Below are 57041 nucleotides of genomic sequence, written 5' to 3' on the forward strand. Positions count from 1 at the left end.
CTGAACCCAACAATCAATTCGCCCAGCATAGCTTTTGCACGGAACAAAGGCCAGCTACGGCGAGGAACATGATCGCACGATACTGAACAGATAAGGTCTATTGTGCTTCTTCTTTTCGCCAGGGACTATGCCTGTCTGGCGAGTCGCGTCATATTGCTGAAGGAAATCGAGTCTCATGTCTTTCCTTTTTCCCGGTTTCCGGGCCTTGAGAATTGAAACGGAACCTGCGCTCGTGATCAGTGCAGTCATCGGCGGCTCCGGCCCACCCTTGCTGCTCCTGCACGGCCACCCGCAAACCCACGCCATCTGGCACAAGGTCGCGCCCCGGCTTGCCGAGCGTTTCACGGTAGTGGCCTGCGACCTGCGCGGCTATGGCGACTCGAGCAAGCCGCAGGGAGACGCCTACCACGCCAACTACAGCAAGCGCACGATGGCGCTCGATGCGCTGGCCGTCATGCGTTCGCTCGGCTTCGAACGATTCCGCGTACTGGCCCACGACCGCGGCGCGCGCGTGGCGCACCGGCTGGCGCTGGACCATACGCAAGCGATCGAGCGGATGGCATTGCTGGACATCGCGCCGACCCTGGCGATGTACGAACAGACTTCGGAAGCGTTCGCGCGCGCCTACTGGCACTGGTTCTTCCTGATCCAGCCAGCGCCCATGCCCGAGCGCCTGATCGAGGCCGACCCGGCCGCCTACGTGCGTGACGTGATGGGCAAGCGCAGCGCCGGCCTGGCGCCGTTCGATCCGCGCGCGCTGAGCGAATACCAGCGCTGCCTGGCGCTGCCGGGCGCGGCCCACGGTATCTGCGAGGATTACCGGGCCGCCGCCGGCATCGATCTCGACCACGACCGGCTCGATCGCGAGGAAGGGCGAAAGCTCCGGATGCCGCTATTGGCACTGTGGGGTGAGCAGGGCGTGGTGGGGCGCTGCTTCGATCCGCTCAGGGAGTGGAAACTGGTGGCGGACGACGTACAGGGCGGGGCGCTGCCCTGCGGTCACTACATCGCGGAAGAAGCGCCCGAGCTGCTGCTCGAGCGCGTGCTACCGTTTTTCGTCGGCTGATAACATCAATCCACAGCCCGCGCCCTTGAAACGTCGTTCCCGCGCAGGCGGGAACCCAAGCTTGCATGATCCCCTGGCACGGTCCACGCAGCCGGCTGCGTGAAGGACTTAGGTTCCCGCCTGCGCGGGAACGACGTGCGAAAGGCGCAGGCCGAATCACATGATCAAGCCGCGGCGCCCGCGAACTCGATCGTCGCCGTCAACCCCTGTCCACCTTCGCCGTCCGACAGCACAATGATGCCGCCATTGCGCGCGGCGCCCCGTTCCGCGATCGCCAGTCCCAGGCCGCTGCCCGACTGCTCCTGTCCCGGCACCCGGTAGAAGCGTTCGAAGACCTTGTCGCGCAGGTCCGGCTTGATGCCCGGTCCCTGGTCGGCGACCGCCAGCCGATAGATGTGGCCGATGCGGTTGAGGCGCACCGCGATGCGGCTGTCCTGCGGCGAATACTTGATCGCGTTGCTGATCAGGTTATCGACGGCCGACGCCATGCTTTCCAGGTGCAGCGGCACGCTGCCGTCGGCATCGGCGTGGAACTCGATTTCGATATTGCGCTGCACCGCCAGGTGGGCCGCCGCCGCCACCCGGTCGCGCACGAACTCGGCGACGTCGGTCTGCGGCCGGGGGTGGTCGACCTGTGGCTCGGCGCGCGCCCGCTCGAGGGCGAGCAACTGGTGCACAGTGTGGGTGGCGCGCGCCACGCCGCTGCGCAGGCCGGCCGCCGGCTCGGCGCAGCGCTCGGCCAGCTCGCTGCCGGCGCGGCTGAGCAGCACGTGGGCATTGATCTGGATCGCCGCCAGCGGCGTCTTGAGTTCGTGCGCCGCATCGGTAAGGAATTCGTGCTCGTGCTCGATGCGCTGCGAGAGTCGCGCCATCAGGCCGTTGATCGCGTCGACCAGCGGCGACAGTTCACGGTAGGTGGAATCCGGCAGGGGCGTCAGGTCGCCGTCCGAACGCTGGGCGATGTTTGACGCGATCGAGCGCAGCGGACGCAGGCCGATGCCGACGATCAGCCAGGCGGGAATCAGCAGCAGCGGCAGGCTGAAGATGGTCGAGGACAGCAGGAACCCAACGCCGCCGATCGAGAACATCCATTCGTCGTCGACTTCGTGGCTGCGCTCGACCACGATGTCCTCGAGCTTGTCCTGCGCTTCCCAGCGCACCCAGGAATAGGCGTCGCGGGTGGCGACTTCCGGCAACCGGTCGGGCCACTGCGGCGCCGAGTTGTAGACCAGGCGGCCGTGCAGCCAGACGCGCACCCGCACGTGCGAGTGGTAATCGAGTTCCTGGAACATGCGCACGCGGTTGGCCTCGATCTCCTCCAATACCGGCAGCATGCGCGCTACATCCGGGCCGACGTCCGACAGGTGGGCCTGGATATTGGCGGTGTGCGCCTTGTTCTCGCTGAAGGTGCGGCTGCGCTGGGTCGCCTTGGCCTCGAGGAATACCCATACCAGTCCGATGATGGCCACGACGACGATCACGCCCGCGAAGCTGAACATCAGGCGCTGGAACAGCGACGACGGCCGGTTCGCCAGCCGCCTAAGCATCCTGCTGCACCATATAGCCGACCCCGCGCACGGTGCGGATTACGCCCTCGCCGATCTTCTTGCGCAGGTTGAAGATGTGCACGTCCAGGGTCTGGCTTTGTCCCTCGCCGGCGGGCAGCGCGCGCCGTTCCAGCTCCACCCGGGTCAATACCCGGTTGGCCTGCTTCATGAGCGTCAGCAGCAGCGCGAACTCGGTCTTCGACAGGGTCACCGGCTGGCCGCCGCGCGTCACCGCCATGCGGTTTTCGTCCAGCACGATGTCGCCGGACGTCCATAGGTTTTCTTCCAGCGTGCCGTGGCTGCGGCGCACGAGCGCGCGCAGGCGCACCAGCAGCTCGGGGATTTCGAACGGTTTGATCAAATAGTCGTCGGCGCCCAGGTCGAAGCCCTTCAGGCGGTCTTGCAGGCTGTCGCGCGCGCTGATGATCAATACCGGCAGGCGCACCCCGTCGGCGCGCAACGAGCGCAACACGTCATTGCCGTCGCCGTCGGGCAGGCCGAGGTCGAGCACCACCGCGTCGAAGGCCTCGCCGCGGATGCGCGCACCGGCATCGGCCGCGAGGCGCAGCCAGACCGCCGTATGGCCCTCGTCCTGGAATACCGACAACAGCGCCTGGCCGATGGCGAGATCGTCTTCGATCATGAGAATTTTCATGGCGCGAGTTTACCAGTGCGGCGTACCGGCAGGGCGTCGGCGAATCTTCAGATTCGCTTCAGCTCATGCGTTGACCCCGCCCGCGCGATATTGGACCATCGAACCCAACCAGCAAAAAGCTGGAATAAATATAATCAGGAGACAGACATGACGACACGTCGGGACGGCGCGCGGCGCCAGCGCTTTCAGTCACATTTCCAGTTACATCCTATTGCAGGAGCGTGCGCGCTGCTGTTGATGGTAACTCCGCTGCACGCGCAGGAAGCCGGCGCCCAGGATGCCGAGGACGCGGTCCGGCCCGCGGCGACGGTTACGGGAGAGGCGCCGCTCGCCACCGTCAACGTGTCCGGCATCCGGCGCGGCATCGAGGCCGCCATCGAGATCAAGCGCAACGCGACGTCCATCGTCGAAGCCGTCTCCGCCGAAGACATCGGCAAGCTGCCCGACACCACCGTTGCCCAGTCGATCTCGCGCCTGTCGGGCGTCACCACCCAGCGCAGCAAGATCAACGGCAAGGCGACCGAGGTCAGCGTGCGCGGCATGTCGCCGACCTTCAATGGATCGTTGCTCAACGGCCGCGAACAGGCCTCGACCAGCGATGCGCGCAGCCCCGAATTCGACCTGTTCCCGTCCGAGCTGACCGGCAGCGTGCTGGTCTATAAAACGCCGGACGCGAGCCTGATCGGCCAGGGCCTGGCCTCGACCATCGACCTGCGCACCCTGCGCCCGCTCGATTTCGGCAAGCGCATGTTCGCGGCCAATGCGCGCAAGGAGCGCATCGGCTTCGGTTCCGGTTCCGACCTCGGCTCGGGCCACCGCAAGACGCTGACCTACGTCGACCAGTACTTCGGCCGCAAGCTGGGCCTGTCGGTTGGCCTGACCTCGTTCAAGCAGGACAACGGCGGCGAACTCAAATTCGACAGCTGGGGCGCCAATACCGCCGACATCGACTACAACGGCCAGACCGTCAAGGCGATCAACGGCTTCATGGCCGAGACCTCGCGCCGCAAGGCCGAGCGCGACGGCGCTTCGGTGACCCTGCAGTTCCGCCCCAACGACAAGTTCCGCTCGACCTTCGACGCGTTCTACTCGCGCGGCGAAGAGGCGACCAAGAAGACCGGCCTCGAAGGCGCGATCGTCGGCGGCACCGGCATCTACGATCCCAACGCGGTGCTGACCGACGCCACCATCGAGAACGGCATCGTCACCGCCGGCACCTTCAGCAACTACAAGGGCGACGTGCGCAACCACCTGTTCTCGAACAAGGACCGCCTGCTGTCGCTCGGCGTGAACAATGAGCTCAAGGTGGGCGAGTGGCGCATCGTGAACGACCTGTCGTACTCGAAGGGCACCAAGCGCATCAGCAATTTCGAGACCATGGCCGGCCAGCCGGGCAACACGCCCGAAAGCCAGCTCGGCTCGATCAGCTACAGCGGCTTCAATGGCAGCAACTTCGCCGACGTGCGCTATAACCCGAGCCTGAACTACGCCGACCGCAACGTGGCCCTGCTGACCGACGTCGCCGGCTGGGGCGGCGGCCCGCTGTCGCCGCAGGCCGGCTACCTGGCGCTGCCGACCATCGACGACAAGGTGCAGGCGGTGCGCCTGTCGGCCGAACGCGATACCGACTGGGGGCCGCTGGCCACGGTGCGCTTCGGCGTCAACTACACCAAGCGCGACAAGTCGCGCCTGGGCGAAGAGGGGCGGCTGTCGGTGCGCGGCGGCGATGGCTATGCCGCGATCGCCATGCCGGGAAGCGGCACTGAGGTCGCGGGCCCGACCGGTATCCCGGTGGCCTCGTTCGACCCGACCGGGAGCTTGGGCTCGCTGTACGAATTGAACCGCTGGGTCGACGCCACCGTGCTGGCGCGCGACTGGAGGGTGGGCGAGAAGGTCGCCACCGCCTACCTGATGGGCGAACTCGATGGCACCCTGATGTCGCTGCCGTACAGTGGCAATATCGGCGTGCAGGTGGTCGACACCCGCCAGCGCGCCAGCGGCAACCAGGTCGACCTGGCCAACTGCACCGGCATCACCACCGACACCTGCCCGGCGATCGTGAAAACCGGCGGCATCGACTACACCAAGGTCTTGCCCAGCCTGAACCTGACCTTCGACCTGGGCAACGACCAGCTGCTGCGCCTGGGCGCCGGCAAGCAGGTCTCGCGCGCCAACCTGGACAACCTGAAGGCCAGCATGAACTTCGGCCTGCAGAGCGCCACCGCCGACGACCCGGCGCTGACCGGCTTCGCCGGCAATCCGGAACTCAAGCCCTATGAGGCGCGCGCGCTCGACCTGTCGTACGAAAAATACTTCGGCAAGAAGGGTTACGTCAGCGCCGCGCTGTTCTACAAGAAGCTCGACAACTACGTGATCAATGCGCCGCAGATGTTCGACTTCGCCCAGTACACCAGCGCCAGCACGCCGCTGCCGGCCACCGGCCAGTATGCCGGCTCGACGATCGGCTTCCTGACCATGCCGCAGAACGGGGAGGGCGGCATCATGCGCGGCATCGAGCTGTCGGCCAACCTGCCGTTCGGGCTGGTCGTGAATGCGCTGGACGGCTTCGGCGTGCAGGTGAACCATTCGCATACCGATTCCTCGGTGCGCCTGCCGACCAGCGCCTTCGTCACCGGCAGCAATGCGCCGGTGTTCAACGGCGCGGTGTCCGAGATCGGCCTGCCTGGCCTGTCGCGCAACGTGACCAGCCTGCGCCTGTACTACGAGAAGCACGGCCTGCAGGTGTCGCTGGCGGCCTACCGCCGCTCGAGCTTCATCGGCCAGATCCTCGACTACCGCAGCGAATCGCAGTTCACCTTCATCAAGGGCGAGACGATTGCCGACGCCCAGGTGTCCTACGATTTCCAGGCCGGCATGCTGCAGGGCTGGTCGGTGTTCCTGCAAGGGCATAACCTGACCAACGAACCGTTCCGCGAGTACACCAGCGATCCGAAGGTGTACACCAACACCGTCAACTTCGGGCGCACCTACTCGGCGGGTATCAATTACAAGTTTTGAGCAGTAAATAAAGCAGCAAACAAGGGAGAAATATGGTTTCCAGATTCATGAATGCCAGCCTGGCCACGCATTGCTGCGTGGTGCTGGGCATGGTGGTGAGCAGCAGCGCCTTCGCGGCCGAGGCAATGAGCGCGAGCGTCGAGTCGCCGGGCAAGGTGCTGAACGTGTCGGTGCAGGTCGCGCCGGACGGGCGCCTGTCGTACCAGGTCGAACGCAAGGGGCAGCAGGTGATCGCGCCGTCGCGCCTGGGCTTCGTGCTGGGCAGCGACAAGCCGCTGGACTCGGGCTTCAAGATCGAGCGCCAGGTGGTCACCGACCATGACAGCACCTGGGAACAGCCCTGGGGCGAGCGCCGCACGGTGCGCAACCACTACCGCCAGATGCGGGTCGACGTGAAGAAGAACGACGGCCGCCGCCTGGCGATCGTGTTCCGCGTGTTCGACGACGGCCTGGGCTTTCGCTACGAATTCCCCAAGCTGCCGAACAACCGCGCCACGCACATCGCCGACGAGCTGACCGAGTTCGTGGTGGCCCAACCCGCCACCGCCTGGTGGCAGCAGGCCGGCGAAGTCTGGGCGCTGGAATACCCGATCCAGAAGTCGCCGTTGCGTGAAGTGGGCATGGCCAACACCCCGATGACGGTTCGCATGGAGAACGGCACCCACATCGCCTTCCACGAGGCGGCGCTGGTCGACTATGCCTCGATGTGGCTGCGCCGGGTCGAGGGCCAGCGCCTGCGCGCGCACCTGACCCCGTCGGCCACCGGCAACCCGGTGGTGCGCACCGGCGCCTTCACCACGCCATGGCGCACGATGCAGATCGCCGACGATGCGGCCGGCCTGTACATGTCCGACCTGGTGCTGAACCTGAACGAACCGAACAAGCTGGGCGACGTCTCCTGGGTCAAGCCGTCGAAATATGTCGGCGTGTGGTGGGACATGCACCTGGAAACCAAGTCGTGGGCCTCGGGTGCGAAACATGGCGCCACCACCGAATACACCAAGCGCTACATCGACTTTGCGGCCAAGCACGGCTTCCGCGGCGTGCTGGTCGAGGGCTGGAACCCGGGCTGGGACAGCGACTGGGCCGGCAATGGCCTGGACATGGATTTCACGAAGGCGCATCCGAGCTTCGACATCGCCGCTGTGACGGACTATGGCCGCAAGAAGGGCGTACACCTGATCGGTCACCACGAGACCGGCGGCAACGTCGCGCACTACGAAAAGCAGATGGACGCGGCGTTCAAGCTGTATGCCAAACACGGCGTGGACAGCATCAAGACCGGCTACGTGACCGACGGCGGCGCGGCCCAGTTCATGGGCAAGAACGGCAAGGTCCATTTCGGCTACACCGACTCGCAAGAGGGCGTGCGCCACTACCAAAAGGTGGTCGAGGAGGCGGCGCGCTACAAGATCGCGATCAACACCCATGAACCGGTGAAGGACACCGGCCTGCGCCGCACGTATCCGAACTGGATCTCGCGCGAAGGCGCGCGCGGCGTCGAGTACAACGCCTGGGGCAATCCGGTCAACACGGTCGACCACGAGGCCAATCTGGTGTTCACCCGCATGCTGAGCGGCCCGCTGGACTACACGCCGGGCATCCTGAGCCTGGAAGGCAAGGACAAGCGGCCATTCAACTCGACCCAGGCCAAGCAGCTCGCGAACTTCGTGGTGATCTATTCGCCGGTGCAGATGGCGGCCGACCTGATCGAGCACTACGAGCGCTATCCGGGCCCGTTCCAGTTCATCAAGGACGTGCCGGCCGACTGGGAAGACACCCGCGTGCCGCATGGCGCGGTGGGCGAATACGTGACCATCGTGCGCAAGGACCGTCATTCGGATGCCTGGTACGTCGGCTCGGTCACGGACGGCACCCGCCGCACCCTGGACCTGAAGCTGGACTTCCTGGACGCCGGCAAGACCTATGTGGCCGAGATCTACCGCGACGGCGACAACGCCGACTATCGTGACGACAAGCGCCGCTTCGAGATCGCGATCGAGAAGCGCAACGTCACCAGCGCCGATACCATCAAGATGGTGCTGGCGCCGGGCGGCGGGCAGGCGATTCGCCTTGTGCCCGTGAAGTAACGGAACGTCGCGGACGACACGGGCGCGCATGGGCCGGAGGCACCGGCCCTGCGCGTTCGGCGGATTTGGCATATGCTGTTGGATTGTCCATACCGCGTTGACGCAATTCGAGTCCGTCGTCCCATGTCCACATCACCGTCTTCACCTTCCACGATTTCCCCCGCCGCTTCCGGCACCGTCATGCAGATCCTGTTCTCGGTGGCCTTCGTTCACCTGCTGAACGACTGCGTGCAGGCCGTGCTGCCGTCGATCTACCCGCTCCTGAAGCATGAATTCAACCTGACCTTTACCCAGGTCGGCATGATCACTTTGACCTTCCAGTGCACCGCCTCGCTGCTCCAGCCCTGGATCGGCCTGTACACCGACAAGCGTCCGATCCCCTTCCTGCTGCCGGCCGGGATGTGCGTGACCCTGGTGGGCGTCGGCCTCCTGGCCTGGGCCGACAGCTTCGCGATGCTGCTCACCGCTGCCGCGATGATCGGCGTCGGTTCCTCGACCTTCCACCCCGAAGCCTCGCGCGTCGCGCGCCTGGCCTCGGGCGGGCGCTTCGGCTTTGCCCAGTCGCTGTTCCAGGTCGGCGGCAACGCCGGCTCGGCGCTCGGCCCGCTGCTGGCGGCGGCCATCGTGGTGGGACGCGGCCAGGGCGAGATCGCCTGGTTCATGCTGCTGGTGCTGGTCGCGGTGGCGGTGCTGGTGGGCGTGAGCCGCTGGTACAGCAACCACCTGACGAATATGATCAAGAAGGCCGCGCAGCACGCCGGTCCGGCACTGCCGCGCAAGAAGGTGATCCAGGCCCTGGTGGTGCTGGCGCTGCTGGTGTTCTCCAAGTACATCTACATGGCCAGCCTGCAGACCTACTACACCTTCTTCCTGATCGAGAAGTTCCACCTGCCAGTCGGCACCGCCCAGCTCTACCTGTTCCTGTTCCTGGCCTCGGTGGCGGCAGGCACCTTCGCCGGCGGCCCGATCGGCGACAAGATCGGTCGCAAGCGCGTGATCTGGTTCTCGATCCTGGGCGCGGCGCCATTCACCATCATGCTGCCGTACGCGAACCTGTTCTGGACCGGCGTGCTGTCGGTCGTGATCGGGCTGGTGATGTCGTCGGCCTTCTCGGCCATCGTGGTCTTCGCCCAGGAGCTGGTGCCGGGCAAGGTCGGCCTGATCTCGGGCATCTTCTTCGGCCTGATGTTCGGCATCAGCGGCGTGGGCGCGGCGGCGATGGGCCATATCGCCGACATCCACGGCATCGACCAGGTGTACCGGATCGCGTCCTTCCTGCCGCTGCTGGGCATCATGGCGGCGCTGTTGCCGAAGGTCGAAGGGGCGCGGCGCTAGCGCTGCCCTTCGGCCCCGATCCGCTCGAGCACGATCGTGTAGCGCTGTTCCTCGCCGTCCGCGGTCCAGCGCTGGCGAGCTTCCAGCGTCGCGTCGTCGATTCGGTGCCAGGAAAAATGGCTGGGCGCATTGACCGGGTCGAAGCTGGCGGAGTCGGCATCGATGCTGGCCGCGCGCCAGGTGAATTCGCCCCATTGCGAGACGACGCCGCCTTCAGTCAAGGTGATGGTGCTGCCGTCGCTATGTTCGCTGAACGTCGCGTCCGTGAAGCGGCGCGACCGGAATACCGTCGGCTCGGGCCGGTCGTACTCCTCATAGAATGGCGTGCCGTCCGGCGCTTCACCTCTCCAGCGGCCTTCCAGGAACCGGAGCCGGTCGAAATCTTCAACGCTGAACATGGGTTTTCTCCTGTATGGAATGATCGAGGACGGGGGGCGCAGAAGAGCGCTGGACGCTGGGCCCGCCAGGCAGCTACTCTACACCTGTTCCCCGAAGTCTCGTCGCCGATGCGATCATGGGCGACCCCATTATCGAAAGGATCCACATGGAACTGCACGACATCCAGCGTATCGCCGCCTTCGACGACAACGGCCAGGGCGGCAATCCGGCCGGGGTCTGGATCGGCGCCGCCTTGCCGCCGGCCGCCGAGATGGCCCGCATCGCGCACGAGGTCGGGTTTTCGGAAACCGCCTTCGCCGCGCCGGAAGGCGAGGCCTGGCGGGTGCGCTATTTTTCACCGGAATCCGAGGTGCCGTTCTGCGGCCACGCGACCATCGCCCTCGGCGCCGCGCTGGCCCGCGCCCACGGCGATGGCCGCTATGCGCTGACCCTGAACGCGGCCAGCATCACGGTCGAGGGCCGGCGCGACGGCGAACGGGTGCACGCGGCGCTGCAGTCGCCGCCGACCCGCAGCAAGGCGGCCGACGCGGCGCTGGTCGATGCGGCGCTGGCGCTGTTCGGCTACACCCGGGCCGATCTCGACCCGCGCATTCCGCCGTCACACGCCCACGGCGGCGCCGACCACCTGGTGCTGGCGCTGTCGAGCCGCGCGCTGCTGGCGGCGATGCGCTATGACCTGGACGCCGGCCGGGCGCTGATGCTGGCACACGGCCTGGTGACGGTCGTGCTGGCTTGGGCCGAGCATCCGCAGTTGTTCCATACCCGCAATCCCTTCGCCTCCGGCGGCGTCTATGAAGATCCGGCCACCGGCGCCGGCACCGCGGCACTGGCCGGCTACCTGCGCGACATCGGCTGGCCGCATGGCGGACGCATCGAGATTGTCCAGGGTGAAGACATGGGCGCGCGTTCGCGTTTGACGGCCGACATCGGCGAGGAGGCGGGCGGCTCGATCCGCGTGTCAGGAACGGCGCGGTTGATGTAAAGCAATAGTCCTTTAACTTATGGTAGTTGGCTGGACAAAACCGACAACTTTGTCATAAAACCACTAGTGTACTTACTAGCAAACAGAGGGCTAAAAGCACGCCTGCTCAACAGTTCGATTTTCCGTGAGCGGATTGATAATTTGATCCAGACCAACCCTGTGTCAATCTTATCAACCCAGGAGTACCGCCATGGAGCTGTTCCCAGCAGCTGTGTTCAACCCCTCGAAAGCGTCCCCACCGCGCACCGCGCGCGGTCCCGTCGCTGGAGGCGCGATCGAGCGTTTGCCGTTCACTATCCGCCGGGTAGAAACCGAAGCGGATTTACTCAAGGCCGTGCGCATCCGCCACGCCGCCTATGCCCGCCACGTCCCGGATTTCGCCCGCAGCCTGGCGCAGCCCGAGGCAGCCGACTATGACGCCGACACCATCGTCCTGCTGGCCGAGTCCAAGCTCGACGGCACGCCGATCGGCAGCACCCGCATCCGCACCAACCTCTACCGCCCGCTGGGCGTGGAAGAGTCGATCGTCCTGCCCGACTGGCTGCAGGACAAGCGCCTGGTCGAGGCGACCCGCCTCGGGATCGACGAGGGTCGTGTCGGTCGCATGGTCAAGATTGCACTGATCAAGGCCTGCTTCATGTATTGCGAAGATAACGCCATCGACTATTCCGTGGCGACCGGCCGTCCACCCGTGGACAAGCAATACGATCAGCTGATGTTCGTCGACGTATTCCCTGAACTGGGCCTGGTGCCGCTGCGTCACGTGGGTAATATTCCGCATCGCGTGATGGCGTTCGAGATCGCCACCTTCCAGCAGCGCTGGGCCGAGGCGCGCCATCCGATGCTGAACTTCTTCTTCAATACCCACCACCCGGACATCGACGTCGGTCCGATTGCGCCGCCATCGCTGGCGCTGCCGCAACGCCCCGTGCCGCCGGCCGTGCGGCCTCGCGTCGAACTGGCGTTCGCCTGACGTTCTCCTGATCTTCATCCGGGATCGCGGGGCGCAGCCTGGACAGGCTGCGCCCCTTCGCGTTTCTGCTCGGCCAATTCACGTTCGCGGGCCCGCGCCAGGTCATGGTCCAGGAAATAGGTGAGGAAGGTGCGGATGGCGGCGATCGCCGCCAGCCGTCCCAGCTCGTCCCAGCCAGGCGCGATCGTGGTGCCGACGATGTCGGCCGCAAGCTGGAAGGTGAGGGCGACCACCAGCCAGTCGCCGAAGCCGATGAAGGCCGCGTGCACCCGCGCCGGCGTAGCCGCGCCGCGCAGGCATAGCGCCACCACCCGCGCCAGCGCCTCAAGGGCGCCGGCGGCCACGGTCAGCACCGCGAACGCGTCGAGCGCGAGCGCGATCCAGCCGGCGGCCGCATGCACCAGCGCATCCATCCCGTCCCCCCGTCCAGACCCACTCATCATCCTAAGCACGTTCCAGGTGTGCGCGGTACTGGACCTTGGTCGTAGCGCTGGGGGCGCCAGCGCCAGGGCAGGATCGGAGCGCACGACGTTTTTGACGAGATATGGCACAAAACGCGGCGCGGACTGTCTACACAGTTCCGGCAATGCGAAGCGCAGCGGTGAATGGCGCCGGCGCGGCCCCGATGTCCCAACCCCTAGCTCCGAGAGGTCAGTCATGAAGACGTTCACGCACAGCCCCCGCAGCCAACCTGTCCACCGCAGCCTCGCCATTGCCGCAGCGCTGCTCTGTTCACCGCTCGCCGCCGCGCAAGACGTGCTCCCGGTCGAGTTGCTCGAAGAACGCAACCTGGTGGGCCTGGGGCTATTCGCGGTGCCCGATTATTACGGCTCCGGCGATTACCAGGCCGCCGTCGCGCCGGTATTGCACTACAACTTCGGCGAAGACCGCTACGTGCGGGTGCTCGGTCCCGAGATCCTGGCCAACCTGCTGCCGCGCAAGGACTGGCGCGCCGGTCCATTGATTCGCTGGCGCATGCGGCGCGACGACGACGTCGACGACGAGGTCGTCAAGCGCATGCGCCCGGTCGCCACGGCCACCGAGATCGGCGCCTTCGTCGCCTACCACATGCCGCTGACGCAGGGCCAGCCGATGCACAAGCTGGTGTTCAGCGCCGACGTGGTCGGCAACACCAATAATGTGTACGACGGCGCCACCGGCAACCTGCGCGTCAACTACGTCCACCCCTTCCCGCAGCCGGTCGCCGGCAGGCAGCTGATCGGGAGCATAGGCTTTGGCCTGTTCTTCGCAAGTAAAGACTTCAACCGCAAGTATTTCGGCATCAGGGATAGCGACGAGGTCCTGTTCCCGGAGCGGGGCGGCCTGATCTATGACCCCGACCCGTCGGTCACTTCGATCAAGATTCCCTTCAGCCTGACGACCCAGCTCAACCCCGAATGGCTGATGACGTTCGGTGGGCGTTATGAGCGGCTGCTGGACGACGCCAAGGACAGCCCGGTGGTGGAGGGGCGCGGGGACGCCGACCAGTGGACGGTGGGGGTTGCGTTCTCCTACTTGTTCTGACATGGGCAGGCCGGCCCGCCAGCGGGCCGGCCTGCCGCCTACCTGGCAAACAGGAAGGTCACGCTCAGGCGCACGCCCCAGTCGCGCGGCCCGCCGGGCGGGCTGTCGGCCCAGTAGCGCAGGCCGCCGCCGATCGATACCGGCTGGCGGCCGAACTTGATCAGCTTGCTGGCGGTGAAATTGACCGGCACCGACCACTGTTCCTGTTTCCAGTCGTAGCTCGATTCGGTGTTGATGCCGAAGGTCCAGGCATCTTTGGTGGTATAGCTGAGGAAGGGCTGCAGGAAGGTGGCGCTGACGTTCGGCCGGTCGTCATGGCCGGCGAACGACCAGATGTGGTTGGCCAGCGCGCCATAGGTCCACGGTCCGTGCTGGCGGAGCACGACCCCGGTCGGGCCGGCGCCCCACTGGCGCGCGCTGAGCGCACTCTCGCTGCCGGTGGGTAGCAGGAAGGCCGGTCCGGCGCCCCAGACGATGCCGTTGGCGCCGGGGCGCGAAGGCGAGAGGAAGAAACTCTGGGTAACGTCGCCAATGCCGTGCTGGTGACCGGCGCCGGGAGTCAGTTCGTGCTGGCTGATTACCGGCAGGATGGTGCGGCTGATCAAGGTCCAGTCGGGATTGAGCGTGACCGGCACCACCGGCTGCACATTCAAGGTGAACCTGTGGCCGTCGCGCGTGGGGCCGTAGCGGCGGTCGTCGTTGGCCTGCAGCGGCACGCTGATCATCGCGGCCACCGGATTGGCCAGCTTCTTGGCCAGCTCTTGCGCGTCCTGCGCGTGGACGGGCTGGCAGCAGAGCCAGGCCAGGCCGGCTACTGCCGCGCAGGCGTGCCTGCCGTTCGTCGCCACGGACTTACCCCGGTGGCGCGACCACGACATAGTTGACGCTGGTGCCCGCATATTGCGGCTGGTACCAGGTGCTGCCGCACTGCTGGTAGGCGGTGCCGGCGCGGACCACGGCAACGCAGGACGGCGGGATCGAATAGGCGATCGAACCGATCGCCGCTGCCGTCACCGCCACCGCGCCGGCCACCGCCAGCCCCGCGCCGGGGCGGTAGTAATCATGGTCGACGTCCACATTGATATTGCGGTTGACGTTGACGTTGCGGTTGACGTTGCCGTAGCCGTTGACCGAGGTGCGGCTGACGTTGCGCGAGGCCTGGTAATTCCCGCCATAGGCGCCGCGATGCGCCTGGACGCTTCCGCTGCGGCTGACCGCCGCCGCCCCGCCGACGCGTCCCGCGCCACGCTGGGCGGCGGCCTCGTAGGCGATGACGACGACGGCCAGCGCGAGCAGCACACCGATGAAGCGCCGGTGTCCTGGAGTGAGCGGCATGGTTTCTCCCCCGTTCATTTGATCGACGCGACCTTGCCGTCGGCCGTCTGCAGCGCGATCTTCATCGCGCCCGACGGCGGCCGGAAGGAAAAAGTGGCATCGGAGAAGCGCGGCGCGAGGTTCCAGCGCAGCCACGCCGTATGGGTCGGCTCGCCCGGCTGGGCGATGGCCGTGACCGCCAGTTTGAGGGGCAGCGGCGTCTTGCCGGCCTGGATCCACACCTGCCAGTCCACGCCTTCCTGGCGGTAGGCGTAGTGATCGGCCTTCAGGCTGCCGACCGTCGCCGGACCGATGTAGTGCGCGGCGCGGATGTCGGACACCGGCGCCTGTTCGGTCCCCCAATAGAACAGGTCGGCCAGCGGCAGTTCGATGCCGTACTTCGCGCCCAGCGCATCGACGGTCTCGCGCAGGGTCGGCGGGGCCGCGACGGTGGCGTAGTACTTCAGGCGCGGGCCGTAGACGGTCACCGACTTGCCGTCATAGAAAATCTGGCGCTGCTTGCGGTCATTGGCGATGTCGACCTGCAGCCGGTCGGGCCGGCGCACCTTGAGGTTGGCCGTGCTGTCGAACTGCAGCTTCATGCCGTCGTCCATCACGGTCTCGGTCGTGGCGCGGCCGAGGACCTCGAAAGAGGGCAGGGTGCGCAGGTAGGCGCCCATGGCGGACAGGGCCGAGATTGCTTCGGGTTCGATATCGGGCTGGGCGGCTTGTGCCGGCTGGTCGGTCGGTGCCGGCGGCGGGTTCTGTGGCGCATTCTGTGGCGCCGCCAGGCAGGCCAGCGGCAAGCAGGCCGCGGCGCAGAGGAGTCGGATCGGGACGGCCCGCATATGCCTTCCTTTCGTTTGCGAACAAACCACGCGGGGCCGTTCGATGCGCTGTGCGACCGGCCGCCATGGGTACCAGTGGGCCATCGGCGCGGCGCGCGCGCAATCGGACCTTGGCCCTACTGTCAATGCCAAACCGTTGTGAATTGGTCTTTTCTGGCCCAATAATTGCATGACGGCACTAGCGTTAAGCTGTATCCTTGCGCTTTAATGCCCGGCGTCCGTCGCGCAGCGTCACCAGTTCCATCCAAGATCGTCCATGCCCAACGTCAAACATCAGCTCCGTGCAACGCTGCCGGCCGCGATCCACGCGGCTGTCGAGCTGATACTGAAGATCTTTGCCTATTACCTGATCCCGGTGGGGATCGGCATCGTCTCGCTGATCGCGCTGGTGTTCTGGCATGACGAATACCGCACCAGCGGCGACGTGCCGCTGGCGATGCACGTTACGATCGACCAGTCCGCGACGCTGGCGCCAGGCGATGCGCTGGCGCTGGCGCGCGCCACGCCGCTGACCAATGGGCACGACACCCACCTGTCCGAAGCGCCGGTCTGGTTCGCCTTCGAGCCGATGCCGCGCGCCGGCGAGCAGGTGATCGAATTCCCGTCGCGCCACGCGCTCGACATCGCCTGCTGGGATGCGAGCACCCAGAACCCGCTCGGCGCCGCCACCCGCAGCACCGACCACGGCGTGCTGCAGGCCGACAAGGCCGGCTTCGCGATGCGCCTGGCGCCGCTGCCGCGCCAGCTGTTGTGCCGCGCCACCTTCTCGGGCCCGGCGCGCCTGTCGGTGCTGCAATGGCCGGCCGATCAGTTCGCCTTGTCGGTCAAGCAATACCACCGCAAGTCGGGCCTGCTCGACGGCGGCATGATCGTGCTGGCCCTGTTCATCATCATCACGGCCCTGATCAACCGTCAGCCGGTCTACGTGCTGTTCGCCGGCTGGCTGATCCTGAACCTGCGCGTGGGCGCGCTGTCGGCCGGCTGGGACATCCAGTGGCTGGGCCAGACCGTGCCGTCCGAATGGCTGCTGCGCAGCCGCGCCGTGACGATCACCCTGTACGGCATCGCCACGCTGACCCTGTACCAGGCGCTGCTCAAGGAACACCTGGCCGAGATGCGCTACCTGCTGCCGATGCGCGTCATGCAGTGGCTGTGCATGCCGATGCTGGCCGCGGCCATGCTGCTGCCGTACGGCATGTACCTGCCGCTGCTGTGGGGCATCCTGGTGTGCTGCTTCTCGCTGATGACGATCGGCCTGTTCAAGATCATCGTGGAATCGCGCACCCGGGTCGCGGCCTGGTTCGCGGCCTCGTTCGCGGTGACGTTCCTGGCCTCGCTGGCCGAGGTCCTGTCGGCCGCGCTCGGCATGCGCGAACTGCTGGGCGTGATCAACAGCGTCACCGCCGCGCTCGCATCGAGCCTGCTGGCGGCGCTGGCCGTGGCCGAGCAGATGCGCATGGAAACCGAGAAGCGCCAGGAAGCCCAGGAAGAACTCGAGCACGCCTACCAGGCGATGCCGGTCGGCCTGTTCACTCTCGATATGTACGGCCACTTCCTGAGCGTCAATCCGGCGCTGCAGAAAATGCTGGGCATGAGCGGCTTCACCCCGGGCCGCACCGCCTGGCGCCAGTTCTTCACCGAAGCCAGCTGGGCCAACCTGCACGAGCAGGTGCATGCCAAGTCCGAGGCCGAGATGGAGCTGGCCAGCCGCGACGGCAACCAGCGCTTCCTGGTCAGCGCCACGCTGGCGCGCTCGCGCATCGAGGGCGTGCTGCAGGACACGACCGAAAAACACAAGGCCACCGAGCAGCTGCGCTTCATGGCCAATAACGATCCGCTGACCAAGGTCTACAACCGGCGCGGCATCGAACGCGAATTCTCGAGCGCCGCCGCCAGCCTGGCCGCGGGGCGGCCGATGGCGCTGGCCTACGTCGACCTCGACCGCTTTAAACTGATCAACGACCTGTTCGGCCATGCGGCGGGCGACGAAGTGCTCAAGCAGGTATGCGAGCGGATGGGCACGATGCTCGCCGGCGGCCAGCAGATCGGGCGCGTGGGCGGCGACGAATTCGTGATCGTCATGCCCGAGACGGCGATCCCGCTGGCCTCGATCATCTGCCGCGGCATCGTCGACCGCCTCGGCAACACGCCGTACCGGGTAGGCGACAAGGCCTTCCACGTGCGCGCCTCGGTCGGCCTGATCGAGGTGGTGCCGGGCATGCCGATGAAGGATGCGGTATCGACCTCGGACCGCGCCTGCCGCGAAGCCAAGACCGGCCTGGGCGACGGCCTGGTCGTCTATGAACGCGGCGCCGACGCCTTCCGCCAGCGCGCGGCTGAACTGGACCTGGTCGAGCGCCTGTCCGGCCCGGATGCGACCGACAACCTGCTGCTCGAGATGCAGCCGATCATGTCGCTGCGCGCGCCGCACGAATCGTTGAACTTCGAGGTCTTGCTGCGCATGCGCGAGCCGGATGGCCGCGTGGTGCCGGCCGGCGCCGTGATCGCCGCCGCCGAGAAGAGCGGGCGCGCCAGCATGATCGACCGCTGGGTGCTCACCACGACCCTGGCCTGGATCGCCGAGCATACCGAAGACCTGGTCAACACCCGGTTCGTGTGCATGAACCTGTCGGGGGCCTCGCTCAACGACGAGCGCTTCGTGCAGGACACCTTCGACATCCTGGGCCGCTACGTGCACGTGGCCAGCCGCCTGTGCCTGGAAATCACCGAGAGCGTGGCGCTGCACGACCTGGACAACACGCGCCGCTTCATTGACCAGGTGCGCAGCTTTGGGGTGAAGGTGGCGCTGGACGACTTCGGCGCCGGTTATACCTCGTTCTCGTACCTGAAGGAGCTGCCGGCCGACGTGCTGAAAATCGACGGCAACTTTATCGTCAACATCAATGCTCACCCGGCCAATGTGGCGATCGTCGAGGCGATCGTGAGCCTGGCCGTGAACCTGGGAATGAAGACGATCGCGGAATGGGCCGAGGACGCGGCGACCGTGCAGACGCTGCACGAGATCGGCGTCGACTACGTGCAGGGCTATGTGGTGGCGCGCTCTATGCCGCCCGAGCTTTTATTGGAAGGACGCTCGAGCGCCGGCTTCATCAAGGACGATCAATTGTTGGAGCTGCTGCGCGAGCTGGAGAATCCTCCGGCGCCGCACCTGGCCAGCGTGAGCCGGCTGCACTGAGCTTATTCAAGACCAGCCAGGGTTTCCCTGCTGCCCACGTCGCCGATCAGGAATTGCGCGCGCGCCGCCTTCAGGGTGGCGACGTCGCTGGCCAGCGGCGTGGCTTTCACCCGTGGCATCGGCGCTGCACTGCGCTGCAGTGCGCGCGCGGGCGGCAGCACGTCTTCCCGGGCCGCCAGCGGATAAGGTGCGATCCTCGTTACACCTTCGCTGGACGGCATGCTGGCCATGCGCACGGTGGCGGCGCCCGCTTCGCAAGGGCGGTCGGTGAAAGTGACGCGGCCGGCGCCGTCGATGCACTTAACGATGACGGTGTCGGAATAGGCGCTCGGCGCGGCGATCGCGGCGGCGGCCAGCAGGCAGATGCTCAGTTGACGCTTCATGGTTGGCTCCTGGACGGATCCGTATTCAGGAATTTCATTGTCTTCCTTGCATCAATACGCTTCTGTTCGCCACTTCACGTGGGCGTGTAGGCCTGCGCGCCGTCGTTTTTTACAGAACCGCCAGTCTTGGATAAAATGTCCAATATGACCAAGACATTGCCAAGCAAGGAAGAATCCGCGCTCATCGAGCAGGTGCGGCACATTGCCGAGGGCTTGGCCCAGACCTTCGCGCCGTTCTGCGAGGTCGTGGTGCACGACCTGCGCGACCCCGGCCATGCGGTGCTGGCCATCCACAACAACCTCTCCAGCCGCGCGGCCGGCGACCCGGCCACCGAGCTGGGACTGGCGCGCATTGCCGACAGCGCCTATCCGCAGGTGCTCGCCAACTACCCGAACCAGTTCCCGGACGGCCGTCCGGCCAAGAGCACCTCGATCGGGATCAAGGATGCCGACGGCAACTACGTCGCGGCCTTGTGCCTGAACGTCGACCTGACCCTGTTCCGTTCGATGCAGGGCATCCTGGAACAGTTCAATGCGCTGGGAGAAGCGCCGGTGGGCGAATCGCTCGATCCGGCCAACGCCGACGGCATCCGGCGCCGCATCGACGCCTATGCGGCGCGGCTGGCGTCCTCGCCCCAGCTGCTCAAGGCGCACGAACGGCGTGCGCTGATGCGCGAACTGAAGGAGGGCGGATTTCTGGAAGTGCGGCGCGCGATGGAAGTAGCGGCATCTCACCTCGGCATTTCGCGGGCGACGGCATACAACGACATCAAATAGAATTTAGCGGTACCGTTTATCAGGGGAGTCAGTCGTGAAGACAGCCGTTTACAGCGCCCGCCGCTACGACAAGACCATGCTGGCCCAGGCCAACTTTGACGCCGACCATGAATTGCGCTTTCTCGAAGACCGGCTGAGCCGCGAGACCGCGATCCTGGCCGAGGGCTGCGCGGCGGTCTGCGTCTTCGTCAACGATACCGTCGATGCCGAGGTGCTGGGCATCCTGGCGCAGCAGGGCACGCGCCTGGTGGCTACCCGCTCGACCGGCTACAACCACGTCGATGCGGCCGCAGCACGCCGGCTGGGCATCGCGGTGGTGCGGGTGACGGACTATTCTCCCAACTCGGTCGCCGAGTTCGCGGTCGGGCTGCTGCTGGCCGTGAACCGCAAGATCGCCCGCGCCAGCGTGCGCACGCGTGAAGGCAACTTCGACCTCGACGGCCTGATGGGTTTCGACTTGCACGGCAAGACGGTCGGCGTGATCGGCACCGGCAAGATCGGCACCATCTTCGCCCGCATCATGGCCGGTTTCGGCTGCACCCTGGTCGGCTACGACCGCTACCCGACGCCGGCCTTCGAGGCATTGGGAGGGCGCTATATCGGCGTCGATGAGCTGCTGGCCTGCAGCGACGTGGTGTCGCTGCACTGCCCGCTGCTGGAAGAGACCCACCACATCGTCAATGCGGCGGCGCTGGCGCGAGTCAAGCGCGGCTGCGTGCTGGTCAATACCAGCCGCGGCGGCCTGGTCGACACCGAGGCGGCGGTGCAGGCGCTCAAGAGCGGCCAGCTGGGCGGCCTGGCGATCGACGTCTACGAGCAGGAAGCGAGCCTGTTCTTCCAGGACCTGTCGTCGACCATCATCACGGACGACGTGATCCAGCGCCTGGTGTCGTTCCCGAATGTGATCGTGACCGGTCACCAGGCCTTTTTCACGGTGGAGGCGATCGGGCAGATCATGCGCACGACCATCGACAGCATCGGTGCGTTCGAGCGGGGCGAGGAACTGGTCAATCGGATTCCGGATTGATGCGGTTTGCATGACTTGTCCCACGGGCTGGACAGGGCGGCACATAGTGCGTTAGGGTTCCCGGCATCGGCAATGTGTAGGGAAGGTTACGACCAGATGCATATCAAGCAGGTCCGCTTCGACCGGATTTTCGACGTCCAGGAGCGTACGGGTGACTTCAGCTTCGAGGATGGCGGCTGGCCGGTGTATGGCGTCAATGCCAATGGCCTGACGATCCCGCGTGAAGGCGCGATCTATGCCGTCGCCTTTGCCGAAGCGGGCAACTGGGAAAAAGTCATCGGCTGGCGCGACCTGGCAGAGTCCAACGTGGAGATCAAGCGCTCGGCCTGGTCGCTCGCCATCCAGGCGCTCCCCTGGTATTACATGATCATCCCGGTGCCGTTCGGCATCACTTTGGCGGTCCCGGTAGCCGGGCTCATGGTGTTGGCTTTTGGCGCCTTCATCTACCGCGCTGCCTGGCGCAACCGGCAGGCGGCCCACGCGCTGCGGGACGTGCATCCGGCTGTGCCGCCGGAGCCGGGCAAGCGCAAGCCGTCGCGACTGGCGCAATCGATATGGGCGCTGGCTCCGCTCCTGTGGAAATGACGCGGCATACGCCTGACTGATCGACCGCGACCATGACGAACAGCCCCGCACTGGATGCCGTCGCCGGTATCGTCCATCGCTTCGGCCGACGCGACGACGACATGGGCAGGCGCTTCCCGGCTTACTGGCCGCACCGGCCAGTCCAGCACGAGCGCCATGGCACGCGCATCGCCATCGCCCTGCACATGGGTGAGGATTGCGGCGAAGCCGATGGCATGTTCACCGAGCAGCCGGGACTGATGCTGGCGATCGCGACCGCCGATTGTGCGCCGGTCCTGTTGGCCCGGAAAGATGGTACGGCGGTGGCGGCCCTGCACGTCGGCTGGCGCGGCGCCCTGGCCGGCATCGTCCCTGAGTTCGCCGCATTGCTCGCGCGGCGCGGCGAGCGCACGGGCGACTGGGTTGCCGCCATCGGGCCGACGGCCGGACCCTGTTGCTACGAAGTGTCGGACGACATCATCGCCAGTTTTCGCGAGCGCTATCCGATCGATCCTCGCGTGATAGCGCCGCGTCATCGGCGCCTGGATCTGGCGCGCATGGTGCAGTGGCAGTTGGGCAGTGCCGGATTCGGCCAGGTTGGCGCGTGTGTGGAATGCACGATGTGCCACACGGTGGACACCGCGGAAGCGGATCCTGTTTTCGCTTATCACAGTTACCGGCGCGATAGCGCAACGCGGTCACCGGGCATCGACGTGCAATGGTCGGTGGTGGCAATCGCACCTCGAGATAAGGAAGAGAAATGAGCAGGCGAGTGGAAGATTTCGCACACATCGTGCAGGTAACGTTCGACCGCGTGTTCGACGTGCAGGGAGGCACCTTCAGCTTCGAAAGCGGCGGCAAGAAGCATTACAGCGTCACCTTCTCCGACGACACCGTGCCGCGCGATGGTTCGCGCTATGCTGTCGCACTGGTCGAGCAGGGCAACTGGCAGAAGATCGTGGGCTGGCGCGACCTGTCGACGCCGGACGTCGTGCTTGCCGAATCGGCCTGGGACGTCGCGCGCGACCAGGCCTGGGCCGTGTACTGGTTCGGCCCGTTCTTCGTCTTCGGCGCGCTGCTGTTCTTTGGCGGCTGGGCGGCGCTCGCGGCCTTGCTGCTGTTCCTGTGGGCGTCGGTGTACTTCGTGCAGCAGGCGCGCGAGCGCAACCGGCTGGTCGACCAGGCGTTGCGCGACATTCCGCCGGCCGCGCCGCCGGGCAATGGACCCAGGATCGGGAAGACCGGGAAAACGTGGATTACGGGCGTGCTGAACATCGTCCGCTGGTGGCCATAGCAAGGAGGTGACCCGACATCGCTGCGGTTTGACGCTTCATCCAGAATTGGATAATATGTCCAATATTGGATGAATCGTTAAACCGACCGCAGTGAACTGAAAGGATAGCGCCATGACCGCAGCATCGCTCCCCACTTACGAAGACGTCGCCCAGGCCGCCGAGCGCATCCTGGGCGCTGCCCACCGCACGCCGGTACTGACCTCGCGCACCGTCAACGAGGAATTCGGCGCCGAGGTGTTCTTCAAGTGCGAGAACATGCAGCGCATGGGCGCCTTCAAATTCCGCGGCGGCTATAACGCGCTGGCGAAGTTCAGCCCCGATCAGCGCCGCGCCGGCGTCGTCGCTTTCTCGTCCGGCAACCATGCGCAGGCGATCGCGCTGTCGGCGAAGATCCTGGGCATGCCGGCCACGATCGTGATGCCGCAGGATGCGCCGGCCGCGAAGGTTGCCGCAACGCGCGGCTATGGCGCCACCGTGGTCACCTATGACCGCTATACCGAAGACCGCGAGCAAATCGGCCGCGAGTTGGCCGAGAAGCACGGCCTGACCCTGATTCCACCCTATGACCACGCGGACGTGATTGCGGGGCAGGGCACGGCGGCCAAGGAGTTGTTCGAGGAAGTCGGCCCATTGGACGCCTTCTTCGTGTGCCTGGGCGGTGGCGGCCTGCTGTCCGGCTCCGCGCTGGCCACGCGCGCGCTGTCGCCGGGCTGCATGCTGTACGGCGTCGAGCCGGAGGCCGGCAATGACGGCCAGCAGTCGTTCCGCACCGGCGAGATCGTCCATATCGACACGCCGCGGACCATCGCCGACGGCGCCCAGACTCAGCACCTGGGGCAGCTGACCTTTCCGATCATCCGACGCGACGTCAACGATATTCTCACCGTGAGCGACGAGGAACTGGTGGCCTGCATGCGCTTTTTTGCCGAACGTATGAAGATCGTGGTGGAGCCGACCGGTTGCTTGGGGTTTGCCGCTGCGCGCCGGATGAAGGATCAGCTGAAGGGGAAGAAGGTCGGGGTGTTGATCAGTGGCGGGAATATCGATCTGGGGCGGTTTGCGAGTCTGATCGGCGATTGATTAATTTCTGCGACACAGTCGTGCGTCTGGCTGCGGGTCAGACCGGCAAAAAAGAGGGAGCATATATGCTCCTTTGGCGATTCTCTTGAGTGTCTTCTTGTGTTGCGTCGGCTCGTAAATAAAACGCGCTCAGCCCTCATTCATGAACGTCAAGCGGCGCATGTTGCGGTGCCCCAGCGTTGTCAAGTAGTTCCCGATGCTGCGCTCGACCAGAGCGGGCTTGTGTAATCGACTTGTCGAGGTGGACTGCATTCGCCGGCGAGCTTATCAGGTGCACAGTCTCCATGAGATTGCTGTAGTGATCTAATGACATGACGACGGCATCTGGCCCATCGCGGCGAGAGATGACGGTGATGTCAGCATCTTCCATCACTTGGTCGATGACAGCCCGGAGATCGTCGCGAGCATCGGAAAAATTGATGATTCTCATGTGACTTTCCATTCGCTTAATAGTCGTCATCGACATGTAGGATCAGTATGGCGTGGTTTACGAGAGCGACAAGCGAAAGCTGTAGCTCACGCCGCCAGCGGCAACGCCACCTGCAGCATGAACCCGCCGCCTTCGCGGTTACGCACTTCCAGTCCTGCGTTATGCCGGGTCAGCACCCGCTCCACGATCGCCAATCCGAGCCCGGCGCCATTCGCCTGGCCGCGCGCGCTATCGAGCCGCGTAAAGGGTTTCATCAGCTGCGCGATCTGGTCCGCCGGCACGCCGACGCCATGGTCGCCGATCTCGATCACGGCGCGCCGGCCGTGGCCGGTGGCCTTCACGCGCAGCACGATGTCGATATCGGTGCATGAGGTGCCCGGCGTGTTGCCGTAGCGGCGCGCGTTCTCGATGATGTTGTTGATCACGCGCCGCAGGTCGGTCGCATTTCCCATCACGTGCACGCCCGGCATCAGGTCGGTCTTGACGTGCAGGTCGGGGATGCGGGCTGCCTCGCGGCCGACGTCGGACAACATCTCGGACAGGTTCACCGGCACGAAGGTCGCCGCCTCGGTCGGCTTGGCGTAGTCCAGGAACTGGCCGATGATGGCGTCCATCTGCGCGATGTCCGACTGCATGCCTTCGCGCGCGTCCGTCGACAGGTTCGCCATCTCCACTTCGAGCCCCATGCGCGCCAGCGGCGTGCGCAGGTCGTGCGAGATGCCGGCCAGGATCACGGCGCGGTCCTTCTCCACCTGCGCCAGGTCTTCCACCATCTGGTTGAAACTGCGGTTAGCCTCGATGATCTCCTGCGAGCCCTTCTCGGGCAGGCGCACCGGGCGCTCGCCCTTGGCGATGGCGCGCGCGGCGGCCGTCAGGCGCGCCAGCGGGCGGTTCACCAGGCTCGAGATCAGCGCCGCGCCGACCACCGACAGCAGGCCCACGACCACCGCCCAGCCCAGCCACTGTTCACGCGTCAGCCCGGTCAGGCGCTCGCGCTCGAGCATCAGCCAGTATTTGTCGTCCTCGATATTGAAGCTGATGTAGAAGCCCGGCACGCCGTTCACGCCGCTCGAAAAGCGGGTGTCGGTGCCCAGGCGTTCGCGCACGATGGCCGCGATCTCGGGCATCAGGGGATTGTGCGGCGGCGGGTCGATCACGTCCGTGTCTTCCAGCGTAAAGATGCGGATGCCTTCGTTCGACACCAGTTCGAGCAGCAGCTCGCGCCGCAGGTCGGGCGCGGAGTGGGTCAGGGCGGCCTTGGTGATCGTCACCACCGACACCACCAGCTCCGCCGTCTGCTGCACCTGCTTGTCGCGCTGGAACACGCTGATCATGCCGATCCAGGCCAGCATCGAAGCCGCGGTGAGCACCGACATCAGGAAGAAGGTGCGCCAGAACAGGCCGCTCTTGAACCAGGCGAAGCGCAGGGCGCGCCGCGCTTGGGCGATTGGGGTGAACACTAGCGCGGCTGGCCTTCAGGGATGAACACATAGCCCAGGCCCCACACGGTCTGGATGTACAGCGGGCTCGATGGATCGGGCTCGATCAGCTTGCGCAGGCGGGAGATCTGGACGTCGAGCGAGCGGTCGAACACTTCGTATTCGCGGCCGCGGGCCAGTTCCATCAGCTTCTCGCGCGACAGCGGCTGGCGCGCATGGCGCGCGAACACCTTGAGTACCGAGAATTCGCCGGTGGTCAGCGGCACTGTCTCGCCATTCTTCTTGAGCGTGCGCGTGCCCAGGTCGAGCACGAAGTCGCCGAACTCGAAGGTCTGCGGGGTTTCGGACGGCGCGCCCGGGATCTCGTCCGGGCCCTTGCGGCGCAGGACGGCGCCGATGCGGGCCACCAGTTCGCGCGGGTTGAATGGCTTGGGCAGGTAGTCGTCGGCGCCCATCTCGAGGCCGACGATGCGGTCGACGTCCTCGCCCTTGGCGGTCAGCATGATGATCGGGGTCTGGTCGCCGGCGCCGCGCAGGCGGCGGCAGATCGACAGGCCGTCTTCGCCGGGCAGCATCAGGTCGAGCACCAGCAGGTCGTAACGCTCGCGCAGCCACAATTTGTTCATCGCCGGCGCGCTTTCGGCGGTCACGACCTGGAATCCCTGTTCGGTCAGGTAGCGGCGCAGCAGGTCGCGCAGGCGTACGTCGTCGTCCACGACCATGATCTTGGCGGAGTGGCCCGCTGACGCGCCCGTACCCGCATTATTGTTCGAAGTCGTTGAAGTCATAGAGCTGTCCAGAATTGTCAGATGAATGTCGCTATGGTAACTTCTTATCGCTGGAGCGGAAGCACGACTCAGCTCAGCCATTACAATGTGTTACAAACTTTACCCAATTAGTCTTACTCCACTTTCGGTATGCACCTACACTGGCGACAAGTGATCAACACAGCTTATCCGTTTATCAGGCATCGCGGAAGAGGAACACCATGAACCACGCGCACAACGACAAACCAGCAGGATTCGGCGCCAATGGCGGCCGGCTCGCCCGGCTTGCGCGCCTTGGTGTCATCGCCTGTGTACTGGCAGGCACTGGAGCCAGCGCATTGGCGCAAAACCAGGAGCGCGATCCACGCCGCGACGAAGCGGCGATGCGCGACCGTTACCAGATGCAGGCCCAGCAGGATCCGCGCGTCTACGAGATGCGTGATCAGGACCGTCGCGCCATGGAGGCGCAATCCGACGCGGCGCGCGAAGAGCGCCGTCGCGGCCGGCTGTCGCCGGACGAGCGGCGCGACCTGCGGCGCCAGATCAAGGAAGGTTCGGAACTCTATCCGAACACCCGCCGCCGCTGAAAATGCGGTCGGCAATGTAAAACGACGGCGCCGATGGCGCCGTTGTCGTTTCTGGAATTTGACATTTCCCAAGTCGCCATGCTGGCGTATCTGATGTGTTTTTGCTGGATTTCGCCGCTAACGCCCCGTGCGGCAACCGTGTCGACCGCGTAACAAATTTTCTTTTTAGAAATCTAGTTGCCATATGTTCATTTAGCTTGCGCAACATGCTATGTTTACGTCCACCTTACTGTTGGCAGGGTATTTGTCGCCAACATACTTCCCTAAGTGGAGCGTGAACGTGTCCGACCTTGCCGTACCACCCGACGCCGTGTCTGTCGCGTCCACCGCCGTCCGCTTCGAATCCACCGGGCCCGAACACTGCATCGCCAGGCGCGACGACGGCGTGTATGCCGATCCCGAAGTGCTCGGCACCACGCTGGCAGCGGCAGTCGACGGCATCCTGCGCTCCAGTCACTACCTGGCCGGCCTCGATTATCCGGTCCTGGTCAAGGCCCTGTATGGCCACGGGCCGGATCTGCCGCGCGATGCGGCCGGGCGGGTCGTGGTGCGCATCGCGGCCGACATCGTGCCGTTCACGCCGCAGCGCCAGGCCCTGTACCGCTCGGTCAAGATCGCCGACGGCCAGGCCGAATACTATTTCGAGCCCGTGTTCGAGCGCGACGAGGAAGGCAATGAGCGCCCGACCCGGCTCGACGCCGACGAGTTCGTCGCCGACATGTGGGTGAAGGGCATTCGCTTCGGCGCCGAGGTCGAGGCCATCCGCAGCCACATCGCGAGCGGCGCGGCCGGCCGCTACGTGGTGGCGCGCCGCCTCGAGCCGCTGCCCGGGGTGGACGCCGGCGTCGAGGAAGTCGCCAACGAGCTGCATCGCAGCGATGCGCCACGCCAGCTCGCCAACGGCAAGCTCGACCTGATGAGCTTCCAGAACCGCTTCCCGCAGGTGGCGGCCGGCACGCGCCTGCTGCGCAAGGTGCCGCGTACCAGCGGCAGCCCGGGCTTCGACCTGAACGGCATCCCGATCGCGCCAGAGGTGGCGAAGGACCTCGACCTGGCCACCTATGCGGCCGACGGCACGGCGGTCGACCTGGCGCCGGAAGGCGAGTTCCTGGTGGCGCGCCAGGACGGCTTTTTGAGCGTCGACCCCAAGAGCTGCCGCATCGCCATCACCGACAAGATCGTCAGCCGCGACGGCGTCAGCGCCAAGACCACCGGCAACCTGCACCTGGCCGGCGACTACGAGGAATTCGGCGAAGTGCAGGAGCAGCGCATCATCGAGGCCGAGAGCATCACCGTGCACGGCGACGTGTACGGCCACCTGGTCTCGCGCGGCGGCGCCATCCTCCTGCGCCGCAACCTGGTCGGCGGCAGCGCGCGCAACCTGGATGGCGGGGTGCGGGTGCTGGGCGTCGCGTCCCAGGCGACGATCCAGGCGCCCAAGGGCGAGATCCGGCTCGAGCGTGCCGAGAACTGCGTGATCTCGGGCGCGCGCATCCGGATCGAGACCGCGATCAACTGCGAGATCATCGGCGACGAAGTCGAGGTGGCGCATGCCGAGGGCAGCGCCATCGCCGGGCGGCGCGTGGCGATCGGCCGCGCGGCGCCGTGGAAGCAGGGCGAGATGCTGGTCTGGCTGCTGCGCCCGGACTGCGCGCGCGTCGACGCGGCGATGGCGCAGGTGCGCGAGCGGATGGACCAGTTCGTCCAGCTGGCGGCGCAGCGCCGCAGCGCGATGGAAGCGCTGACCGGCCAGCCTGAGATGCGCAAATACCTGTTGATCGCGCCGCGCCTGCGCAAGGGCGAGCTGGTGCTCACGCCGGAACAGGAACCGCAATTCCGGCGCCTGGCTGCCAGTGTGGCGCCGGCGCTCAAGGAACTGGGCCGGCTGTCGCAAGAAGCCAAGTCGCTCGACGCCGAGCGCCAGGGCGGCATGGAATTACTGAAACGGTTCGAGGCCCAGCGCTTCGAGCGGGTCGGGTCGGCCGGGGTGGCGATCGGCATGCTGGCGGGCGAAGTGCAGGTGCTGGCGCTGCCCTACGAACCGGACTTCGGCTGCGTCTGGGATATGACGGCGCGCGACGTCAAGCTGCGCCTGCGCGACACCAAGGGCAGGGAAGTGCTGTACGCGGGCTACGAGGGCGCGTGGTCGTGGGACACGTCCACGGCCGCGGTACAGGCGCCGGCCGTGTCCTGAATGTGACCCGTGGCGCGGGGCATGCGCAAGGCTGAAGTTGACCACAGTCAACATCGGCGCCGGGGGCGCGGCATACGATGGTGATCGCACCCATAAAGGATCCGCCATGGTCACCTTGCCCAGCATGCTCCACGCTTCAGTCCCGCGCGCTTCTGTTTCCCGGTATCCGGCGCCGCGCAGTAGCGCCTCGCGGGAATTCCTCAGCTTCATGCTCGACGGGCAGGAGTACGGGCTCGATTGCGCGCGCGTGCAGGAACTCAAGCTGCTGGGATCCCTCGAGCGCTTCGCCACCGACGGCGAAATCATCGGCGGCGTGGCGCTGTCGCATGGGGTGATCATGCCGGTGGTCGATATGCGCGCGGCCACGGGGCCGGGCCGATCGGCGCCGGATACCGACGTGATCATCCTGCGCCTGTCGAGCGGGATCGTCGGCATGGTGGTCGAGAGCGTGACCGGCATCGTGCACGTGCGGCCTGAAGCCGTGCAGCCCCTGCCGGGCGCGCCGGGCGCGGGCTACCTGATCGGCATCGCCCGCATCGATGGACGCAAGGTGGTGTTGATCGACATCGATCGGCTGATGTCGCTGTCGCCGAGGCGGCCGCTGCGGGCCGCCTGACCTTACGCCGTCAACGCCTCGAGCTGCTCCTGGATCTCCAGCCACTCCATCTCGAGCGTTTCCAGATCGCGTACCGCGAAGGCCTGGTCGGCCACCAGCGTCTTGAGGCGATCCTTGTTCTCGGCTTCGTAGATCGCCGGGTCGAGCAGCTCGGCGTCGATCGTCGCTTTCTTCGCACTCAGCTTGGCCATCTGCTCATCGATGCGCTTGACCCGGGTTTCCAGGGGCTTGCGCTGGGCCGCCATGCGCTGGCGCTCTTCGGCTTCGACGCGCTTCTGTTCCTTGCGCTCGGCCGGCGACACGGTGACGACAGGCGCGGGCGCGCTGGCCTTGGCGGCCGGCTGGGCCGCCTTCGCCGCCTGGCCGGGCAGGGCGTCGCCGCCCTTGCCCAGCTTGGTCTTGAACAGCCAGTCCTTGTAGTCGTCCAGGTCGCCGTCGAAAGGCTGCAGGCGGCCGTCGGCCACGATGATGAACTGGTCGGTGGTGGCGCGCAGCAGGTGGCGGTCGTGCGAGACCACGACCAGCGTGCCCTCGAACTGGGCCAGCGCCATCGTCAGCGCTTCGCGCGTTTCCAGGTCCAGGTGGTTGGTCGGTTCATCGAGCAGCAGCAGGTTGGGGCGCTGCCACACGATCAGGGCCAGCGCCAGGCGCGCCTTTTCGCCGCCCGAGAACGGCTTGATCGGGCTGGTCACCATCTCGCCGGGGAAGTTGAAGCTGCCGAGGAAGTTGCGCAGCTCCTGCTCGCGTACCGTCGGTGCGATCTTCGCCAGGTGCCACAGGGGCGATTCGTCGTGGCGCAGCATCTCGACCTGGTGCTGGGCGAAGTAGCCGATCGACAGGCCCTTGCCGATCGTCGCTTCACCGGTCAGCGGTTTCAGTTCGCCCGCCACGGTCTTGATCAGGGTCGACTTGCCGGCGCCGTTCACGCCCAAGAGGCCAATGCGCTGGCCGATCGTGAGCGAGAAATCGATGTGGTTGACGATGGTCTTGGCGCCGACCTTGTCGCCATGCTCGTCGAGCAGCGGATAGCCGGCGTCCACACCGTCGAGCACCAGCAGCGGATTCGGCGCGGCCAGCGGCTCGCGGAATTCGAACGAGAATTCGGCGGCGGCGCGCAGCGGCGCCAGTTCTTCCATCCGCGACAGCGCCTTGATCCGGCTCTGCGCCTGGCGCGCCTTGGTGGCCTGCGCCTTGAAGCGGTTGATGAAGGATTCAAGGTGGGCGCGCTGGCGGTTCTGCTTCTCGATGGCCGAGGCCTGCAGCACCATCTGGGCGGCGCGCTGGCGTTCGAAGCTCGAATAGTTGCCGCCGTAGCGTTTCAGCTTGCGGTCGTCGATGTGCACGATCACGTTCACGATCTCGTCGAGGAAGTCGCGGTCGTGCGAGATGATGATCAGGGTGCCCGGATAACGCTTGAGCCAGTCCTCGAGCCAGATGATCGCGTCCAGGTCCAGGTGGTTGGTCGGTTCATCGAGCAGCAGCAGGTCGGAAGGGCACATCAGCGCCTGCGCCAGGTTCAGGCGCATGCGCCAGCCGCCCGAGAAGCTGGCCACCGGCTGGTTCATCTGGGCCAGCGAAAAGCCCAGGCCCAGCAGCAGCTGTTCGCCGCGCGACTGCACGGTGTAGGCATCGGCGTCGGCCAGCATCCCGTGCAGCTCGCCCAGGCGCATGCCGTGGGCGTCGGCGTCGGGATGCGATTCCAGTTCTTCCAGCTCGGCCTGCAATTTGCGCAGGCCGACGTCGCCGTCGATCGCGTAGTCGAGCGCGGCGCGCTCGAGCGGCGGGGTCTCTTGCGCCACATAGGCCATGCGCCACTTGGCGGGGAAGTCGATCTGCCCCTGGTCCGGATGCAGCTCGTTGCGCAGCATGCCGAACAGGCTCGATTTGCCGGCGCCGTTGGCGCCGATCAGGCCGATCTTGTCGCCCGGGTTGAGGGTCAGGTCGGCGTCTACGAGCAGCGGCTTGGTGCCGCGCATCAGGCTGACGTTCTGGATTCGGATCATGGGATTTTGTCTACTTAGTCGAACGGGTGTTGCTTCGTTGTTGGCTCATGCACGTCGTCCCCGCGAAGGCGGGGACCCAAGTGTGCGTGTGTTGCCGCTACGTTTGACGCAATGGCTGCTCAAGAAAACTTGGGTCCCCGCCTGCGCGGGGACGACGTTCGAAAGTCGGCGCAATCAATCAGCGCCGGCGAATCGCGTATTTTACTGTGCGGTCTGCAGCTGCTCGGCCGTCAGCAGGAACACCGCATCGTCGCCGATGCTGGTGGTCAGCCAGGTCAGGCCCAGGTGGCCGAACGCCGCTTCGGCGAACTCGCGCTCGTTGCCGATCTCGACCACCAGGATGCCTTCCGGCGTCAGGCGCTCGGCGGCGCCGGCGATGATCTTGCGCACCAGGTCCATGCCGTCTTCGCCGCCCGCGAGCGCGATCTGCGGCTCGTTCAGGTATTCCGGCGGCAGGGTGCGCATCGATTCCGAGTTCACGTACGGCGGATTGGTGATGATCAGGTCGTACTTCTTGAACGGCACGTTCTCGTACAGGTCGGACTCGATCGGGTTTACCCGGCCTTCCAGCTTGTATTCGCGGATGTTGTGCTCGGCCACGGCCAGCGCGTCTTTCGAGATGTCGACCGCATCGACCACGGCGTTTTCGAAGGTGTCGGCCATCATGATCGCCAGGCAACCGCTGCCGGTGCACAGTTCGAGCACGTTCTCGACGCCTTCCGGATCGGTCAGCCATGGGCTGAACTGCTGCGGGATCAGCTCGGCGATGAAGGAGCGCGGCACCAGCACGCGTTCGTCGACGTAGAAGCGGTATTCGCCCAACCAAGCTTCCTTGGTGATGTAGGCGGCCGGCACGCGCTCGGTGACGCGGCGCTCGATCACGGCCAGCACCTGCAGCACTTCGTCCGGCAGCAGGCGGGCGTCGAGGAAGGGCTCGAGGCGGTCCAGCGGCAGTCTCAGGGTGTGCAGGATCAGGTAGGCGGCTTCGTCGAAGGCCTCGGCGCTGCCGTGGCCGAAGAACAGGCGGGCAGAGTTGAAGCGGGTGATGGCATAGCGCAGCAGGTCGCGCGGCGTACTGAAGGTGGTGTTGGTCATGGTCTTGTTCTCGTGTTAGTTCAGCGCCCCGGTCAGGCAGCCAGCAGGCATTCGAGCGTGCGGCGGTAGATATTCTTCAGGGGATCGATGTAGCGCAGCTCGATGTGTTCATCGATCTTGTGGATGCTGGCGTTCGGTGGCCCGAATTCTATCACCTGAGGGCAGATGCGGGCGATGAAGCGGCCGTCGGAGGTCCCGCCGGTGGTCGATAATTCGGCCTGCACGCCCAGTTCTTCCTTGATGGCGCCGCAGATGGTGTCCGACAGGGTTCCCTTCTCGGTCAGGAAAGGCTGGCCCGACAGCGTCCACTCCAGGTCGTAATCCAGGCCGTGGCGGTCGAGGATGGCGTGCACCCGCGCCTCCAGGCCCTCGGCCGTGCTGGCGGTCGAGAAGCGGAAGTTGAAGTCGATGTTCAAGCTGCCCGGGATCACGTTGTTGGCGCCGGTGCCGGCCGCCATGTTCGAGATCTGCCAGCTGGTCGGCGCATAGTACTCATTGCCTTCGTCCCAGACCTCGGCCGTCAGCTCGGCCAGCGCCGGCGCGGCCTGGTGGATCGGGTTGCGCGCCAGCTGCGGATAGGCGATATGGCCCTGGATGCCCTTGATGACCAGGTGGCCCGACAGCGAACCGCGGCGGCCGTTCTTGATCGTGTCGCCCAGCACGTGGTTCGAGGTCGGCTCGCCGACCAGGCAGTAGTCGAGCGTCTCGCCGCGTTCTTCCAGCAGGTCGACCACGACTGCGGTGCCGTCGACGGCCGGGCCTTCCTCGTCGCTGGTGATCAGGAAGGCGATCGAGCCCCGGTGGTCGGGGTGGTCGGCGATGAACTCCTCGCAGGCGATCACCATGGCCGCGATCGAGGTTTTCATGTCGGAGGCGCCGCGTCCATACAGCTTGCCGTCGCGCTGGGTCGGCACGAAGGGCGCCGACTCCCAGTGGTGCAGCGGGCCGGCCGGGACCACGTCGGTATGGCCTGCGAACACGAACAGCGGCGCTTCGCTACCCTTACGCGCCCACAGATTGGTCACGCCGTTCGACTCGATGGTCTCGCAGCGAAAGCCCAGCGGCGCCAGCAGCTCGATCAGGCGCTGCTGGCAGCCCTTGTCGTGTGGCGTGATCGAATCGAGCGCGATCAGCTCTTCGGTCAGCAGCAGGGTGCGCGAAGGCTTCACCTGGCGCTCGCGAACTTGCTGGTGTAGGCGTCGATCGAGAAACCGACCGAGACCGGGCCGACGCCGGCAAGCACCGGGCGCTTGATGACGGACGGATTTTCCAGCATCAGCTCGGTCGCGCTGTCCGCATCATTGACTTGCGCCTTGCGCTCGTCGGACAGGTTACGCCAGGTCATGCCCTTGCGGTTGACCAGGGTTTCCCAGTCGAGGTCCTTCAGCCAGCCTTGCACCAGTTCGCGGCTCAGGCCCTGTTTCTTGAAGTCATGAAAGGTGAAGTCGTGGCCGTTGTCGGCCAGCCAGGTGCGGGCCTTCTTGACGGTGTCGCAGTTGGGAATTCCGTAGAGAGTCGTAGTCATGGGCAATCTTGGCCGCCGGGGCGGCGTGGTCGTTCGAAAAGGCGTGAGGATAGTGTATGCGCGCGCGAGCGCACAAGGTCATTCAGGGCCGATTGTACACAGATGAGGCGCACGGGTGCGCCGCCTGGCGCTGGGTCAGGAATTGAGCGTGAATTCGGTGAACGAGGCGCCCTGCGGCTCGCTCGGCTTCTTTTGCTCTTCCTGCTGGACCTGGCTGTCCGGCCCATTGTTGAGCACCCAAAGCAGGTTGGTGGCCGAATCGGCATTGGCCAGCGCCTCATCCTGCGTTATCAGGCCGTCCTTGACCAGCTTGAACAGCGCGCCTTCGAACGATTGCGAGCCGGGCGACAGGCTCTTGTCCATCGCTTCCTTGATCTGGCCGATCTCGCCTTTTTCGATCAGGTCGGCGATGTAGCGCGTGTTGAGCATCACTTCGACCGCCGCCTGGCGCACACCACCCGCCGCGGACTTCACCAGCCGCTGCGACACGATCGCCTTGACGCTCGAGGCCAGGTCTTGCAGCAGGGCGCCGCGGTTTTCCATCGGGTAGAAGCTGATGATGCGGTTCAGCGCGTTGTAGCTGTTGTTGGCGTGCAGGGTGGCCAGCACCAGATGGCCCGACTGGGCATAGGCCAGCGCCGCGGCCATCGTCTCGCGGTCGCGGATCTCGCCGATCAGGATGCAGTCAGGCGCCTGGCGCATCGAGTTCTTCAGCGCGATGCCGAAGCTGCTGGCGTCGCTGCCGATCTCGCGCTGGTTGACGATCGATTTCTTGTTCTTGAAGAGGTATTCGATCGGGTCTTCGAGCGTCAGGATGTGGCCTGCGCGGTGCTCGTTGCGATGGTCGAGCATGGCGGCGATGGTGGTCGACTTGCCGGAGCCGGTGGCGCCGACCACCAGCAGCAGGCCGCGCTTTTCCATGATCAGTTCGGACAGCACGGGCGGCAGTCCCAGCCCGCCCAGTGGCGGGATGTCGGCCGGCACGAAGCGGAACACGGCCGAGATCGAGCCGCGCTGGCGAAAGGCCGACAGGCGGAAGCGCCCCAGGTTGGGGACCGACACGCCCATATTCAGTTCGTTGTCGCGTTCGAGTTCGAGCAGCTGTTCCGGGGTGGCGACCTCGGACAGCAGCGACAGGATGTTCTCGGGTTCGAGACGGTGCTGGTTGATGGGGATGAGGGCGCCGTTGATCTTGATGTGCACCGGGGAGTTCACGGCGAAGAACATGTCGGAAGCGTTCTTCTCTTTCATCAGCTGGAACAGGCGGTCCATGGCCATCGCATCGTCTCCGTTTTTGTTTCGGATATTTCAGGGCCGGTTAGACGCGTCGGCGGCAGGGCCGCCAACGCGTTCAACCAGCTTAAACGCCGCGCAGCAGCTCGTTGATCCCGGTCTTCGAACGCGTCTGCGCATCCACGCGCTTGACGATCACCGCGCAGTACAGGCTGTACTTGCCATCGGTCGAGGGCAGGCTGCCCGACACCACGACCGAACCCGACGGCACGCGGCCGTAGGTGACTTCGCCGGTTTCGCGGTTGTAGATCTTGGTCGACTGGCCGATGTACACGCCCATCGAGATCACCGAGTTCTCTTCGACGATCACGCCTTCGACGATTTCCGAGCGCGCGCCGATGAAGCAGTTGTCTTCGATGATGGTCGGATTGGCCTGCATCGGTTCCAGCACGCCGCCGATGCCGACGCCGCCCGACAGGTGGACGTTCTTGCCGATCTGGGCGCAGGAGCCGACGGTGGCCCAGGTGTCGACCATCGTGCCTTCATCGACGTAGGCGCCGATGTTGACGTAGGACGGCATCAGGACCACGTTCTTGCCGATGAAGCTGCCGCGGCGGGCGACGGCCGGCGGCACCACGCGGAAACCGCCGCGTGCGAAGTCTTCTGGCGTGTAGTCGGCGAACTTGGTCGGCACTTTGTCGTAGAACTGGATGTCGCCGGAAGCGACCGGCACGTTGTTCTCGAGGCGGAACGACAGCAGCACGGCCTTTTTGATCCACTGGTTCACGACCCAGGTGCCGGTGTCCTTCTGCGCCACGCGCAGGCTGCCGTCATCGAGGCCGGCGAGGACGTGGGCGACGGCGTCGCGCACTTCGGCGCTGGCGTTGTTCGGGCTGATGTCGGCGCGCTGTTCCCAGGCGGTGTCGATGATGGTTTGCAGTTGTTGGGTCATGATGCTGGTCTTTATTGAAATGAAAACAGGAATTCGTGGGGCTCTTACTTGAGGCCCTGGCAGAACTGGACGATGCGATTGGCCGCTTCCAGTCCTTCGTCGACGCCGGCCACCAGGGCCATGCGGATACGGTCGCGCCCCGGATTCTGGCCATGCGCTTCGCGCGCCAGATAGCTGCCCGGGAGGACCGTCACATTATAGTCGGCGTACAGGCGGCGCGCGAAGTCGGTGTCCGACAGGCCGCTGCGCCGCACGTCGGCCCACAGGTAGAAGCCGGCGTCGGGCAGCTCGACGTCCATCACGTCCTTGAGCAGCGGCGTGATGAGGGCGAATTTTTCCTTGTACAGCGCGCGGTTCTCAATCACGTGATGTTCGTCGTTCCAGGCCGCGATCGAAGCCGCCTGCACCGGCGGCGACATCGCGCCGCCGCAATAGGTGCGGTAGAGCAGGAATTTCTTCATCGCGATGGGATCGCCGGCCACGAAACCGGAACGCATGCCCGGCACGTTCGAGCGCTTCGACAGGCTCGAGAACACGATCAGGTTGCGGTACGGTTGCTCGCCGCCGCTGCGGCCCAGTTGATGCGCCGCTTCCAGCGCGCCCAGCGGCGGGGCGGCGCCGGTATAGATCTCCGAATAGCACTCGTCGGCCGCAATCAAGAAGCCCCAGCGGTCGGCCAGCTCGAACAGCTGGCGCCAGTCGTCCAGGCCCAGGGTGGCCCCGGTCGGGTTGCCGGGCGAGCAGACGTAGAGCAGCTGCACGCGCGGCCACACGTCGTCGGGCACGCTGCCGTAATCCGGCGCGAAGTTGCGCGCGGGTTCGGAATTGACGAAGTACGGCGTGGCGCCGGCCAGGTAGGCCGCGCCTTCGTAGATCTGGTAGAACGGGTTCGGGCACATCGCCAGCGCATCCGGCCTGGAGGCGTCGATCATGCACTGGGCGATCGCGAACAGCGCCTCGCGCGAACCGTTCACCGGCAGCACCATGGTGGCCGGGTCCAGCGCCGGGATGCCGTAGCGGCGTTCCAGCCAGCCGGCGATGGCCGCGCGCAGGGGCTCGCCGCCCACCGTGCTCGGATAGTTGGCCAGGCCGGCCACCGAATGCGTCAGCGCTTTTTCGATGAAGGCCGGCGTCGGATGCTTCGGTTCGCCGATGCCCAGGCTGATCGCGGAATAGGCCGGGTTCGGAGTGACGCCGGCAAACAGCTGGCGCAGCTTTTCGAACGGGTAAGGATGGAGCTTGTCGAGATGGGGATTCACGGCAGTCTTGGGCGCACAGGGGTGTGCGCTTTTCGATAATTTTTTATTATAGCTCTATGAATGGAAGAACGTTCGAGCGTGCGGCAAGTGATTTGCGGTAACATTAATCACACACCAACCAGCGATTTCATCCGGAGAGCCATCCGCCGTGCCGATCAGTTACGCGCGCAGCCTGACAGGACATGAACGTACTCCCGGCGCCAACCGGCACCTGGGCGTGGCGCTGGCTTTCGTCGCCGGGGCGATCAATGCCGGCGGCTTTCTCGCGGTGCGCGAATATACCTCGCACATGACCGGCATCGTCTCCAGCGCGGCCGACCACCTGGTACTGGGCGACACCGACCTGGTGCTGGCCGCGCTCGGCGCGCTGCTCAGCTTCCTGCTCGGCGCGGCCTGCACCGCCATCCTCGTCAACTATATCCGGCGCCGCGGCCTGCATAGCGGCTTTGCGCTGCCCCTGTTGCTCGAGGCCGTCCTTTTGCTGGTGTTCGGCATCCTCGGCGCGCGCCTGGCCGGGATCGACGCCTTCTTCATTCCGCTGACCGTGATGCTGCTGTGCTTCATGATGGGGCTGCAGAACGCGGTGATGACCAAGGTTTCGCATGCCGAGATCCGCACCACCCACATGACCGGCATCGTGACCGACATCGGCATCGAGCTGGGCAAGATGGCCTACTGGAACGCCGACGGCCCGCTGCGCCAGCCGAAAGTCACGGCCAACCTCGGGCGCCTGATGCTGATGCTGTCGCTGCTGGGCGCGTTCTTCCTGGGCGGCGTGGTGGGGGCGCTGGGCTTCAAGCACCTGGGCTATCTGTCCACGGTGCCGCTGGCCGCCTTCCTGTGCGTGCTGGCGATCGTGCCGGTGGTCGACGATGCCGTGCGCGTGCTGGGGCGGCGCGACGCCTGACCGTGGCCGACAGCCGCAACCGATTTCGTGGACCCTCGAGTCTTAACGCACGAGCGCGAATGCGCCGGCCACGATCAGCACCATGCCGACGATCTTGCTGACGCTGAGCGGCTCATTGAGCGCGGCCACGCCGATCGCCGCCACCGCCAGCATCGCCACGCCCGTCATCACCGGGTAGGCCAGGCTCATGTCCAGCTTTTGCAGGGCCACCGAATAGCACACGAAGCCCAGCGCATAGGTAGCGCCGGCGCCGCCGAGGAAGGCGATCCGCACCAGGTTCCAGTCGACGCCGTGCTGGTTCGACAGTTTGATGAGGAAGGTGGCGGCAGCACTGGCAAGGGCGGCCAGCGCGCACCACAGGTAGCCGGTCATGGTTGGGGTCATGGAATGTCTTCTGTCGAGGTGGAATGGGCAGGGCGCGATTGTACCGCCTGATCGGGCGCGACCGGGATCGCCAGTGTGACCCGGGTGCCGGCCGGGCCGCTGTCGATGCGCAGCCGGGCGCCGATCTGGGTGGCGCGCTCGCGCATGCCTTGCAGGCCGAAGTGGCCGGCCTTGTCCATGGCGGATCCGCCCGCGCCATCGTCGCTGACGGTCAGCGCCAGGCCGCGCTGGCCGGTATCGGCGCTGAGCCGGACGGCGCCAGGCGTGTGCCGCAGCGCGTTGAGCAGGGCTTCGCGCACGATCGCGTGCACGTCGCGGCGCAGGCGCACCGGCAGGCGCTCGACCGATCCCGGCGCCGCCGCCAGGGCCAGGCGCCCGCTGCCGCCGGGGAGAATCAGATCCACGTCGCGCAGCAGGCCCTGCCAAAACGCATCGACGTTGGCAAAACCCTGGCGCAGGCCCTGGACTTCGTCGCGGCCTTCTTCCAGCACCTGTTCCGCGCTCTCCAGCACCCGCTCGAACTCGGCGCGCGCCGGGCTGTCGGGCGGCAGCCCGGTCAGCACCGAGTGCATCCGCAACAGCATGCCCTGCACGCCCTGCAGGAAGGTGTCGTGCAGCGAGCGGGCGATCGATTCGCGCTCGCGCATGCGCGCCATCAGCTCGCCTTCGATGCGCTCGGCCAGGTGGCGGGTGCGCAGCCGGTAGGCCCACGCGAGCATGAGCAGGAAGGCCAGCACGCAGGCGGCAAGGAACCACCAGGTCTGGAACCAGCGTGGCGGGATATGGAATGCCAGGGTCGTGACCGAGCCCGCCACGCCGCTCTCGTTGATGGCCATCACCTCGAAGGTGTGGTTGCCGGGCCGCAGCCGCTGGAAGAAGGCGCTGCGCCGCGTTCCGGCCTCCTCCCACTCCTGGCCGCCCGCAAGGCGATAGCGGAAGCTGACCTTCTGCGGCATGCGCAGGCTGGGCGCCGTGTAGTCGATCTGCACGTTCTCGGTGCCCTGGTCGAGTGCCAATCCCGTGCCTACGCCATAGTGGCGCGTGCCGCTCGATACGGCCAGCACCTCGACCGCGGGCGTCACGGGATTGGGGGACGTCTTGCGCGGATCGATCCAGGCCAGGCCGCGCTCGCCGGCGAACCACAGCGTGCCGTCGCCGGCCACCGCGGCCGTGCGCGACAGCAGGCCCGACACGCCGCCGCCCAGGTAGCCGTCGGCGGCATCGAACAGCCGGCCGCGCAGCGCGATGCCGGGGTCGTTCATCGAGCGCGTCCAGTCCTCGGGCGTGACGCGGTAGATGCCGCGCGCGGCGTTGATCCAGCGTACGCCGGCGGCGTCGGTGACGATTCCGCTGGCCGCGCCGATGCCGTCCGGCGCGGCGACGGCGAGGCGCCGGAAGCGGTTGCCTTGCAGGACCTGCATGCCGTCCTCGCCCGACACCAGCAAGGGCTTGCCCGGCACGATCAGGCTGAACTTGCCGACCTCCAGCCCTTCCTGGGCGCCGTATTCGCGCACCGCGCTGCCGTCGACGATGCGCAGGCGGTTGCCGGGCAGGCCCAGGTAGCTGCGGCCCGCAGCGTCGAAGGCCACTTTCTGGGGATGGTCTTCCTTGACAGGCGGCCGGGTCCAGGCGCCGTTGCGGTAATGCCATGCGCCCATGCGGCCGGTCCAGAGCCAGACTTCGTCATTGCCGGCCGCCAGGCTCCGGGGCCGGATGCTGTCCGCGGCCGCGCTGACCGCGGGCGGCAGCGGGATGCGCTCGACGCCGGTGCGGCCATGGCGCTCGATGCCGTGGCGACCGCCGAGCACCAGCGTGCCGTCCGGCGCACGGTCGAGCACGTGGGTCGCGATAGCGTCGGGCAGGCCGCTCGCCTTGCCGTTCTCGATGCGCACCAGGCCGGCCGTATCGTCCAGCCGTTGGGCCCGCGCCGCGACGATCCCGCCGTCCGGGTGCCGGGCGGGGTGGGAGATGCCGCGGTCGAGCAGTTGCGGCACCATGTGCACTGCGTGGTCGCGCAGCCGCTCCAGGCCCGAGGGCGTGCCGACCCAGATGCTGCCGTCGCCGTCTTCCATCAGCGCCAGCACCGACAGGCTGGTCATCTGCCACGCCTGGTCGAGCCGCTCGGCGGCGCCCACCGGCGTGAAACGCTCGCCGCGCTGCCAGTCGGCCGGGCGCAGCACGCAAATGCCGACCGGGCAGTTGCCGGACCAGACGTTGCCGTCGCGGTCGAACAGCGACTGGTAGGTGTTGGTGTTGCCGGGTTGCGCAGGAACGCGGCGCGGCGAGGGCGGCGCCACCTGCTCGAACTCTTTGCCGAGCACCAGCCATACACTGCTATCGCGCGCCTCGAGCAGCATCGCATCGCCTCGCACCGGGCGCAGTCGATGAAACCGCGTCGCGCCGGCCTCGCGCAGGTAGAGCGCCGCGCCGTTGGTGGCCCAGACCCGGCCGGCGCCGTCGGCCAGCACGTATTCGGCGCGGGCGCCGTCATAGCCGAGTTCAGGGCCGACGCGCACGGCGCGATCGCCGTCGACCCGAAACAGGCCGCGCCAGCTGGCGATCCAGGGCGCGCCATCGGCGCCGAGTGAAATGGCGAATACGCTGCCGCGCTGTTCGGGTGTGATCAGGTGCCGGTAGCGCCCCTTGCGCAGCACGCTCATGCCCCCGCTGCCGTGGCCGATCCACAGCTCGCCGTCGGGCCCGGGCCGCAGCGCGCTGATGCCGGTGTTCTGCAGGCGGCTGCCGTCGGCCGTTTCGAACGGCAGGAAGCGCAGGCCGTCGAAGCGCAGCAGTCCGGCGTAGCGGCTGCCGACCCACAGCCAGCCGTCCTGGCTGCGCGCCAGCGCATCGACATAGCGCGGCGCGCCTTCCAGCTCGCCCCAGCGCTCATGGCGATAGCCGTCCAGCGCGATGGTCGGGTCAAGGGCGAGGGCGGCCGGGGCGATGGCGCACGATAGTACGAGAAGTGCCGCGCGCAGCCATGCCTGGAATCGGGAAATGATACTCATTCGCGAATTGTTGCAGCAAAATCATTGCCGGTCCAGTCATCCGGACCGATCATCGAAGCCGATTCATGCGGCCTGTTCGCGCCATGCCCCCGGATTCATGCCGCTCCATTCGCGAAACGCGTGGGTGAACGCGCTCTGCTCCTGGAAGCCGAGCAGGAAGGCGATATCGACCAGGCCCAGCTCGCGCCGGCGCAGGTAGTCCTGGGCCAGGCCGTAGCGCACCGCATCGAGCACCTGCTGGAAGCTCGAACCGGCGTCGGCCAGCTTGCGTTGCAGGGTGCGGGTCGACAGCCCGAGCTCGGCCGCCACCGGCGCCAGCCGCGCCTCGCCGCTGTTCAGGCGCGGCAGCAGCGCGGCCCGCACCCGCGCCACGATCGGGTCGACCCGGGCGGCGCGTTCTTCGAGCAGCCGTTCGGCGTGATGCAGCAGGAGCGGGTACAGGCTGGTATCGGCGTTCGGTACCGGCATCGCCAGCAGGGCGGCATCGACGACGGCGCAGTTCAGTGGCGCACCGAACTCCGGCGCGATGCCCAGCACACGCAGGTATTCGGCGCTGCCGTGGCCCGGGTCGGCATGCCGGACCCGCAGCGCCAGCGGCATCAGGGGCCGCCCGGCCAGCCAGCCGCCGAACACGCGGATGCCCGCGAACACGCTTTCCACCAGGTGCCGGGTGGCGTCGGGGTAGTGGCTGATCCATTCGTAGTGCGCCTGGGCGCCGTGGAGCGCCAGGCCGCTGCGGCCCAGGTCGTGGGCCAGCGATTCGTAGCGCTGGGTCAGCTCCAGCGCATGGCCGAAGCTGCTGCAGGCCAGGAGCAGCATGCCGTAGGCGCTATAGGTGGCCGGACGCGCCTTCTCGCCCACGTGCAGGCCGAAGAATGGGTCGTTCGCCAGGCGCGCGCCGGCTTCGAGCAGGCCGATGTAGCGTCGTGCGGACAGTCTCTCGGGCAGCGGATCCAGGGCATCGGGCGCCATGCCGGCGGCCTCGGCCAATGCAGGAAGGGTAAGGCCGCGCTCGAGGGCGGTTTCCAGTAGAGGCTGCAGGTAGGAACCGGTCACGCGGGCGTCCATGGCGGGCGGTGGCGTGATTGAGCAAGGCTGTGTCATGAAAGCGCAATACGATTGGCGGGAGCGTCTTTAACGTGTTACCTGAGGTGATACCTGTAGTGATACCGGGCTGGCAAAAAGAACAACTTGCAGTATAACGGAAAGTCATTGATGCGGCGTTGGAACGGTTGGGGTGACGAGTCGATTACGGTGCAGCTGGAAGGGGAGGCCAGAGCCTTCCTCGGCGCACGGCTGGGCCGGGGCACGGCTCCGCAGGACGCGACCTTCGAACAAGCCTGCGCCGGCCTGCCGCCGGGCCGCCTGCCGCCCCATCCCCTGATCGATACCAGCAGCGCCACGCGCGCGCGCCACGCCCTCGGCCAGAGCCTGCCGGACTGGCTGCGCCTGCGCCACGGCCGCCTGGGCAATGTGCCCGACGGCGTGGCCTTTCCCGAATCCGGCGCCCAGGTGCGCGAGCTCTTGGGCTTCGCCGCCCGCCACGATGCGGTGGTGATCCCCTACGGCGGCGGCACCAGCGTGGCCGGCCACCTCGACGTGGGCCGCAGCTCCAACGGCGGCCTGCGCCCGAGCCTCTCCATCGACATGGGCCGCATGCGCGCCATGATCTCGCTCGACCGCGAGGCGCAGCTGGCCTGCTTCGGCGCCGGCGTGTCCGGCGCCGATCTCGAAGCCCAGCTGCGCGCCCATGGCTATACCCTGGGCCATTATCCGCAGTCGTTCGAATACTCCACGCTCGGGGGCTGGATCGCCACTCGCTCGTCGGGACAGCAGTCGCTGCGCTACGGCCGCATCGAGCAGATGTTCGCGGGCGGGCGCATCGAGACGCCGTCCGGCACCCTCGACATCCCGACCTTCCCAGCCTCGAGCAGCGGCATCGACCTGCGCGAGATGGTGCTCGGTTCCGAAGGCCGCATAGGCGTGCTGACCCATGCCGCGGTGCGCATCAACCGCCTGCCCGAGCACGAAGCCTTCCACGCGCTGTTCTTCCCCGACTGGGAACACGCGCTGCAGGCGGCGCGGACGCTGGCCCAGGCGCGCCTGGGATTGTCGATGCTGCGCCTGTCGAACGCCGGCGAGACGGTCACCATGCTGGCGCTGGCCGGCCACGCCCGCCAGGTTGCGCTGCTGGAGCGCTACCTGGGCTGGCGCGGTTGCGGCCAGTCCAAATGCATGCTGCTGGTCGGCGCCAGCGGCGCCAGGGGCCAGGCGCGCGAGGCGCTGCGCGCGGCGGTGGCCCTGGCGCGGCGCCAGCGCGGCGTGCACGTCGGACGCGCGCTGGGCGAACGCTGGCGCCGCAACCGCTTCCGCAGCGTCTACCTGCGCAATGCGGCCTGGGAGCAGGGCTATGCGATCGACACGGTCGAGACGGCGCTCGACTGGCCGCACGTGACGTCGGCGGTGACGGCGATCGAGCAGGCCGCGGCGGCCGCGCTGGAAGCCTTCGGCGAACGCGTGCACGCCTATACCCACCTGTCGCACCTGTATCCGCAGGGCGCCAGCGTGTATTCGACCTTCGTCTACCGGCTGGCGGGCGACTACCAGGCCGACCTGGCGCGCTGGCGCCAGCTCAAGGACCGGGTCTCGAGCGCGATCGTCGGCTGCGGCGGCACCATTAGCCACCAGCATGGCGTGGGCGTCGACCACGCGCCATGGCTGGCGGCCGAGAAGGGCGAGCTGGGACTCGGCGCCATGGGCGCGCTGTTCCGCCACTTCGATCCCGAGTGCCGGATGAACCCGGGCAAGCTGGTGACGCCATGAATCAAACTAACGTCTTTCCTCCAGGGCGCGACTGGGACCTGCTGGTGATCGGCGGCGGCATCACCGGCGCCGGCATCCTGCTCGAAGCCGCGCGGCGCGGCCTCAAGACCTTGCTGGTCGAGCAGAAGGACTTCGCCTGGGGCACCTCGAGCCGTTCGTCGAAGCTGGTGCACGGCGGCCTGCGCTACCTTGCGTCCGGAAACCTGCGCCTGACGCGCGACGCCGTGCGCGAGCGCGAATCGCTGTTGCGCGCCGCGCCCGGCCTGGTCGAGCCGCAGGGCTTTGCCTTCGCCGACCATGGCACCGACGTCAAGCGGCGGCTGGGCTTTCTCGCCATGCTGCGCGTGTACGACATGCTGGCCGGCCGCCGCGAGCCGCACTGGGAGCGCCCGGAATCGTTCCGCATGCTGGCGCCGAATATCGGAGAAGCCAACCTTGCCGGCGGCATCCGCTACACCGACGCCAAGACCGACGACGCGCGCCTGGTGCTGCGTGTCATCGACGAGGCGCGCGCCCATGGCGCGGTCGCCTGCAACTACGTGACCGTGCAGGCGCTGGTGCGCGACGGCGGCAAGGTGCACGGCGCCATGCTGCGCGACGAACGCAGCAAGGCCGAGACGGCGGTGCGCGCGCGGGTGGTGATCAACGCCACCGGCGCCTGGTCCGATTTGCTCGGCGGCGCGGCAGGCGGAGAGGTAGCCTGCAATAAGCCCGATCGCGCGCCGCGCCTGCGGCCGCTGCGCGGCAGCCACCTGGTGCTGCCGGCCTGGCGCCTGCCGCTGGCGCAGGCGGTCAGCCTGCTGCACCCGGCCGACAGCCGCCCCGTATTCGCCTTCCCGTGGGAGGGCGTGACCCTGGTCGGCACCACCGATGTCGACCACGAGGAAGGGGTGAACACCGAGGCGCGCATCACGCGTCATGAATTCGACTACCTGATGGCTGCCCTGCACGCCCAGTTCCCGCAGCTCGGGCTGGGCGACCAGGACGTCGTCGCCACCTTCGCCGGCGTGCGGCCGGTGATCGACGGCGGCCAGCATGGCGCGCCGTCGTCCGAGAAGCGCGACCACTTCGTGTGGTCGGAGCCGGGCCTGGTCTCGGTGGCCGGCGGCAAGCTGACCACCTTCCGTTCGATCGCCCTCGACGTGCTGCGCCACGTGTCGCAGCAGCTGCCCGGCTGGCAGCTGCGTCCCGAGCGCGGGCCGGTGTTCGCGCGGGTCTCGGTGCCGGCACGCCACGACCTGCCGTCCGGTGTGCTGCGCCGGCTGGCCGGCCGCTATGGCGCCCAGGCCAAGCCGCTGCTGCTCGCGGCGCGCCAGGGCGAGCTGGAATGCATCCCGGGCACGCAGACGCTGTGGGCCGAGCTGCGCTGGGCCGCACGTTGCGAGCAGGTCTTCCAGCTGGACGACCTGCTGCTGCGCCGCACCCGGCTCGGCATCCAGCTGCCTAACGGCGGCATCGACCAGATGGCGCGCATCCGCGCCATGTGCCAGCCGGAGCTCGGCTGGGACGATGCGCACTGGGAATCGCAGGAGCGGCGCTACCTGGCCGAGTGGCGCAAGCAGTACGGCGTTCCGCCTGCCGCCTGACCGTGCAGGCGCCGCTGCTGCTGGCCATCGATAACGGCACGCAAAGCGTGCGCGCCCTGCTGTTCGACTTGCGCGGCGAACTGGTGGCGAAGTCGCAGGTGGCGCTGGACGACTACCGATCGCCGCAGCCGGGCTGGCACGAGCACGACGTCGACGCCTACTGGCAGGCGCTGTGCCAGGCCTGCCGCCAGCTATGGACACAGCCCGGCGCCGAGCGCGCCCGCCTGGCCGGCGTCGCCGTCACGGCCCAGCGCGGCACCGTGGTCAACCTGGACCGCGAAGGCCGCCCGCTGCGGCCCGCGATCACCTGGCTCGACCAGCGCCGCACCGAAGACGTCCCGCCGATCGGACCGCTGTGGCGCGCGGCCTTTCGCGTGGCGGGCGTGGCCGGCACCATGCGGCACCTGGCCGGCGAAGCCGAGATCAACTGGATCCGCGCCCACCAGCCCGAGGTCTGGGATGCTACCGACAAGTTCCTGCTGCTGTCGGGCTACCTGAACTGGCGCCTTGGCGGCCGCTTCGTCGATTCTAGCGGCTCGCAGGTGGCCTATATTCCTTTCGACTACCGGCGCCGGCGCTGGGCCGGACCGCGCGCCTGGCAGTGGCAGGCACTCGCCGTGAAGCCTTCCATGTTGCCCGAGCTGGCGCCGCCCGGTGCGCGCCTTGGCAGCGTCACCGCGCAGGCGGCGTTCGATACGGGCATCCCGGAGGGCTTGCCGCTGCTGGCGGCGGCCGCCGACAAGGCCTGCGAAGTGATCGGCGCCGGCTGCTGCGCGCCGCACGTGGCGTGCCTCAGCTACGGCACCACGGCCACCATCAACATCACCTCGCAGCGTTACATCGAGGCGGTGCGTTTCGTGCCGCCGTATCCGAGCGCGCTGCCGGATGCGTACAGCATCGAGCAGCAGGTGTATCGCGGCTACTGGATGGTCAACTGGTTCAAGGAGCAGTTCGGCCACCACGAACAATCGCGCGCACTGCTGGAAGACGTGGCGCCTGAACGGCTGTTCGACGAGCTGGCCAGCAGCGTGCCGCCGGGATCGATGGGGCTGATGCTGCAACCCTACTGGACGCCGGGCATCCGCCTGCCGGGGCGCGAAGCCAAGGGGGCGATCGTGGGATTCGGCGACGTCCACACCCGCGCCCACGTGTACCGCGCAATCCTGGAAGGGCTGGCGTATGCGCTGCGCGAAGGCAAGGAGCGGATCGAGCGGCGGGGCGGCGTGCGCATCACCGAGCTGCGAGTGTCGGGCGGCGGCTCACAGAGCGACGCGGCGATGCAGCTCACGGCCGATATCTTCGGCCTGCCGACGGCGCGGCCGCATGTGTATGAGACGTCCGGGCTGGGGGCGGCGATCGATGCCGCCGTGGGATTGGGCTTGTATCCGGATTTTGCCAGCGCGATTGACGGCATGACGCGGGTAGGGCGGGTGTTCGAGCCAGTTCCAGGCAACCGGGTGGTCTACGAGCGCCTGTACAAGGACGTGTATTTGCGGATGTACCGACGCTTGCAGCCGATGTACCGCGACATCGCGCGCATTACGGGTTATCCGCGCGAAGCGTGATCCGATACAGAAAGCGCTTTTTTGACATGGCCACAGAATTACACTGAAGTCTCTTTCCACTTCATCGGGAGTACATCATGAACCGCAAAGAGGCTGATCACCACGCAAACCAGCGCAACCCCGAGCATATTGCTCGCAAGTTGGCCAACGATAACCGATCGAGGCAACTCAATCCCAAGGACCCGGTCTATCAACTGGGGCGTAGTAACCTGCAGCCGAAGCCGAGGACGAAGTAGTTCGGTGACGGGAGTGCGGAGAAGGAATGGCCGGGAGGGTTTGGCGGCCAGACGTAAAGGAATAGGTGATGGCAAGAAAGAAGGCGAGTGACGGGGTGCAGGCCACCGTCGAACGGCTGACGGGAGAAACCCCGTGTCCACCGTATCTGCGGGAAACGCTCAACAAGTACTGGCGACATGAGCGCCTGATTGGCAGTCAAGGGCGGCGTCGAGCAGCTGGCGAAGACGCAACCTTGAATCAGCTCAAGGACGTGCACCTCGATAATCTGGTGCACAACCTGCTGGACCTCGATGCACTGTTCGTCGGCGACACGGGCAAGGTCATTGACGTCATCACTGGTCGCATGGAAACGCATGTGCTGGACGGCGAGCTTGTCAGCATCGAAGGCGTCATGCAAAGGCGCATGGAGATCTATCGTCACTGGCTCGATCGCATGGCTTCGGTGCGCGCCACACTGGCCCAGCCAGGTCTCGACCTGCGTGTGGATCGGCTGGAAGACCAGCTATCTGTCGGCAGGCGGGAGGACGCGCGCGCCATTCCTTCCTTTGCATTACATGCGCTGCAAGTGCAGGAGGCCAGCGAGGCAAGGCAGGGCGGGGGCGAGCCGAGTGCTGCCGACTTCGTTGAACGCGCCGACGCCTACCTCGCACTCGGAGACTTGGCCAGTGCGGACAAAAACGCCTGCCTCGCCATCGGGCAGGACGCTTCTTGCGCCCGGGGCTGGTTCATCCGCGTGGTGGTCGCATTGCGACGCCGTCAGGAAGCAATGCGGGCCCATCGAAGGAAACGCATAGAAGCGCAGGAGTGCGCGGAACCGGCGTCGGCACACGAGCGATGGGCCATGGACCAGGCGGACGACGCGGCCGGTGACGCCCAGGAGCAGCATCGGATCTTGCTGGCGATCTTGCCTCAGGCAATCGTGCACTGGCCGTGCACGGTAAAGCGACATGATCACCCGGCGCTATGGAAACAGGTGCGTGGCTTGTTCGTTGACAGCATGTTCGCGATCGCAGCGCACGATACGCAGCGCTTCGGCTCCCGGCAACAATGGGCGCGCGTGAGTGGACTGGAGCCTGAGTGGGCGCTGGAGCACGCGAAACATCCCTACGCTCACAGTAGCGGCTTGACGGCAGGTTCACCATTTACGAGGGAAGAAACACTGGGCATTCGCTATCTGGTATCTGCCTATGATGCGCAACCCCGGGATTTCTTCGAATTGTTCGACGAAGAGAGGATTGGCCTGGATTTTCGCCTGTATCACTTGCGCCATGTCTTGGCCATGGAAGGCGGCGAGGAGCACTGGGAACGGCTGCAGGGCGCGGTTGCGGAGAGTCCACCGGCGTGGCGGGTTGGTCAGCTGATGAGAGATTCGGCGGTGGCGCGGCTCTGGCAGGCGCATTACTGCGGCCGCAGCGGCGCCACGGCGCTCATGGAGGCCGGCGCGCAATGGCTGCGAGAGATGGAGGACATCGACAAGGGACGGCACCGGTTCCAGTTGCTTGGACAATACGCGTATCTATATCACCATCAACTCGCGCGGGGTGAATTCGGCGCATGTGGATTGGTGGCCGCCAAAGCGATCGCGCTGTTCGATGGCGCGTCAGCGCTGATCGGGTGGTTCGGGTTTGAAACGCATCCCTACGACGATTCGATCGGCATGCCGATCGACCGCTGCCGCTATTGGGAGTATCTTGCCGCAATCGCTGCCGTTGAACAGCGCCGAAACGGCGCGACGCTTTCCGTTCAGGCCGACGCCATACTGGCCACAGAGGATCATTGGCGGCTCCTCTTTTCAGACGAGGATGCTTGCTTCTGGCGCGCTTCGGAGGAATACGAAGAAGGCGGCGGCACCGATTGGCTGGAGCCGCCCTATGGAATCGATCTTCGGCGCACCGACAGTTGGACCAGCGCAGCAGTACCCCACGACCGGTTGGCGGCGATGCCTCCTCAACCGGTATCGCTGCCGCCGGATTGCCGGTCATGAATGCCCGCTGGGCCGTAGGCGACATCGTGCGCAGTACAGGTGATCGGTGTGACGCTTGATACGTTAGGAGATATGCTCGGCGTCGGGCGGAGGAACCACCCAAGCGTGCATGCGATGCTCATACACCGACACCGTCGGCGCCGGAAAGCTGGCCTCGGCGAACGCCCCGATCGGGATGACGACGGATTCCTCTGCGCCTTCGGTCTGGTAATAGACCGTCGCACCGCAGACCGGGCAGAAGTGGAAATTCGCGCGCGAACCTTCGTCTCCTACCAGCACGAAACTGGTCGAGGTGCCGGATACCGCCACTTGCTCGCGCCGGAACCTGGCCTGCGCCGCGAACACGCTGCCACTACGGCGCTGACAATTCAGGCAGTGGCAGATCGAGACGCGGAGTGGTTCACCGCTGACTTGCGCCCTCAACGCGCCGCAACTGCAAGACGCCAAACGTGTGCGTGGCGTCTCCATCTCAATCGTCGTCCTGCGGAATATCGAGCCACATCACATAGAAACCGTCGTTTGGCGAATCGCTGATCCTTCCGCCGCGGATCTTGGCGGCACATTCAAAATGCTTGAACTCAGCCAGATCCCCCTCGACGACCGCTCGTCGGAAATCCTGGGCCATGCGCGGAGCCAGATTTCCCACCACTTCTTCGTTCAGCAAGACTTTTACGGCATTCGACATCGCTTCGATACGCAATTGCACTTGAATGTCGAGAACCGTCCCTTTTTGTGTTCGAGGGCCACATACGAGTTCGAAGGCCTCCTGATGGCGTCGCGTCCCGAGAACCTCTATGCGAAACTGCCGCGGGCCTGTAATGGTCGGGATGACGGCGGGAGCTCCGGTCTTGATCGCTTTGTTCACGCCCTTGTCTGGTCTTGCTGGAACAGCGGCATGGCGGGACAGGAAATACACTTCCAGCGCCAGGAGCGTGTCGTTCAGCGCCCGATGTGCGGTGCCAGTGTCGAGTTGGAGATGAGAGGCGAGATAAACCAGTTTATGATTCGGCAGATCGGGCCATGCTGCCCTTGCGCTGGCCAGCGCGCAATGTCCGATGTTGCTGAGCGGCCGACGGCCATGCCGCTCGATGGCGGCATTGAGAAATTTCGCATCAAAATTGATGTTGAATGCCACCAGATCATGATCGCCCACGAAGTCGATGAACTCGTCCAAGACCTCTTGCATTGGCCGGCCGCCGGCCCGCAACATCTCATCGGTGATGCCAGTCAAATTCGATCAGCTGTGTCATATGAGGATGCGATTGCGCGCCGGGAATATATTTGACAGCGGCGACCTCAATGATGCGGTCCTTCTTAGAGCATAGGCCAGTGGTTTCAAAATCGAAGAAGACGATCGGTTCACCGGATTGAGGGTAGTGGGAGTCGCGCATGGAATAGTGATCGATATCGGGATGTCGGCGTCCAACTGACGCGAAGAAGATCGATTTATGTCAGTGTGCCATCCCGCCCCGCATTTGCTCCCACGCCGCTCCCGCCTGCGCCACCACCACCTGGTTACGCCCGCGCGCCTTGGCCTCGTACATCGCGCGGTCGGCCGAGATGAAGAACGTGCGGATATCGTCGAACAGGGTCGGCACGATGCACGCTACGCCCACGCTGACCGTCACCACCCCGGACCCCTCGGAGCGCGGATTCGGAATGGCCAGGCGCTCGATGTGGGCGCGGATCGACTCGCCCAGACGCGCCGCCGCACTGGAGCCGGTATCGGCCAGCAGCACCACGAATTCCTCGCCGCCGTAGCGCGCGGCCAGGTCGGTCGGGCGCATCGCATGCGATTGCAGCGCTTCGGCGATGGCCTGCAGGCAGGCGTCGCCGGCGGCGTGGCCCAGGCTGTCGTTGTAGCCCTTGAAATGGTCGACGTCGAGCACAATCAGCGACAACGGCTGGCCGCTGCGGATGGCGCGCTGCCATTCCTTGTCCAGGAAGGCATCGAAGTGGCGGCGGTTGGCGATGCGCGTCAGCGGGTCGACCAGGGCGGCGCGCTGCAGCGCGGTCTCGGACTGCTTGTGGTGGGTGATGTCGTGCAGCAGGGCGACGAACAGCGCCTCGCCGCCGGCCATCGGCGACAGGCTCAGGTCCATCGCGCGCATGGTGCCGTCCGACTGGCGCACCAGCACCTCGCGCGTGCCGCGGCAGCGCGCGGTCGCCTCGGCATCGAGCGGCTGGGCGAAGTAGTCGGCGTAGTCGTAGGCGGCGGGCGGCTCGACCAGGTCGGCCAGCAGCTCGCCCTCCAGCACTTCCTTGGGCTGGGACAGGAAGCGCTCGCAGGCCGGGTTAGCGTATACCACGCGGCCTTCGCAGTCGACCAGCATCAGGCCCTCGTCCATGCCGTCGACGATCAGCTGCAGGCGCTCGGCCTGCTGCTTCTGGCTTTCGCTGCTGCTGCGCAGCCGCAGCTGGGCGCGCACGCGGGCACACACTTCGGCCATGCGCACCGGCTTGGCGATGTAGTCGGCGGCGCCGGTGTCGAAGCCGGCGACGATGTCCTCGGTCTCGCCGCAGGCGCTGACGAAGATGACGGGGATGTGGGCGGTATCGGGCTGGCGTTTCAGGCGGCGGCAGATTTCCAGGCCGTCGAGGTCGGGCAGGATGACATCGAGCAGGATCAGGTCGGGCTGGACGCGGGTGGCGATGTCGAGCGCGCGCTTGCCGGAACTGGCGACGAAGGTCTGGTAGCCCTGCTGGCGCATCATGTCCTGCAGCAGCCCGAGGCTGTCGGGAGCGTCGTCGACGATCAGAATCGCGGATTGGCGCGCCGGTGCGGCGAGCGCTAGGGCAGGATGCATCATCGGTGGCGGATTGACCTCATCAGTGACGAGAAATCATACTCTTTTACACGCAGATTTTGGACAGTTAACCTTGCCTAAAATCCACAAGACGATGCTATTGTTGCACTATCGCAACTGACCCGCCATTGGCCCGGCGTAACGCCGCAAATGATACCGGTATCGACTGACAGTCGACCGAAAAAAAGGGCCGCGTTTGCGGCCCCCCTGGACATTACAGCATGCCGGCGATCAGCTTGCCGAGGACCGCGATGCCTTCGCGGATGCGCTCAGGCGGCACGGTCACGAAGGACAGGCGCAGCGTGTTAGTGGCAGGATTGTTGGCGTAGAACGGCGCGCCCGGCACGAAGGCCACGCGCGCGGCCAGCGACTGCTCCAGCAGCTTCATGGCGTCGACCTGTTGCGGCAGGGTGACCCAGATGAACATGCCGCCTTCGGGCTTGGTCCAGCTCACGCCGGCCGGGAAGTGTTCCTGCATCGCGTCCAGCATCACCTGGCACTGGTCGCCGTACAGCTGGCGGATGGTCGGGATGTGCTGGTCCAGGAAGCCGTCCTTGACGACTTCGTGCACCACCATCTGGGTCAGCTGGGCGGTGTGCAGGTCGGCTGCCTGCTTGGCCAGCTCGAGGCGGCGCACCAGCGGCAGCGGGGCGCAGACATAGCCCAGGCGGATGCCCGGGGTCAGCACCTTCGAGAACGAACCCATGTAGATGACGCCGTCCGGGTTCATGGTCACCATCTTCGGGCTCGGCGCGCCTTTGTAGCTCAGCGAGCCGTAGGGATCGTCCTCGATCAGCGGCACGCCCAGGCGGGCGCAGGTTTCCACCAGTTCCTGGCGGCGCTCGACCGACAGCGAGCGGCCGGTCGGGTTCTGGAAGTTCGGCAGCGCGTACAGCATGCGCGCGCCTTGCGCGATGCCTTCCAGCGACGACGGCACCAGGCCGTGTTCGTCGGTCTCGACCGACTTGAATTCTGGACGGTAGACCGAAAACGCCTGCAGCGCGCCCAGGTAGCTCGGGGTCTCGACCAGCACGCGGCTGCCTTCGTCGATCAGCACCTTGCCCAGCAGGTCGAGCGCTTGCTGCGAACCCGAGGTCATGAGGATCTGTTCCGGCAGGATCGTCGAGCCTTCCGTCGACAGCGAACCGGCAATCCACTCACGCAGCGGCGCGTAGCCATCGGTCGGGCCATATTGCAGCGCGACTTTGTCGTTCTCGCTCAGGACCTTGTCGTAAGCGGCTTTCATGCGCTCGACCGGGAAGGTGGCTGGCGATGGCAGGCCACCGGCGAACGAGATGATCTCCGGACGCTGGGTGATCTTCAGGATCTCGCGGATGAACGAGCTTTGCAGCTGCTGGGCGCGTTCCGAGAACTGCCACTGGATGGGATTGGGGTTTTCGATTTTCATACTCGTCTCACAGGAAGGTGCACGGTCGTGCCGGGCCATTATATAAAACACGCCGCGTTGGCGGCTCACGTCGGCGAATGGAGCCGGGTCAGCCGCGCGAGGTACAACAGTAATTGATTTACCGACAAATTAATGCCGGTTGTAGACACGTTATCGACGGCTTTATGCCACTTCCACGATCATTTCGATCTCGACGCAGGTGCCGCGCGGCAGCGACGCAACGCCGAAGGCCGAGCGTGCGTGCTTGCCGGCGTCGCCGAACACTTCGCCGATCAGTTCCGAGGCGCCATTGGTGACCAGGTGTTGTTCGTTGTAGTCCGGGGTCGACGCGACCAGGCTCATCAGCTTGACGATGCGCTTGACGCGGTTCAGGTCGCCGCCCACGGCTTCCTGCAGGGTGCCGATCAGGTCGATCGCGACCGAGCGCGCGGCGGCCTGGCCATCCGCCGTGGTCTTGTCGCGGCCCAGGATGCCGGCGTTGATGCTGCCGTCTTTGTTCTTGGCGATATGGCCCGAGATGAACACCAGGTTGCCGGTCTGCACGTACATGACGTAGGCCGCGGCCGGGGTGGCTGGCGCTTCCAGGGTGATGTTCAGTTCCTTGAGTTTGTCGTAGACGGACATGGTGTTTTCCATAAGTTGCGTGAATGAAGGCGGTATTGTACGTTGAGCCAGCGTCATGCACATCGGGTGCGATCGTCAAGCCGGACGGCGCCCCACCTGCAGCCGCCGTCCGGCGAACACGACACCGATCACGGCCAGCGCGAACAGGCTGTTGTGCAGGGTCAGCGCTTCGCCCAGCAGCACGGCCGCGCCGACCAGGCTCATAAACGGCTGCAACAGCTGCACCTGGCCGACCCGGGCGATTCCGCCCAGGGCCAGTCCGCGGTACCAGAAAAAGAAGCCGATGAACATCGAGAACACGGTGATGTAGGCCAGCCCCGCCCAGGCCGCGGCGCCGACGCCGGCGAACGCGTCCAGCCGTGGGATGTAATGCCAGGCCAGCAGCGGCGCCACCAGCGGCAGCGCCAGCAGCAGCGCCCACGAGATCGTCTCGGGGCCGCCCAGGGTGCGCGCCAGCTTGCCGCCCTCGGCATAGCCGACGGCGCCGGCCGCCATGGCCAGGAACATCAGCAGGTCGGCCAGGTGCAGGGCGCCGCCGCCCTGGGACAGGGCAAACGCGATCACCAGCGCCGCGCCGAGCACGGCCATCAGCCAGAAGGCGGCGGACGGCCGCTCGTCGCCGCGCATGGCGCTGTACAGGGCCGTCATCAGCGGCAGCAGGCCGGCCAGCACCGCGCCGTGCGAGGCCGACACCCAGCGCAGGGCGATCGAGCTCAGGAGCGGAAAGCCGATCACCACGCCCAGCGCCACCAAGGCCAGCGGCGCCAGCGCGGCGCGCGGCGGCAGGGGCGCGCGCCGCCATCCGAGCCACAGGCCGGCCAGCAGCGCCGCACCGAGCGCGCGCCCGAGGGCGATGAACAGCGGGTCGAGTTCGGCCACTGCCAGGCGGGTGAACGGCAAGGTCAGGCTGAACATCGCCACGCCCACCAGGCCGAGGAGCATGCCGCGCGCTTCGTCGTGGCTGGCGGTCGGGATGGGGCGGGCGAGGGTGGTCATCGGGTGTCCTTGATCGGGCTTGCGGCAACGGGGTAGTGGGTCTATCCTAGCTGCAAGGACCAATACAGTCCCAGTACACTTCAAGCGATAATTTGCCGACTGTGGTGGTGAAATGACCGATACACTCTCCTTTACACTGGCGCGCGATTCCGGCGCGCCGCTGGCCGACCAGATCGTGAGCGCGGTCGCGGCGCGTGTCGACGAGCGCCTGCTGCGTCCCGGCGCGCGCATGCCGTCGATCAGGCGCTTCGCCGCCAGCCACGGGGTGTCGCCGTTCACCGTCGTGGCCAGCTACGACCGGCTGGTGGCGCAGGGTTATCTGGAATCGCGGCGCGGCGCCGGCTTCTTCGTGCGCGAACGCCAGGCCCAGGCGCGCGGCTTGCCGATGGCGCAGCCGGCGCCGGTCCCGGCCGAGCTCGACATCGCCTGGCTGGTGCGCAGCATGTTTCGCCAGGCCCCGCTCGGGCTGGCGCCGGGCTCCGGCGTGCTGCCGGCCGACTGGCTCGACGGCCCGGCAGTCGCCAACGCGCTGCGCGCGC

General features: G+C 66.3%; 52 protein-coding genes (1 of these 52 running past the window's edge). 24 read left to right on the plus strand and 28 right to left on the minus strand.

Annotated elements, in window-relative coordinates:
* The first annotated feature begins 175 nt into the window (after window positions 1-175).
* Window positions 176-1066: an alpha/beta fold hydrolase gene (locus tag FVD38_RS10545; RefSeq protein ID WP_147934784.1), complete on the plus strand. Its 891-nt coding sequence runs from the start codon at window positions 176-178 to the stop codon at window positions 1064-1066.
* Between the two features lie 164 nt (window positions 1067-1230).
* On the opposite strand, the gene FVD38_RS10550 is transcribed toward FVD38_RS10545, so the two are convergent.
* Together FVD38_RS10550 and FVD38_RS10555 are read right to left on the minus strand one after the other, a co-directional pair.
* The gene (locus FVD38_RS10550) at window positions 1231-2613 is read right to left on the minus strand and encodes an ATP-binding protein (RefSeq protein ID WP_147934785.1); all 1383 of its coding nucleotides are present in this window, start codon (window positions 2611-2613) and stop codon (window positions 1231-1233) included.
* On the minus strand, window positions 2606-3256 hold the full coding sequence (locus tag FVD38_RS10555; RefSeq protein ID WP_308616800.1) for a response regulator transcription factor: 651 nt from the start codon (window positions 3254-3256) through the stop codon (window positions 2606-2608). Before FVD38_RS10555 ends, FVD38_RS10550 begins: the two co-directional genes overlap by 8 nt.
* Before the next feature lie 159 nt (window positions 3257-3415).
* On the opposite strand from FVD38_RS10555, the gene FVD38_RS10560 reads away from it, so the two are divergent.
* The 3 genes from FVD38_RS10560 to FVD38_RS10570 all read left to right on the plus strand — a co-directional run bounded on the left by FVD38_RS10560 (window position 3416) and on the right by FVD38_RS10570 (window position 9711).
* Entirely contained in the window at window positions 3416-6286 is a 2871-nt protein-coding gene (locus tag FVD38_RS10560) for a TonB-dependent receptor (RefSeq protein WP_147934787.1), read from the plus strand.
* 32 nt (window positions 6287-6318) lie between these two features.
* Window positions 6319-8376: a glycoside hydrolase family 97 protein gene (locus FVD38_RS10565; RefSeq protein ID WP_147934788.1), complete on the plus strand. Its 2058-nt coding sequence runs from the start codon at window positions 6319-6321 to the stop codon at window positions 8374-8376.
* 123 nt (window positions 8377-8499) lie between these two features.
* On the plus strand, window positions 8500-9711 hold the full coding sequence (locus FVD38_RS10570) for an MFS transporter (RefSeq protein ID WP_147934789.1): 1212 nt from the start codon (window positions 8500-8502) through the stop codon (window positions 9709-9711).
* Here FVD38_RS10570 and FVD38_RS10575 read toward each other — a convergent pair.
* Entirely contained in the window at window positions 9708-10109 is a 402-nt protein-coding gene (locus tag FVD38_RS10575; RefSeq protein ID WP_147934790.1) for a hypothetical protein, read from the minus strand. The genes FVD38_RS10570 and FVD38_RS10575 overlap by 4 nt on opposite strands.
* 146 nt (window positions 10110-10255) lie before the next feature.
* Here FVD38_RS10575 and FVD38_RS10580 point away from each other — a divergent pair, with 146 nt between their 5' ends.
* Together FVD38_RS10580 and FVD38_RS10585 are read left to right on the plus strand one after the other, a co-directional pair.
* On the plus strand, window positions 10256-11092 hold the full coding sequence (locus FVD38_RS10580; RefSeq protein WP_147934791.1) for a PhzF family phenazine biosynthesis protein: 837 nt from the start codon (window positions 10256-10258) through the stop codon (window positions 11090-11092).
* A 190-nt stretch (window positions 11093-11282) separates the two neighbouring features.
* Window positions 11283-12065, plus strand: coding sequence for a hypothetical protein (locus FVD38_RS10585; RefSeq protein WP_123067916.1), 783 nt, complete (start codon window positions 11283-11285; stop codon window positions 12063-12065).
* A gap of 14 nt (window positions 12066-12079) precedes the next feature.
* On the opposite strand, the gene FVD38_RS26455 is transcribed toward FVD38_RS10585, so the two are convergent.
* Complete coding sequence (locus FVD38_RS26455; RefSeq protein WP_222706914.1) at window positions 12080-12508, minus strand: DUF1622 domain-containing protein; 429 nt, start codon at window positions 12506-12508, stop codon at window positions 12080-12082.
* A 214-nt stretch (window positions 12509-12722) separates the two neighbouring features.
* Between FVD38_RS26455 and FVD38_RS26460 the strand changes: the two genes are divergently transcribed.
* The gene (locus FVD38_RS26460) at window positions 12723-13589 is read left to right on the plus strand and encodes a MipA/OmpV family protein (protein ID WP_187271545.1); all 867 of its coding nucleotides are present in this window, start codon (window positions 12723-12725) and stop codon (window positions 13587-13589) included.
* 38 nt (window positions 13590-13627) lie between these two features.
* Here the strand turns inward: FVD38_RS26460 and FVD38_RS10595 are convergent, their stop codons facing one another.
* Genes FVD38_RS10595 through FVD38_RS10605 form a run of 3 tightly spaced genes read right to left on the minus strand, consistent with a single transcriptional unit; the run spans window position 13628 to window position 15751 of the window.
* The gene (locus FVD38_RS10595) at window positions 13628-14437 is read right to left on the minus strand and encodes a transporter (protein WP_229493580.1); all 810 of its coding nucleotides are present in this window, start codon (window positions 14435-14437) and stop codon (window positions 13628-13630) included.
* 4 nt (window positions 14438-14441) lie between these two features.
* The gene (locus tag FVD38_RS10600) at window positions 14442-14924 is read right to left on the minus strand and encodes a hypothetical protein (protein ID WP_147934794.1); all 483 of its coding nucleotides are present in this window, start codon (window positions 14922-14924) and stop codon (window positions 14442-14444) included.
* Window positions 14925-14938: 14 nt separating this feature from the next.
* Window positions 14939-15751, minus strand: a complete 813-nt coding sequence (locus FVD38_RS10605) for a DUF2092 domain-containing protein (RefSeq protein WP_187271546.1) — start codon at window positions 15749-15751, stop codon at window positions 14939-14941.
* A gap of 256 nt (window positions 15752-16007) precedes the next feature.
* Between FVD38_RS10605 and FVD38_RS10610 the strand changes: the two genes are divergently transcribed.
* On the plus strand, window positions 16008-18947 hold the full coding sequence (locus FVD38_RS10610; RefSeq protein WP_147934796.1) for a putative bifunctional diguanylate cyclase/phosphodiesterase: 2940 nt from the start codon (window positions 16008-16010) through the stop codon (window positions 18945-18947).
* A 2-nt stretch (window positions 18948-18949) separates the two neighbouring features.
* Here FVD38_RS10610 and FVD38_RS10615 read toward each other — a convergent pair whose 3' ends face one another.
* Complete coding sequence (locus FVD38_RS10615) at window positions 18950-19330, minus strand: DUF4124 domain-containing protein (RefSeq protein ID WP_147934797.1); 381 nt, start codon at window positions 19328-19330, stop codon at window positions 18950-18952.
* 135 nt (window positions 19331-19465) lie between these two features.
* Here FVD38_RS10615 and FVD38_RS10620 point away from each other — a divergent pair, with 135 nt between their 5' ends.
* From FVD38_RS10620 to FVD38_RS10645, 6 genes are all read left to right on the plus strand, one after another.
* Window positions 19466-20107, plus strand: coding sequence for a helix-turn-helix transcriptional regulator (locus FVD38_RS10620; RefSeq protein ID WP_147934798.1), 642 nt, complete (start codon window positions 19466-19468; stop codon window positions 20105-20107).
* Between the two features lie 34 nt (window positions 20108-20141).
* Window positions 20142-21134 (plus strand): 2-hydroxyacid dehydrogenase, encoded by a 993-nt coding sequence (locus FVD38_RS10625; RefSeq protein ID WP_147934799.1) that lies wholly within the window; start codon window positions 20142-20144, stop codon window positions 21132-21134.
* Between the two features lie 96 nt (window positions 21135-21230).
* Complete coding sequence (locus FVD38_RS10630; protein ID WP_147934800.1) at window positions 21231-21719, plus strand: hypothetical protein; 489 nt, start codon at window positions 21231-21233, stop codon at window positions 21717-21719.
* 32 nt (window positions 21720-21751) lie between these two features.
* On the plus strand, window positions 21752-22462 hold the full coding sequence (locus FVD38_RS10635; protein ID WP_147934801.1) for a purine nucleoside phosphorylase YfiH/LACC1 family protein: 711 nt from the start codon (window positions 21752-21754) through the stop codon (window positions 22460-22462).
* Complete coding sequence (locus FVD38_RS10640) at window positions 22459-22992, plus strand: hypothetical protein (protein WP_147934802.1); 534 nt, start codon at window positions 22459-22461, stop codon at window positions 22990-22992. Before FVD38_RS10635 ends, FVD38_RS10640 begins: the two co-directional genes overlap by 4 nt.
* Before the next feature lie 112 nt (window positions 22993-23104).
* Complete coding sequence (locus FVD38_RS10645) at window positions 23105-24073, plus strand: threo-3-hydroxy-L-aspartate ammonia-lyase (RefSeq protein WP_147934803.1); 969 nt, start codon at window positions 23105-23107, stop codon at window positions 24071-24073.
* Window positions 24074-24209: 136 nt separating this feature from the next.
* Here the strand turns inward: FVD38_RS10645 and FVD38_RS10650 are convergent, their stop codons facing one another.
* The 3 genes from FVD38_RS10650 to ompR all read right to left on the minus strand — a co-directional run bounded on the left by FVD38_RS10650 (window position 24210) and on the right by ompR (window position 26730).
* Window positions 24210-24503, minus strand: coding sequence for a type II toxin-antitoxin system Phd/YefM family antitoxin (locus FVD38_RS10650; protein ID WP_147934804.1), 294 nt, complete (start codon window positions 24501-24503; stop codon window positions 24210-24212).
* Window positions 24504-24589: 86 nt separating this feature from the next.
* Window positions 24590-25963, minus strand: coding sequence for a sensor histidine kinase family protein (locus FVD38_RS10655; protein ID WP_147934805.1), 1374 nt, complete (start codon window positions 25961-25963; stop codon window positions 24590-24592).
* Complete coding sequence (gene ompR / locus FVD38_RS10660; protein WP_123067901.1) at window positions 25963-26730, minus strand: osmolarity response regulator transcription factor OmpR; 768 nt, start codon at window positions 26728-26730, stop codon at window positions 25963-25965. Before ompR ends, FVD38_RS10655 begins: the two co-directional genes overlap by 1 nt.
* A 200-nt stretch (window positions 26731-26930) precedes the next feature.
* Here ompR and FVD38_RS10665 point away from each other — a divergent pair, with 200 nt between their 5' ends.
* From FVD38_RS10665 to FVD38_RS10675, 3 genes are all read left to right on the plus strand, one after another.
* Window positions 26931-27296 (plus strand): hypothetical protein, encoded by a 366-nt coding sequence (locus FVD38_RS10665; RefSeq protein ID WP_147934806.1) that lies wholly within the window; start codon window positions 26931-26933, stop codon window positions 27294-27296.
* 280 nt (window positions 27297-27576) lie between these two features.
* On the plus strand, window positions 27577-29490 hold the full coding sequence (locus tag FVD38_RS10670) for a flagellar assembly protein A (protein WP_147934807.1): 1914 nt from the start codon (window positions 27577-27579) through the stop codon (window positions 29488-29490).
* Window positions 29491-29596: 106 nt separating this feature from the next.
* Window positions 29597-30106: a chemotaxis protein CheW gene (locus FVD38_RS10675; protein WP_147934808.1), complete on the plus strand. Its 510-nt coding sequence runs from the start codon at window positions 29597-29599 to the stop codon at window positions 30104-30106.
* Between the two features lie 2 nt (window positions 30107-30108).
* Here the strand turns inward: FVD38_RS10675 and FVD38_RS10680 are convergent, their stop codons facing one another.
* The 7 genes from FVD38_RS10680 to dapC all read right to left on the minus strand — a co-directional run bounded on the left by FVD38_RS10680 (window position 30109) and on the right by dapC (window position 38173).
* The gene (locus FVD38_RS10680) at window positions 30109-32109 is read right to left on the minus strand and encodes an ATP-binding cassette domain-containing protein (RefSeq protein ID WP_147934809.1); all 2001 of its coding nucleotides are present in this window, start codon (window positions 32107-32109) and stop codon (window positions 30109-30111) included.
* Between the two features lie 201 nt (window positions 32110-32310).
* The gene (prmB, locus tag FVD38_RS10685) at window positions 32311-33204 is read right to left on the minus strand and encodes a 50S ribosomal protein L3 N(5)-glutamine methyltransferase (protein WP_147934810.1); all 894 of its coding nucleotides are present in this window, start codon (window positions 33202-33204) and stop codon (window positions 32311-32313) included.
* A 32-nt stretch (window positions 33205-33236) separates the two neighbouring features.
* Window positions 33237-34373 (minus strand): succinyl-diaminopimelate desuccinylase, encoded by a 1137-nt coding sequence (dapE, locus tag FVD38_RS10690; RefSeq protein ID WP_147934811.1) that lies wholly within the window; start codon window positions 34371-34373, stop codon window positions 33237-33239.
* Complete coding sequence (locus FVD38_RS10695) at window positions 34370-34729, minus strand: ArsC family reductase (protein ID WP_147934812.1); 360 nt, start codon at window positions 34727-34729, stop codon at window positions 34370-34372. Before FVD38_RS10695 ends, dapE begins: the two co-directional genes overlap by 4 nt.
* A 135-nt stretch (window positions 34730-34864) precedes the next feature.
* Window positions 34865-36007, minus strand: coding sequence for a PilT/PilU family type 4a pilus ATPase (locus FVD38_RS10700; protein WP_147934813.1), 1143 nt, complete (start codon window positions 36005-36007; stop codon window positions 34865-34867).
* 82 nt (window positions 36008-36089) lie between these two features.
* Window positions 36090-36914 carry a 2,3,4,5-tetrahydropyridine-2,6-dicarboxylate N-succinyltransferase gene (gene dapD, locus FVD38_RS10705; protein ID WP_147934814.1) on the minus strand — a complete coding sequence of 275 codons (825 nt, stop codon included), beginning with the start codon at window positions 36912-36914 and terminating at the stop codon, window positions 36090-36092.
* Between the two features lie 44 nt (window positions 36915-36958).
* Window positions 36959-38173, minus strand: coding sequence for a succinyldiaminopimelate transaminase (gene dapC / locus FVD38_RS10710; protein WP_147934815.1), 1215 nt, complete (start codon window positions 38171-38173; stop codon window positions 36959-36961).
* 148 nt (window positions 38174-38321) lie between these two features.
* Between dapC and FVD38_RS10715 the strand changes: the two genes are divergently transcribed.
* A complete protein-coding gene (locus tag FVD38_RS10715; RefSeq protein ID WP_147934816.1) occupies window positions 38322-39080 on the plus strand; it encodes a YoaK family protein in 759 nt (252 codons plus the stop codon).
* 42 nt (window positions 39081-39122) lie between these two features.
* Here the strand turns inward: FVD38_RS10715 and FVD38_RS10720 are convergent, their stop codons facing one another.
* The 3 genes from FVD38_RS10720 to FVD38_RS10730 all read right to left on the minus strand — a co-directional run bounded on the left by FVD38_RS10720 (window position 39123) and on the right by FVD38_RS10730 (window position 43576).
* Window positions 39123-39464: a DMT family transporter gene (locus tag FVD38_RS10720; RefSeq protein WP_147934817.1), complete on the minus strand. Its 342-nt coding sequence runs from the start codon at window positions 39462-39464 to the stop codon at window positions 39123-39125.
* Window positions 39461-42472, minus strand: coding sequence for a sensor histidine kinase (locus FVD38_RS10725; RefSeq protein ID WP_147934818.1), 3012 nt, complete (start codon window positions 42470-42472; stop codon window positions 39461-39463). The genes FVD38_RS10720 and FVD38_RS10725 overlap by 4 nt, the downstream gene beginning before the upstream one ends.
* 63 nt (window positions 42473-42535) lie before the next feature.
* Window positions 42536-43576: an AraC family transcriptional regulator gene (locus FVD38_RS10730; RefSeq protein ID WP_147934819.1), complete on the minus strand. Its 1041-nt coding sequence runs from the start codon at window positions 43574-43576 to the stop codon at window positions 42536-42538.
* A gap of 111 nt (window positions 43577-43687) precedes the next feature.
* Here FVD38_RS10730 and FVD38_RS10735 point away from each other — a divergent pair, with 111 nt between their 5' ends.
* The 5 genes from FVD38_RS10735 (at window position 43688) to FVD38_RS10750 (ending at window position 50667) form a co-directional block, all read left to right on the plus strand.
* Window positions 43688-45295 (plus strand): FAD-binding oxidoreductase, encoded by a 1608-nt coding sequence (locus tag FVD38_RS10735; protein ID WP_147934820.1) that lies wholly within the window; start codon window positions 43688-43690, stop codon window positions 45293-45295.
* Window positions 45292-46881: a glycerol-3-phosphate dehydrogenase/oxidase gene (locus tag FVD38_RS10740; protein WP_147934821.1), complete on the plus strand. Its 1590-nt coding sequence runs from the start codon at window positions 45292-45294 to the stop codon at window positions 46879-46881. Before FVD38_RS10735 ends, FVD38_RS10740 begins: the two co-directional genes overlap by 4 nt.
* 2 nt (window positions 46882-46883) lie before the next feature.
* Window positions 46884-48446: an FGGY-family carbohydrate kinase gene (locus tag FVD38_RS10745; protein ID WP_147934889.1), complete on the plus strand. Its 1563-nt coding sequence runs from the start codon at window positions 46884-46886 to the stop codon at window positions 48444-48446.
* 77 nt (window positions 48447-48523) lie between these two features.
* Complete coding sequence (locus FVD38_RS26465; protein ID WP_187271547.1) at window positions 48524-48682, plus strand: hypothetical protein; 159 nt, start codon at window positions 48524-48526, stop codon at window positions 48680-48682.
* A 68-nt stretch (window positions 48683-48750) separates the two neighbouring features.
* Window positions 48751-50667 (plus strand): hypothetical protein, encoded by a 1917-nt coding sequence (locus FVD38_RS10750; RefSeq protein ID WP_147934822.1) that lies wholly within the window; start codon window positions 48751-48753, stop codon window positions 50665-50667.
* A 63-nt stretch (window positions 50668-50730) separates the two neighbouring features.
* Here FVD38_RS10750 and FVD38_RS10755 read toward each other — a convergent pair whose 3' ends face one another.
* The 7 genes from FVD38_RS10755 to FVD38_RS10785 form a co-directional block, all read right to left on the minus strand.
* The gene (locus FVD38_RS10755; protein ID WP_147934823.1) at window positions 50731-51135 is read right to left on the minus strand and encodes a GFA family protein; all 405 of its coding nucleotides are present in this window, start codon (window positions 51133-51135) and stop codon (window positions 50731-50733) included.
* 1 nt (window position 51136) lies between these two features.
* The gene (locus FVD38_RS10760) at window positions 51137-51898 is read right to left on the minus strand and encodes a 3'-5' exonuclease (protein WP_147934824.1); all 762 of its coding nucleotides are present in this window, start codon (window positions 51896-51898) and stop codon (window positions 51137-51139) included.
* On the minus strand, window positions 51879-52058 hold the full coding sequence (locus FVD38_RS27070; RefSeq protein WP_147934825.1) for an exonuclease domain-containing protein: 180 nt from the start codon (window positions 52056-52058) through the stop codon (window positions 51879-51881). Before FVD38_RS27070 ends, FVD38_RS10760 begins: the two co-directional genes overlap by 20 nt.
* A gap of 60 nt (window positions 52059-52118) precedes the next feature.
* Entirely contained in the window at window positions 52119-53477 is a 1359-nt protein-coding gene (locus FVD38_RS10770; protein WP_147934826.1) for a diguanylate cyclase, read from the minus strand.
* 211 nt (window positions 53478-53688) lie between these two features.
* Complete coding sequence (locus tag FVD38_RS10775) at window positions 53689-54882, minus strand: aminotransferase-like domain-containing protein (protein WP_147934827.1); 1194 nt, start codon at window positions 54880-54882, stop codon at window positions 53689-53691.
* Between the two features lie 162 nt (window positions 54883-55044).
* The gene (locus tag FVD38_RS10780; RefSeq protein ID WP_071362106.1) at window positions 55045-55506 is read right to left on the minus strand and encodes a RidA family protein; all 462 of its coding nucleotides are present in this window, start codon (window positions 55504-55506) and stop codon (window positions 55045-55047) included.
* Between the two features lie 75 nt (window positions 55507-55581).
* Window positions 55582-56502 (minus strand): DMT family transporter, encoded by a 921-nt coding sequence (locus FVD38_RS10785; RefSeq protein WP_147934828.1) that lies wholly within the window; start codon window positions 56500-56502, stop codon window positions 55582-55584.
* 112 nt (window positions 56503-56614) lie between these two features.
* Between FVD38_RS10785 and FVD38_RS10790 the strand changes: the two genes are divergently transcribed.
* Window positions 56615-57041, plus strand: partial view of an aminotransferase-like domain-containing protein gene (locus FVD38_RS10790; RefSeq protein ID WP_147934829.1) — the beginning only. Its footprint extends 983 nt past the window's final position; only the first 427 of its 1410 coding nucleotides appear in the window; its start codon is at window positions 56615-56617; its stop codon lies off the right edge, out of view.

It is taken from the genome of Massilia arenae (genome assembly GCF_008014745.1).
Lineage (GTDB): Bacteria > Pseudomonadota > Gammaproteobacteria > Burkholderiales > Burkholderiaceae_D > Telluria > Telluria arenae.

Coding starts and splice junctions, on each gene's coding strand:
- FVD38_RS10555 (WP_308616800.1), bottom strand. CDS start 3,256: ATGATCGAAGACGATCTCGCCATCGGCCAGGCGCTGTTGTCGGTATTC.
- FVD38_RS10550 (WP_147934785.1), bottom strand. CDS start 2,613: ATGCTTAGGCGGCTGGCGAACCGGCCGTCGTCGCTGTTCCAGCGCCTG.
- FVD38_RS10630 (WP_147934800.1), top strand. CDS start 21,231: ATGCATATCAAGCAGGTCCGCTTCGACCGGATTTTCGACGTCCAGGAG.
- FVD38_RS10750 (WP_147934822.1), top strand. CDS start 48,751: ATGGCAAGAAAGAAGGCGAGTGACGGGGTGCAGGCCACCGTCGAACGG.
- FVD38_RS26455 (WP_222706914.1), bottom strand. CDS start 12,508: ATGATGAGTGGGTCTGGACGGGGGGACGGGATGGATGCGCTGGTGCAT.
- FVD38_RS10545 (WP_147934784.1), top strand. CDS start 176: ATGTCTTTCCTTTTTCCCGGTTTCCGGGCCTTGAGAATTGAAACGGAA.
- FVD38_RS10775 (WP_147934827.1), bottom strand. CDS start 54,882: ATGAAAATCGAAAACCCCAATCCCATCCAGTGGCAGTTCTCGGAACGC.
- FVD38_RS10585 (WP_123067916.1), top strand. CDS start 11,283: ATGGAGCTGTTCCCAGCAGCTGTGTTCAACCCCTCGAAAGCGTCCCCA.
- FVD38_RS10580 (WP_147934791.1), top strand. CDS start 10,256: ATGGAACTGCACGACATCCAGCGTATCGCCGCCTTCGACGACAACGGC.
- ompR (WP_123067901.1), bottom strand. CDS start 26,730: ATGACTTCAACGACTTCGAACAATAATGCGGGTACGGGCGCGTCAGCG.
- FVD38_RS27070 (WP_147934825.1), bottom strand. CDS start 52,058: ATGCGCGACTCCCACTACCCTCAATCCGGTGAACCGATCGTCTTCTTC.
- FVD38_RS10610 (WP_147934796.1), top strand. CDS start 16,008: ATGCCCAACGTCAAACATCAGCTCCGTGCAACGCTGCCGGCCGCGATC.
- FVD38_RS10605 (WP_187271546.1), bottom strand. CDS start 15,751: ATGCGGGCCGTCCCGATCCGACTCCTCTGCGCCGCGGCCTGCTTGCCG.
- FVD38_RS10785 (WP_147934828.1), bottom strand. CDS start 56,502: ATGACCACCCTCGCCCGCCCCATCCCGACCGCCAGCCACGACGAAGCG.
- FVD38_RS10640 (WP_147934802.1), top strand. CDS start 22,459: ATGAGCAGGCGAGTGGAAGATTTCGCACACATCGTGCAGGTAACGTTC.
- FVD38_RS10560 (WP_147934787.1), top strand. CDS start 3,416: ATGACGACACGTCGGGACGGCGCGCGGCGCCAGCGCTTTCAGTCACAT.
- FVD38_RS10695 (WP_147934812.1), bottom strand. CDS start 34,729: ATGACTACGACTCTCTACGGAATTCCCAACTGCGACACCGTCAAGAAG.
- FVD38_RS10770 (WP_147934826.1), bottom strand. CDS start 53,477: ATGATGCATCCTGCCCTAGCGCTCGCCGCACCGGCGCGCCAATCCGCG.
- FVD38_RS10755 (WP_147934823.1), bottom strand. CDS start 51,135: ATGGAGACGCCACGCACACGTTTGGCGTCTTGCAGTTGCGGCGCGTTG.
- FVD38_RS10725 (WP_147934818.1), bottom strand. CDS start 42,472: ATGAGTATCATTTCCCGATTCCAGGCATGGCTGCGCGCGGCACTTCTC.
- FVD38_RS10675 (WP_147934808.1), top strand. CDS start 29,597: ATGGTCACCTTGCCCAGCATGCTCCACGCTTCAGTCCCGCGCGCTTCT.
- FVD38_RS10620 (WP_147934798.1), top strand. CDS start 19,466: ATGTCCAATATGACCAAGACATTGCCAAGCAAGGAAGAATCCGCGCTC.
- FVD38_RS10665 (WP_147934806.1), top strand. CDS start 26,931: ATGAACCACGCGCACAACGACAAACCAGCAGGATTCGGCGCCAATGGC.
- dapD (WP_147934814.1), bottom strand. CDS start 36,914: ATGACCCAACAACTGCAAACCATCATCGACACCGCCTGGGAACAGCGC.
- FVD38_RS10650 (WP_147934804.1), bottom strand. CDS start 24,503: ATGAGAATCATCAATTTTTCCGATGCTCGCGACGATCTCCGGGCTGTC.
- FVD38_RS10700 (WP_147934813.1), bottom strand. CDS start 36,007: ATGGCCATGGACCGCCTGTTCCAGCTGATGAAAGAGAAGAACGCTTCC.
- FVD38_RS10615 (WP_147934797.1), bottom strand. CDS start 19,330: ATGAAGCGTCAACTGAGCATCTGCCTGCTGGCCGCCGCCGCGATCGCC.
- FVD38_RS10740 (WP_147934821.1), top strand. CDS start 45,292: ATGAATCAAACTAACGTCTTTCCTCCAGGGCGCGACTGGGACCTGCTG.
- FVD38_RS10570 (WP_147934789.1), top strand. CDS start 8,500: ATGTCCACATCACCGTCTTCACCTTCCACGATTTCCCCCGCCGCTTCC.
- FVD38_RS10575 (WP_147934790.1), bottom strand. CDS start 10,109: ATGTTCAGCGTTGAAGATTTCGACCGGCTCCGGTTCCTGGAAGGCCGC.
- FVD38_RS10565 (WP_147934788.1), top strand. CDS start 6,319: ATGGTTTCCAGATTCATGAATGCCAGCCTGGCCACGCATTGCTGCGTG.
- FVD38_RS10720 (WP_147934817.1), bottom strand. CDS start 39,464: ATGACCCCAACCATGACCGGCTACCTGTGGTGCGCGCTGGCCGCCCTT.
- FVD38_RS10645 (WP_147934803.1), top strand. CDS start 23,105: ATGACCGCAGCATCGCTCCCCACTTACGAAGACGTCGCCCAGGCCGCC.
- FVD38_RS26465 (WP_187271547.1), top strand. CDS start 48,524: ATGAACCGCAAAGAGGCTGATCACCACGCAAACCAGCGCAACCCCGAG.
- FVD38_RS10730 (WP_147934819.1), bottom strand. CDS start 43,576: ATGACACAGCCTTGCTCAATCACGCCACCGCCCGCCATGGACGCCCGC.
- FVD38_RS10680 (WP_147934809.1), bottom strand. CDS start 32,109: ATGATCCGAATCCAGAACGTCAGCCTGATGCGCGGCACCAAGCCGCTG.
- FVD38_RS10600 (WP_147934794.1), bottom strand. CDS start 14,924: ATGCCGCTCACTCCAGGACACCGGCGCTTCATCGGTGTGCTGCTCGCG.
- FVD38_RS10780 (WP_071362106.1), bottom strand. CDS start 55,506: ATGTCCGTCTACGACAAACTCAAGGAACTGAACATCACCCTGGAAGCG.
- FVD38_RS26460 (WP_187271545.1), top strand. CDS start 12,723: ATGAAGACGTTCACGCACAGCCCCCGCAGCCAACCTGTCCACCGCAGC.
- FVD38_RS10635 (WP_147934801.1), top strand. CDS start 21,752: ATGACGAACAGCCCCGCACTGGATGCCGTCGCCGGTATCGTCCATCGC.
- FVD38_RS10735 (WP_147934820.1), top strand. CDS start 43,688: ATGCGGCGTTGGAACGGTTGGGGTGACGAGTCGATTACGGTGCAGCTG.
- prmB (WP_147934810.1), bottom strand. CDS start 33,204: ATGACCAACACCACCTTCAGTACGCCGCGCGACCTGCTGCGCTATGCC.